Annotated in this window: 48 protein-coding genes and 3 pseudogenes (1 of these 51 only partly in view); 22 read left to right on the top strand and 29 right to left on the bottom strand. The window is 62.5% G+C overall.

The features are described 5' to 3' along the window. Positions 1-18 precede the first annotated feature (18 nt). The 3 genes from FS777_RS12880 (at position 19) to FS777_RS12890 (ending at position 3,984) form a co-directional block, all read left to right on the top strand. Positions 19-387 (top strand): hypothetical protein, encoded by a 369-nt coding sequence (locus tag FS777_RS12880; protein ID WP_145255842.1) that lies wholly within the window; start codon positions 19-21, stop codon positions 385-387. Positions 388-409: 22 nt separating this feature from the next. Beyond that, positions 410-2,881 (top strand): UvrD-helicase domain-containing protein, encoded by a 2,472-nt coding sequence (locus FS777_RS12885; RefSeq protein WP_145255845.1) that lies wholly within the window; start codon positions 410-412, stop codon positions 2,879-2,881. 176 nt (positions 2,882-3,057) lie between these two features. After that, positions 3,058-3,984: an alpha/beta fold hydrolase gene (locus tag FS777_RS12890; protein ID WP_058605934.1), complete on the top strand. Its 927-nt coding sequence runs from the start codon at positions 3,058-3,060 to the stop codon at positions 3,982-3,984. 314 nt (positions 3,985-4,298) lie between these two features. On the opposite strand, the gene FS777_RS12895 is transcribed toward FS777_RS12890, so the two are convergent. From FS777_RS12895 to FS777_RS12905, 3 genes are all read right to left on the bottom strand, one after another. After that, positions 4,299-4,868 (bottom strand): hypothetical protein, encoded by a 570-nt coding sequence (locus FS777_RS12895; protein ID WP_058638013.1) that lies wholly within the window; start codon positions 4,866-4,868, stop codon positions 4,299-4,301. 78 nt (positions 4,869-4,946) lie between these two features. After that, a complete protein-coding gene (locus FS777_RS12900; RefSeq protein ID WP_058638012.1) occupies positions 4,947-5,333 on the bottom strand; it encodes a VOC family protein in 387 nt (128 codons plus the stop codon). Between the two features lie 148 nt (positions 5,334-5,481). Continuing rightward, positions 5,482-6,102 (bottom strand): biliverdin-producing heme oxygenase, encoded by a 621-nt coding sequence (locus FS777_RS12905; protein ID WP_145255848.1) that lies wholly within the window; start codon positions 6,100-6,102, stop codon positions 5,482-5,484. Between the two features lie 118 nt (positions 6,103-6,220). Between FS777_RS12905 and FS777_RS12910 the strand changes: the two genes are divergently transcribed. Next, entirely contained in the window at positions 6,221-6,712 is a 492-nt protein-coding gene (locus FS777_RS12910; RefSeq protein ID WP_058638016.1) for a GNAT family N-acetyltransferase, read from the top strand. 164 nt (positions 6,713-6,876) lie between these two features. On the opposite strand, the gene FS777_RS12915 is transcribed toward FS777_RS12910, so the two are convergent. Continuing rightward, positions 6,877-8,247, bottom strand: a complete 1,371-nt coding sequence (locus FS777_RS12915) for an 8-oxoguanine deaminase (protein ID WP_058638010.1) — start codon at positions 8,245-8,247, stop codon at positions 6,877-6,879. Between the two features lie 192 nt (positions 8,248-8,439). On the opposite strand from FS777_RS12915, the gene FS777_RS12920 reads away from it, so the two are divergent. Continuing rightward, positions 8,440-9,651, top strand: a complete 1,212-nt coding sequence (locus FS777_RS12920) for an MFS transporter (RefSeq protein WP_078478494.1) — start codon at positions 8,440-8,442, stop codon at positions 9,649-9,651. On the opposite strand, the gene FS777_RS12925 is transcribed toward FS777_RS12920, so the two are convergent. Next, the gene (locus FS777_RS12925; RefSeq protein ID WP_078478495.1) at positions 9,621-10,556 is read right to left on the bottom strand and encodes a LysR family transcriptional regulator; all 936 of its coding nucleotides are present in this window, start codon (positions 10,554-10,556) and stop codon (positions 9,621-9,623) included. The genes FS777_RS12920 and FS777_RS12925 overlap by 31 nt on opposite strands. Before the next feature lie 239 nt (positions 10,557-10,795). On the opposite strand from FS777_RS12925, the gene FS777_RS12930 reads away from it, so the two are divergent. Continuing rightward, positions 10,796-11,347, top strand: coding sequence for a sterol desaturase family protein (locus FS777_RS12930; RefSeq protein WP_145255851.1), 552 nt, complete (start codon positions 10,796-10,798; stop codon positions 11,345-11,347). Here FS777_RS12930 and FS777_RS12935 read toward each other — a convergent pair. The 5 genes and pseudogenes from FS777_RS12935 to fni all read right to left on the bottom strand — a co-directional run. Further along, a pseudogene (locus FS777_RS12935) lies at positions 11,271-12,203 on the bottom strand (phytoene/squalene synthase family protein); the annotation flags it as partial. The gene FS777_RS12930 and the pseudogene FS777_RS12935 sit on opposite strands and share 77 nt — an antisense overlap. Then, positions 12,200-13,690, bottom strand: a complete 1,491-nt coding sequence (locus FS777_RS12940) for a phytoene desaturase (RefSeq protein WP_058638006.1) — start codon at positions 13,688-13,690, stop codon at positions 12,200-12,202. The gene FS777_RS12940 and the pseudogene FS777_RS12935, both read right to left, overlap by 4 nt. After that, on the bottom strand, positions 13,687-14,853 hold the full coding sequence (gene crtY, locus FS777_RS12945; RefSeq protein ID WP_058638005.1) for a lycopene beta-cyclase CrtY: 1,167 nt from the start codon (positions 14,851-14,853) through the stop codon (positions 13,687-13,689). Before crtY ends, FS777_RS12940 begins: the two co-directional genes overlap by 4 nt. Then, positions 14,838-16,115, bottom strand: a complete 1,278-nt coding sequence (locus tag FS777_RS12950; RefSeq protein ID WP_058638015.1) for a glycosyltransferase — start codon at positions 16,113-16,115, stop codon at positions 14,838-14,840. Before FS777_RS12950 ends, crtY begins: the two co-directional genes overlap by 16 nt. Then, the gene (gene fni / locus FS777_RS12955) at positions 16,112-17,158 is read right to left on the bottom strand and encodes a type 2 isopentenyl-diphosphate Delta-isomerase (RefSeq protein ID WP_058638004.1); all 1,047 of its coding nucleotides are present in this window, start codon (positions 17,156-17,158) and stop codon (positions 16,112-16,114) included. The genes FS777_RS12950 and fni overlap by 4 nt, the downstream gene beginning before the upstream one ends. Positions 17,159-17,344: 186 nt before the next feature. Between fni and FS777_RS12960 the strand changes: the two genes are divergently transcribed. Continuing rightward, positions 17,345-18,322, top strand: coding sequence for a polyprenyl synthetase family protein (locus tag FS777_RS12960; protein WP_078478499.1), 978 nt, complete (start codon positions 17,345-17,347; stop codon positions 18,320-18,322). A gap of 220 nt (positions 18,323-18,542) precedes the next feature. On the opposite strand, the gene FS777_RS12965 is transcribed toward FS777_RS12960, so the two are convergent. Then, complete coding sequence (locus tag FS777_RS12965) at positions 18,543-19,958, bottom strand: PLP-dependent aminotransferase family protein (protein WP_078478500.1); 1,416 nt, start codon at positions 19,956-19,958, stop codon at positions 18,543-18,545. A gap of 323 nt (positions 19,959-20,281) precedes the next feature. Between FS777_RS12965 and FS777_RS12970 the strand changes: the two genes are divergently transcribed. The 7 genes and pseudogenes from FS777_RS12970 to FS777_RS13000 all read left to right on the top strand — a co-directional run bounded on the left by FS777_RS12970 (position 20,282) and on the right by FS777_RS13000 (position 28,395). Beyond that, positions 20,282-21,691 (top strand): amino acid permease, encoded by a 1,410-nt coding sequence (locus tag FS777_RS12970; protein ID WP_145255854.1) that lies wholly within the window; start codon positions 20,282-20,284, stop codon positions 21,689-21,691. Between the two features lie 110 nt (positions 21,692-21,801). Next, positions 21,802-22,578, top strand: a complete 777-nt coding sequence (tam, locus tag FS777_RS12975) for a trans-aconitate 2-methyltransferase (protein ID WP_058638379.1) — start codon at positions 21,802-21,804, stop codon at positions 22,576-22,578. Positions 22,579-22,701: 123 nt separating this feature from the next. Next, entirely contained in the window at positions 22,702-23,412 is a 711-nt protein-coding gene (locus FS777_RS12980) for a YebC/PmpR family DNA-binding transcriptional regulator (RefSeq protein ID WP_058605919.1), read from the top strand. 99 nt (positions 23,413-23,511) lie between these two features. Further along, complete coding sequence (locus FS777_RS12985) at positions 23,512-24,456, top strand: LysR family transcriptional regulator (protein WP_145255857.1); 945 nt, start codon at positions 23,512-23,514, stop codon at positions 24,454-24,456. Positions 24,457-24,574: 118 nt separating this feature from the next. Next, complete coding sequence (locus tag FS777_RS12990; protein ID WP_145255861.1) at positions 24,575-25,987, top strand: DOPA decarboxylase; 1,413 nt, start codon at positions 24,575-24,577, stop codon at positions 25,985-25,987. A 167-nt stretch (positions 25,988-26,154) separates the two neighbouring features. Then, the gene (locus FS777_RS12995) at positions 26,155-27,033 is read left to right on the top strand and encodes a DMT family transporter (protein WP_145255865.1); all 879 of its coding nucleotides are present in this window, start codon (positions 26,155-26,157) and stop codon (positions 27,031-27,033) included. A 150-nt stretch (positions 27,034-27,183) separates the two neighbouring features. Next, positions 27,184-28,395 (top strand): annotated as a pseudogene (locus tag FS777_RS13000) (M24 family metallopeptidase). A 15-nt stretch (positions 28,396-28,410) separates the two neighbouring features. Here FS777_RS13000 and FS777_RS13005 read toward each other — a convergent pair. Next, a pseudogene (locus tag FS777_RS13005) lies at positions 28,411-29,029 on the bottom strand (helix-turn-helix domain-containing protein). Positions 29,030-29,081: 52 nt separating this feature from the next. Here FS777_RS13005 and pssA point away from each other — a divergent pair. The 3 genes from pssA (at position 29,082) to FS777_RS13020 (ending at position 34,483) form a co-directional block, all read left to right on the top strand. Next, entirely contained in the window at positions 29,082-30,410 is a 1,329-nt protein-coding gene (gene pssA, locus FS777_RS13010) for a CDP-diacylglycerol--serine O-phosphatidyltransferase (protein WP_145255868.1), read from the top strand. Positions 30,411-30,689: 279 nt separating this feature from the next. Beyond that, complete coding sequence (locus FS777_RS13015) at positions 30,690-33,053, top strand: EAL domain-containing protein (protein WP_256675173.1); 2,364 nt, start codon at positions 30,690-30,692, stop codon at positions 33,051-33,053. A 281-nt stretch (positions 33,054-33,334) separates the two neighbouring features. After that, on the top strand, positions 33,335-34,483 hold the full coding sequence (locus FS777_RS13020) for a GGDEF domain-containing protein (RefSeq protein ID WP_230375118.1): 1,149 nt from the start codon (positions 33,335-33,337) through the stop codon (positions 34,481-34,483). A 179-nt stretch (positions 34,484-34,662) separates the two neighbouring features. Here FS777_RS13020 and ppnN read toward each other — a convergent pair whose 3' ends face one another. Continuing rightward, positions 34,663-36,036: a nucleotide 5'-monophosphate nucleosidase PpnN gene (gene ppnN, locus FS777_RS13025; RefSeq protein ID WP_058638370.1), complete on the bottom strand. Its 1,374-nt coding sequence runs from the start codon at positions 36,034-36,036 to the stop codon at positions 34,663-34,665. 132 nt (positions 36,037-36,168) lie between these two features. Further along, complete coding sequence (locus tag FS777_RS13030; protein ID WP_145255874.1) at positions 36,169-37,230, bottom strand: YeiH family protein; 1,062 nt, start codon at positions 37,228-37,230, stop codon at positions 36,169-36,171. A gap of 110 nt (positions 37,231-37,340) precedes the next feature. Between FS777_RS13030 and FS777_RS13035 the strand changes: the two genes are divergently transcribed. Continuing rightward, entirely contained in the window at positions 37,341-38,264 is a 924-nt protein-coding gene (locus FS777_RS13035) for a LysR family transcriptional regulator (protein WP_145255877.1), read from the top strand. An 85-nt stretch (positions 38,265-38,349) separates the two neighbouring features. On the opposite strand, the gene trbK is transcribed toward FS777_RS13035, so the two are convergent. From trbK to FS777_RS13050, 3 genes are all read right to left on the bottom strand, one after another. Next, the gene (trbK, locus tag FS777_RS13040; RefSeq protein WP_145255880.1) at positions 38,350-38,595 is read right to left on the bottom strand and encodes an entry exclusion lipoprotein TrbK; all 246 of its coding nucleotides are present in this window, start codon (positions 38,593-38,595) and stop codon (positions 38,350-38,352) included. 96 nt (positions 38,596-38,691) lie between these two features. Next, positions 38,692-39,894 carry a nicotinate phosphoribosyltransferase gene (pncB, locus tag FS777_RS13045; protein WP_144964940.1) on the bottom strand — a complete coding sequence of 401 codons (1,203 nt, stop codon included), beginning with the start codon at positions 39,892-39,894 and terminating at the stop codon, positions 38,692-38,694. Next, the gene (locus FS777_RS13050; protein ID WP_058605905.1) at positions 39,891-40,541 is read right to left on the bottom strand and encodes an isochorismatase family protein; all 651 of its coding nucleotides are present in this window, start codon (positions 40,539-40,541) and stop codon (positions 39,891-39,893) included. The genes pncB and FS777_RS13050 overlap by 4 nt, the downstream gene beginning before the upstream one ends. A 137-nt stretch (positions 40,542-40,678) precedes the next feature. Between FS777_RS13050 and FS777_RS13055 the strand changes: the two genes are divergently transcribed. Then, positions 40,679-41,383 (top strand): NUDIX domain-containing protein, encoded by a 705-nt coding sequence (locus FS777_RS13055; protein WP_058605904.1) that lies wholly within the window; start codon positions 40,679-40,681, stop codon positions 41,381-41,383. Between the two features lie 135 nt (positions 41,384-41,518). Then, positions 41,519-43,702 carry a response regulator gene (locus tag FS777_RS13060; protein WP_145255883.1) on the top strand — a complete coding sequence of 728 codons (2,184 nt, stop codon included), beginning with the start codon at positions 41,519-41,521 and terminating at the stop codon, positions 43,700-43,702. Between the two features lie 10 nt (positions 43,703-43,712). On the opposite strand, the gene FS777_RS13065 is transcribed toward FS777_RS13060, so the two are convergent. The 10 genes from FS777_RS13065 to FS777_RS13110 form a co-directional block, all read right to left on the bottom strand. Then, positions 43,713-45,530, bottom strand: coding sequence for an ATP-binding protein (locus FS777_RS13065; protein WP_145255886.1), 1,818 nt, complete (start codon positions 45,528-45,530; stop codon positions 43,713-43,715). A gap of 83 nt (positions 45,531-45,613) precedes the next feature. Then, positions 45,614-46,177, bottom strand: coding sequence for an NUDIX hydrolase (locus FS777_RS13070; RefSeq protein WP_058638363.1), 564 nt, complete (start codon positions 46,175-46,177; stop codon positions 45,614-45,616). 2 nt (positions 46,178-46,179) lie between these two features. After that, entirely contained in the window at positions 46,180-46,932 is a 753-nt protein-coding gene (locus tag FS777_RS13075) for a GntR family transcriptional regulator (protein ID WP_058605900.1), read from the bottom strand. 91 nt (positions 46,933-47,023) lie between these two features. After that, positions 47,024-47,413, bottom strand: a complete 390-nt coding sequence (locus FS777_RS13080) for a carboxymuconolactone decarboxylase family protein (protein ID WP_058638362.1) — start codon at positions 47,411-47,413, stop codon at positions 47,024-47,026. A 73-nt stretch (positions 47,414-47,486) separates the two neighbouring features. Next, a complete protein-coding gene (locus tag FS777_RS13085; RefSeq protein WP_058605899.1) occupies positions 47,487-47,972 on the bottom strand; it encodes a flavin reductase family protein in 486 nt (161 codons plus the stop codon). 12 nt (positions 47,973-47,984) lie between these two features. Beyond that, complete coding sequence (locus tag FS777_RS13090) at positions 47,985-49,466, bottom strand: aldehyde dehydrogenase (protein WP_058605898.1); 1,482 nt, start codon at positions 49,464-49,466, stop codon at positions 47,985-47,987. Next, on the bottom strand, positions 49,463-50,296 hold the full coding sequence (locus tag FS777_RS13095) for an alpha/beta fold hydrolase (RefSeq protein ID WP_145255889.1): 834 nt from the start codon (positions 50,294-50,296) through the stop codon (positions 49,463-49,465). Before FS777_RS13095 ends, FS777_RS13090 begins: the two co-directional genes overlap by 4 nt. Positions 50,297-50,363: 67 nt before the next feature. After that, the gene (locus FS777_RS13100) at positions 50,364-50,960 is read right to left on the bottom strand and encodes an amino acid synthesis family protein (RefSeq protein ID WP_058605896.1); all 597 of its coding nucleotides are present in this window, start codon (positions 50,958-50,960) and stop codon (positions 50,364-50,366) included. Positions 50,961-51,209: 249 nt separating this feature from the next. Continuing rightward, entirely contained in the window at positions 51,210-52,250 is a 1,041-nt protein-coding gene (locus FS777_RS13105; RefSeq protein WP_058605895.1) for an LLM class flavin-dependent oxidoreductase, read from the bottom strand. 100 nt (positions 52,251-52,350) lie between these two features. After that, positions 52,351-52,836, bottom strand: a complete 486-nt coding sequence (locus tag FS777_RS13110; RefSeq protein ID WP_023535123.1) for a flavin reductase family protein — start codon at positions 52,834-52,836, stop codon at positions 52,351-52,353. Positions 52,837-53,153: 317 nt separating this feature from the next. On the opposite strand from FS777_RS13110, the gene FS777_RS13115 reads away from it, so the two are divergent. Further along, positions 53,154-54,560 (top strand): cytosine permease, encoded by a 1,407-nt coding sequence (locus FS777_RS13115; RefSeq protein WP_145255892.1) that lies wholly within the window; start codon positions 53,154-53,156, stop codon positions 54,558-54,560. A 48-nt stretch (positions 54,561-54,608) separates the two neighbouring features. Here the strand turns inward: FS777_RS13115 and FS777_RS13120 are convergent, their stop codons facing one another. Both FS777_RS13120 and FS777_RS13125 read right to left on the bottom strand, forming a co-directional pair. Continuing rightward, the gene (locus tag FS777_RS13120; RefSeq protein ID WP_145255895.1) at positions 54,609-56,234 is read right to left on the bottom strand and encodes a methyl-accepting chemotaxis protein; all 1,626 of its coding nucleotides are present in this window, start codon (positions 56,232-56,234) and stop codon (positions 54,609-54,611) included. Positions 56,235-56,448: 214 nt separating this feature from the next. After that, on the bottom strand, positions 56,449-57,360 hold the full coding sequence (locus FS777_RS13125) for an AraC family transcriptional regulator (RefSeq protein ID WP_058638357.1): 912 nt from the start codon (positions 57,358-57,360) through the stop codon (positions 56,449-56,451). Between the two features lie 102 nt (positions 57,361-57,462). Between FS777_RS13125 and FS777_RS13130 the strand changes: the two genes are divergently transcribed. Then, positions 57,463-57,498, top strand: the 5' end (the start) of a protein-coding gene (locus FS777_RS13130) for a carboxymuconolactone decarboxylase family protein (protein ID WP_023535132.1). Its footprint extends 528 nt past the window's final position; 36 of the gene's 564 nt are visible here — the first part of the coding sequence; it begins with the start codon at positions 57,463-57,465; the stop codon falls past the right edge of the window.

Consider the following 57,498-nt stretch of genomic DNA (forward strand, 5'->3'; position numbering starts at 1 on the left):
AGCGCTTGACAGGCATCCATGCCTGTCACCTCCCTCCGCAAGACCTGCGTTCGGCCTTCTGAAGTCGCGAAGATCAAGATCAAGATCAAGATCAAAAGCCAAAGCAAGATCAAGATCAAGATCAAGATCAAGAATAATGGCAGCTACCGGGAATTAAAAGTTGCAACTTTGAAGGTATTAAATAACTTCAATGAATGGATTGAAGCTTGCGCACTGCCCCAGGCTACAATTACGCCCTCGTGGGAGCGGCCTCGTGCCGCGATGGGCCGCGCAGCGGCCCCATGGTCACCTACCCTGCACCCCCCACCCCCGCCAACCACCGACCCAGACGTTTTCCCACGCATTCGCTGGCGCTTTTGCGCCATTGCGGCGAACATTGCCGGCTGATTTTGCTGCCAACGGAGTGACTGTGGCCAACGAGCAACCCAAGGCCCTCGCCGAACTGACCCCACCCACACGCCTCCCCTGGCTCAAACGGCTCATCGCCCAGTGCCTCGGGCGTGGTCTGACCCGCATTCAGGCGCAACACCCTCACTCCTGGTGGCTAGGCCATGCCGATGGCCAGCACCAAGGCCGGGGCGAAGGCGAACGCGCCGGGTTCGAACGGGGCCATGCGCAAGGGTACGAGGCAGGCCAGCAAGTGCTGGTCATCCGTGACCACCGCCCCGACACCCCAGCCATTCCCGGCCAGGACGATCACCTGTTCGAAGACTGGCGCCTGGCCCTGACCGCCGAGCTGAAGAAACGCTTCAAGGCCGACGTTGCCCAGCGCCTGCCCAGCCACGCGCAACCCAGCGCCGCGCAATGGAAACTGATCTTCAGCGACACACCGTCCACCTGCGTGGTGGCCGGGGCAGGGGCGGGCAAATCGACCTCCCTGGTGCTGCGAATCTTGCTGCTGCGTCACTACCTGGGCTACGAACTCGATGCGATGACGGTCGTCACCTTCACCCGTGAGTCGCGCAAGGACTTCATCAAACGCTTGGTGCAGGTATTCGCGCTGTGGGACGTTCACCTGCAACCGGCACAAGCGCGCGAACTGGTCCGCACCTTCCACTCCCGCATCCTGCCGCTGGTGCGCAGCTTGCCTGGGTTCGAGCAGGTGCGCGCGTTCGAGACCCTGGGCAACGAGATGCCCGCCGGGCGTGAGGCCGAGGCGGACAGCAACCCGTTCGACCTGCGCCTGAACGATGCCCAGCGCCAACAGCTCAATCATTGCTACAGCGCCCTGCTGGCGCACAGCCCCCGCTTTGCCGAGCTGATCGGCCACTTGCGCAACGAAGCCTTGCAACTCAAGCCACTGGACCCGGACAACCCCGAGGTGCAGAAACGCGCCCAGGTGACGCAACTGGCCGCGCAACGCGATGAAGAGCTGTGCGATGTGATCGAGGACCTTTGGTTCGCAGCGGGGGCCTGGCCAATCCAGGGCATTGAGCCGATGCGTGACACCGTTGAGATCCGTGGGTGCCGTTTTCATGTCCACGGCCGCTTGGGTGCCACCGGGCCATGGGTGGTGTTGGGCTTCGACCCTTCCGAGAGCGCCCAGTACCAACGACCCGGTGCCAAGCTCGCCGTACGCGCAGAGTGGGCAGTCAAACGAACCCTGTTGCAGGCATTCTGCGATCAGCCGTTGATCTGGCTGGACAACTACGCCATGGCCCGGCGCCTGGCCGCTTCGCTGGCAGGTGACGCCGTGGCCGGGCCTGGGTTCGAATACAAGGTCAAGGGCGAGCTGTCGGCCGCGCCGCTGCTCGACGCATTCGTTAGCGCCGCGAGCTTTATCGAAAACCTCGGCCTGGAAGTGAACACGGCTATTGCCGACATGCGCTTTGTGCCAGGCGACAGCGACGCGCTGTTCTTCGAAGCGTTGGCCCTTTACTGGAAAGCGTTCGAAGCGCATTTGCTCGACCAGGTCCCTCCGGTCATGAGCTACAACCGCATGTTCGCGCTGTTCGGGGAAAACAACCCGGAAAACCTGCAACTGTTGCCCGACCCGCTGTTGCGGCCGCTGGCCCACCTGATGATCGATGAATTCCAGGACGTCTCGCCGCAAATCGTCAGCTGGCTGCGGGCGTCCTTGCGTGAAATCCGCAGGCGCGGCCCCGGCCTGAATGTCGGTCGCCATGCTCAACACTCTTCCCTATTGTGCGTGGGCGATGACTGGCAGTCGATCTATGGCTGGCGAGGCAGCTCGCCCAAGTACTTCACCGAATTCACCAAGGCGTTTCCGACGCCCGCCAGCACACGGGTAATGATGGTGGAGAACTATCGCTGCCAGCAGCAGGTGATCGATGCCGCCGAGCACCTGGTCAAGGGCACGTCCACCATCGCCGGCAAGAAGGCCCGGGCCGCTGGCCCTGCCGCTGAACTTGCAGGCTCTCCGGTCAAGGTCTTCGAGCGTGACGAGGCCGCCTTGGGCCAGACCCTCATCGAGCATTACCAGCGCGGCGAGTCGGTGCTGATGCTCTACCGCAAGGGCAATGACCGGGCGGCGATGAGCGAACACCTGGAAGCTGTGCTTCAAGCCGAGGCAGCGGTGCCCCCCGAGCAGCGGCGTCTTCGCCAACTCACCTACCACAGCGCCAAGGGCTTGCAGGCCGATGCGGTGTTCATGCTGGGCGACTGCCAGTACCTGACCAGCTCGCCCTACAAGAACCAGGTCTATCGCCAGGCGGGCCTGGGCAAGGCGGGCGACCCGCAGCCGTTCGATACCGCCCAGAAGGAGGAGGTGCAGCGCTTGGCCTATGTGGCCGTGACCCGAGCGGTGCAGCATTGCTACTGGCACGTGGAGCCGGCCAATGGCGATGCCGCCGTGGCCGCTCGCGCTTCCAGCCGTGTGGATGGCCGTCAGGACTGTTTCGAAGACTGCCGGGGTCGGTGACGGTTAAGTCACCGTCGGTAAGGGGCCAGTGGTGGCCCCTGGCTTGCGCCAAGGTGACCTGTCGGCGGCCTGCGCGCTCCGGCGCAAGGGTTGCCGCAGACGACAGGCGTCGTGGAACGCGGTGGCGTGTTCGGTCTGGTGTACCTGCATCAGGCTGCCGATCAGGAAGCATACCCATGCGATCAACCACCACACCCAAGGATCACCCGCTGGACATCAATGGCATCGAAGTGGCTGTGCGCTGCTGGGGGCCGGAGGATGGCATTCCCGTACTGGCCTTGCATGGCTGGTTGGACAACGCCGCCTCGTTCGAGCGCCTGGCACCCCTGCTCGATGGCTGTTTCGTGGTAGCCCCCGACCTGGTCGGCCATGGGCGTTCCGACCATCGGCGCCATGACAGCGGCTACTACCTATGGGAGCACGCCGAGGACATGCTGTCGGTCACCGAAAGCCTTGGCATGCGGCAATTCCATGTACTGGCCCACGGCATGGGCAGCGGTGTGGCTTCGCTGCTGGCGGCCATGACCAGCGCGATTGCGAGCATGACCTTCCTCGACGGCATGGGGGCACCGTTCACCGTGGCCGAGCATGACCGCGTGCAGCACCTGGCACGGGCCTATCGCCTCAAGCGCATGGTCCAGCGTACGCAGATGCAGGGCTTCAACGAGCCGGATGTGCAACGCTTCGACGATTTGGACAGCGCGCTGGCTCAGCGTCGTGAACGGCTCGACACCGACTTGTCGCAAGAGGCTGCGAGGTTACTGGCGCTGCGCGACCTGCTCCAGCTCAACGACGGTTATTGCTGGCGCCACGACCCGCGGTTGGTGCTGCCTGAGCCCATGCCGCTCACCGAGCCTGAGGCATGCGATCTGCTGAGCCAGATTCGCTGCCCGCTGTACCTGATGTTTGGCCGGCAGGGCGCTTTCACTGGCGAAGCCTTCGGCCGCCGTGAAGCGGCATTGCCGCCACAGGCGAAAGTGTCTTGGCATCCTGGCGGCCATCATTTTCACCTCGATGCGCCAGACCGTGCCTTGGTTGATCAACTGCTGCGTATCCTCGCGCGCCATGAAGGCGGTGTGTTGCAGCGCTTGGTCAACGAATAGCGCCCACACACGGTTGCGCCGTTCGTTCAAGCGCGGTGTCGGCCGGTACGGGGACACTGGGGGCTCCCGTCATTCTGGAGTTGCCCATGCGCTACCTCTACGCCCCTGTGTTTTTCTTTGGGTTCATAGGCGCTGCCCTGGCAGTGGCGATGAACACCTATCTGTTTTGGTAGCTGCCCTTGCTGGTGGGCATAGTGCTGGTGGCTGTCGGTGCGCCCGAGTCGCCCCGTCACCAGGCAGTGGTCCTCGGCCAGCCAGATCTCGCCCTGCCAACTTGGCTGCGCTGCACCGTTCATGGCCACAGTGAAGGCGTGTCAGTCAAAGTAGCCTCGCAGGCTGAAATTGTACCCAGTATCCACGGCGGAGTTCGCCACACGCCCAGTACGCTTGTTCAAGACGAACTCGAAGGTCGGTTCGTACAGGCCATCACACAGGCAGGCGCCGGCCAGGACTTCGACGTCATACCAGCCGTTGTCCAGTTCGATCACAGGGCGGCCCGGCTCACGGTAGCGCGCCAGCAAGTCGCCCAGGGTCTTGGGGGTGAAGTACTGGAGGATACGCCAGGTGTACAGCATCACAGCGCCATGCTCGATCTTCAGCGAATAACCACCGCGCTGGTGCTTGAGACGGCTGCTCGCCTCGCGCAATTTGGGCGTTTGCCCATCGAGCGTGAACACCACGTGGTAGGGAAGGTTGTCAACGCCGGCCACAGGCAGCACGACGCCGTCGCGTACGGCCTTGTCGCCGCTGTCATGGTGGGTGAATTCGTAGGCCAGATCGTCAGGCAGGCCATGCTCCTGCTTGAAGCGCTCGAGCAGTTGGATGTCACCTAGCAGGAAGTAGTCGACCAGGTCGTTGAGCACTTCGTCGAACTCATGACGCATCGTGTGTCCTTGGGCAACGATCGGTAGGGCTGCGCCCGTCGGGATGTTGGACGGGCGCAGGCGGTGGGCAGGCGCCAGTCAGTGTAACTGCGTAATCTGGATGAGGTTGCCGCAGGTGTCGTCGAAGATTGCAGTCATGACGTTATCGACCTCGGCGGGTTTCTGATGGAACTGGACACCGGCAGCGGATAGCCGGATGTATTCGCCTTGTATGTCTCGCACGGCAAAGATTGCGGTGGGTATGCCGTCTTCTTTGAGCGCGGCCTTGTACGCTTTCGACGCAGGGTGCACCTCTGGCTCCAGTTGCAGTTGCACGCCGTTGGGGTCGTTGGGTGAGGTCAGGGTCAGCCAGCGGTGCTGGCCCATGGCGAGGTCTTGTTTAGGTTCGAAGCCCAGTACGTAGTGATAGAAGGCAAGCGCTTTGGCTTGGTCGTCGACAAGAATACGGGTGAGCATGATCTTCATGGGCGCACACCTATGCTGGGGTCGTTACGTATCAGTAAAGACGGCCCTTGACGTTTGGCAATGCAGCCCAGTATCAAATCGCGTCTTTGATCACGCCATCGGTGCATCAGGGCCGCAAACTGGTCAATGGCCGGCGCAGCACAAGCGTTCAGCCTTTGGAAGTGTCCGTAGTGGTGTGCAGGTCAGCGGCGAATACCTCGGTGACCTTCGTCCGATAAGCTTCGAAGGCTGCAATGGCACCGGCGATCACGTCAGCTTCTTGTTGTTCATCGAGCGCAAGGCCGTCGATTGCGCTCACGAACGCCTTCCAGTGCTGGGCGCGTCCTTGCGGGTGGGCTGCCAGGTGCCGCGCACCCAGGCTTTCGTCCAGGCCAAGGCGCTGGGTGTGCTTGAACAAGAACGCGGCGCCCAGGTTCGAACCCTCGCTGCAATACAGCCAGCCCAGTGCCTGGGCCGGGTCTACCTTCACCCTCGCCGGCAAGGCAGGTGGCAGTTGGCCCAGGTCGCGAATGTCCTGCTCGACCGCAGCGAGCCGCGACAGCGACGAGAGGCCCGGCAGCCACGCATTGAGGTGGGGGTCCTCGTAAAGTCCGTGGAGGCTGCCGTGAAAGTGATGCTGTACCAGCAGGAAGCGCCCATAGCGCGCTCTGTCCTCAAAGGGGTGCGCGGCCATGACCAACTGATCGACACTGTCATGTTCGCGGTGGGTGGCCGCTTTGAGGCGTTTGCAACGGCTTGTCTCCAGGGGTGACACGGGTACTGCGATCATTCGGTGAGTCCGTCGCGGGCAGAAAGGCATCCATGATGCGTGGCGGTGAGCATCGCAGCAAGCATCAGGCGCGGTTATCATGGCCGCCGTATCGTTCAGACCCAAGGAAAAGCCGGTCATGTCTTCGCTTCAGTTCCGTACGCCGTCCCTTGAGGACGCCAGCCGCTGCCACGCCATCGAGATCGGTGCCTACGAGGGAGACGAAGCTGCCACGCTGGAAAAGATCCAGACGCGCATCAGTCAGTACCCACAGGGGTTTCTGTTGCTCGAAAGTGATGGAGAGATCGTTGGCTTCATCAACAGCGGCTGCGCCCATCAGGTGGTGATGTCGGACGAAGCGTTCAAGGAACTGGTGGGGCATGACCCCGATGCCCCCAACGTAGTGATCATGTCGGTGGTGGTCGACCCGGCGTATCAGGGCCAAGGTCATGCCAAGCGATTGATGGAAGCGTTCATCCTGCGAATGAAAGCCTGCGCGAAGCAGACCATCCACCTGATGTGCAAAGAACAGCACGTACCGCTGTACCGCAAGCTGGGTTATCAGTACGTCCAGCCTTCACCTTCCGAGCACGGCGGTATGGCGTGGCATGAGATGGTAATGGTGCTGTGAGCCATTGCCGGGCGGCGTCAGGTAGGGCCGCACTGCGGCCCACCGGCGGCAAGCGCGACGCTACAGGTTGAACCTGCCGGTGAGCTGGGGCTGGCTTGCTGGTGATGGGCTGTCATGCAGCCCCAGAGGCACAAGACAGCCAGCATCACGAGGCGGCGCCTCTATCAGCCTGCGACCAACTGATGGGCCAGGCGGTTGTGACGTTCGAGTACCCGTGGTAGGTCGACAGTGACCAACTGACCATCCCTGACCACCACCTTGCCGTTGATGACGCTGGTATGCACCTGGGTCGGGGTGCAGAACACCAGCGCTGCAAGCGGGTCATGATGCCCGCCGGCGTAGGCGACATGGCCCAGGTCGAAGGCGACGAAATCAGCGACCATGCCCGGTGCCAGTGCGCCGATGTCATCGCGGTTGAGCACCTTGGCGCCGCCCAGGGTCGCGATTTCCAGCGCTTCGCGGGCCGTCATCGCATCCGGGCCAAACCCCACGCGTTGCAGCAGCAGGGCCTGGCGGACCTCGCCGATCATGCTGGCACCGTCGTTGGACGCCGAACCGTCCACCCCGAGCCCGATCGGTACGCCATGATCGCGCATGGCGCGCACCGGGGCGATACCTGAAGCCAGGCGCATGTTCGAGCATGGGCAATGGGCGACCCCGGTGCCGGTGCGGGCGAACAGTTCGATGCCATGCTGGTCCAGTTGCACGCAGTGCGCGTGCCACACGTCGGGCCCGACCCACCCCAAATCCTCGGCATACTCGGCAGGGGTCATGCCGAATTTTTCTCGGCTGTAGGCAATGTCGTTGACGTTTTCGGCCAGGTGCGTGTGCAGCGATACGCCATGCTGGCGAGCCAGAACAGCCGCTTCGCGCATCAGGTCGCGGCTGACCGAGAAGGGCGAGCAGGGCGCCACCACGATCCGGCGCATCGAGCCATGGCTGGCATCATGGTAGTCCTCGATCAGGCGTTGGGACTCCTTGAGGATATCCGCTTCCTTTTCCACTACCGAGTCCGGCGGCAGCCCGCCCTGGCTCTGGCCCACGCTCATGCTGCCGCGGGCGGCGTGAAAACGCATGCCGATTTCGGCAGCCGCATGGATGCTGTCGTCGAGCTTGCATCCGTTGGGGTAGATGTACAGATGGTCGCTCGAGGTGGTGCAACCGGAAAGGATCAGCTCGGCCATGGCCGTCTGGGTCGAGACCGCAATCATCTCGGGGGTGAGCCGTGCCCAGATCGGGTACAGCTGGGTGAGCCAGTTGAACAGCTCGCCGTCCTGGGCGGCTGGCACCACCCGCGTCAGGCTCTGGTACATGTGATGGTGGGTGTTGACCAGCCCGGGGATGACCACCTTGCCGGACATGTCCAGCACCTCGTCCGCCTGTTGGGGCAGGGTATCGCTGGGGCCGACTTGCTTGATCAGGTTGTCTTCGATGTACAGGCCACCGCCGCGGATTTCGCGGCGCTCGCCATCCATGGTGACGAGCAGTTGGGCATGCTTGATCAGGAGCGTTCTTGGTGCGTGTGAAGATGACATGGTCGATGCCTGTTGCAATACGCGCCGGCGATGGCCAGCGTCGTAGGCGACGCGGCAATGTAATCAGGAAATGATCAAGTTGTATACATTGACCGTATTTGTGAATGTGCGTCACCTCATATGTGAAAATCGGCCAGAAATAAGACTTCTGCGATCGAATAAACTGGCAGCCAATGTCTTGAGAGTTCTTCCATGTCTGCCGCATCCACCACCGCTTCACCCGTTGACGAAGCTCCACGGGCAGCCATCAGCATTGCCATCCTCGCGTTCTCCGCTTTCCTGATTGTCACCACCGAGTTTCTCATTGTGGGCCTGTTGCCTGCCCTGAGCCGCGACCTGGGGGTGTCCATCTCCATGGCTGGACAACTGGTCACGCTGTTCGCATTCACAGTCATGCTGGCAGGGCCGTTCCTCACGGCCATGCTGGCGCATCTGGAACGTAAACGGCTGTTCATCACCATCTTGCTGGTTTTTGCCGCGGCCAATGCCCTGGCGGCCGTGGCCGATAACTTCTGGGTACTGGCCATTGCACGTGTCATACCGGCATTGGCGTTGCCGGTGTTCTGGGGTACTGCCAGCGAGACGGCCGGGCACCTCGCCGGGCCCGAGCATGCAGGGCGTGCGGTATCGAAGGTTTACCTGGGCATCTCTGCCGCCATGCTGCTGGGCATCCCGCTGGGCACGTTGGCCGCTGACGCGTTGGGCTGGCGTGGCGCCTTCGGGGCGCTGGCGGTGCTTTCCCTGATGATGGCCGTGGCGATGGGCGTCTGGATGCCCCACGTAGCCCGCACCGCCAGGGTGGATTTCGCCCGTCAGGCGCGGATTTTCACCGAACGCTTCTTCGTAGCGAACGTGCTGCTGTCGATTCTGGTGTTCACCGCCATGTTCACCGGCTACACCTACCTGGCCGACCTGCTCGAGCGTGTGGCGGGTGTGGCCCCGGCTCACACCGGTTGGTGGCTGATGGGCTTCGGCGCCGTTGGCCTGCTGGGCAACTGGATCGGGGGGCGCGCCGTCGACCACTCCGTTCTCAAGGCCACCGCGGGCTTTCTGGTGCTGCTGGCGATCGGCATGGCAGCGCTGGTGCCCTTGGCCCATGCAGGCCTGGTGTTCTGCCTGGCGCTGGCGTTGTGGGGTATCGCCAACACCGCGCTTTACCCGGTCTGCCAAGTGCGCGTAATGGCGTCGGTGACCCACGCCAAGGCGCTGGCCGGTACCGCCAACGTATCGGCTGCCAACGCCGGCATCGGCCTGGGTGCGGTGCTTGGTGGCATGACCATCGACGGGCTGGGGGTTGCTTATCTGGGCTATGTGGCCGCCGCAGTCGCTGTGCTGGCGCTGCTGGCAGTGCCCGTAGTGGGCAGGCTGGCGCCTCAGACGGGTTCGGCGGTACGTGTGCCGTGAGGGGCGAGCCTGGGCAACAGGTAATCGAGCAGTGCACGCACTTTGGGTAGGTGCTCGCGACGCTTGAGCCAGACCAGGTTCATTGGCAACCCGTCGGTTGCCAGCTCCGGTAGCACCTCGACCATCCGTCCATTATCGAGGTGCTGCTGGGTCAACCAGGTGGGTAGCTGACCTATGCCATGGCCGGCCAGCACCGCCGCGACCTCACCTTCGCCATCGCCCACGGCGATGCGCGGCTGTACCGTGCGACGCTCCATCTCCCCAGGCTGGCGCCCCTTGAAGAACCAAGGGCTGACCAGGCCGTCGGTGTGCCCATAGCCCACGCAGTGGTGATGCTCCAAGTCCTCCTCGCTTTGCGGAGTACCGTAAATGTCGAGGTAGTCGGGGGCTGCGCAGAACATCAGGCGCTGGGCGCCAAAGTACTGATGGCCCAGGGCAGCGGGCCAGGTATCGGGGCCGCCGATGCGCACCACGATGTCGATGCCTTCCTGCACCGGGTCGACGAAACGGTCGGAAAACGAGACGTGCGGCTGCAGCAGCGGATGCTGCCGGGTAAACGCCAGGATCAGCGGCAGCACATGCAAGCGCCCATAGGAGGCGGGCAAGTCGATGCGTACCCGTCCGTGAGGTTCATTACCCGTAGTGGCGAGGGTGTGTTCGACTTCTTCCAGATCGGCCAGCACCGAGGTGCAGGTGCGGTAGAAAACCACGCCTGCCTCGCTCAGCGACAACCGGCGGGTGGTGCGCTCGAACAGGCGAACGCCCATGCGCGCCTCGAGGCGCGCGATACTCTTGCTGACCGCCGAGCTGGTAAGGCTCAGTCGCCCGGCCGCTGCCGTGAAGCTGCCGAGGTCGGCGACCGCGACGAAGACGTCGATCCCTTTGAGTCGTTCTGAGGAGTGCATGACCGGCCTTTACATGGGTTCGTGGGGCAGACCCCGGCAGCATAAGGGATCCTGTGATGGCGTTTTAGGGTAATAGCGTCGGGAGACAGGCCTGTGTAGTGCGTCGGCAATGGAACACCAGCCCATCTTGCACACTCATAGGCTTTGCGCCAGCGCCTTGGGTAGATCATGCTGTACCGACCCGGCCCTGATGCACCAAAGGACTGCCCCATGTTCCCTTTTGCCTGGATAGCCTGCGCATGACCCTGACGTTGCTCACCTTTTTCGGCACCCTGGCCGCCATGGAAGGCGTGGCCTGGTTTGCTCACAAGTACATCATGCATGGCTTCGGCTGGGGCTGGCACCGCTCGCACCACGAGCCGCGTACCGGGATCTTCGAGAAGAACGACCTGTACGCCGCGGTGTTCGCCGTGCTGGCGATCATGCTCATCGCCCTGGGCAATGCCGGTTGGTACCCGTTGCAATGGGTAGGCGCAGGCATGACGGCCTATGGGGTTCTGTATTTCGTCGCCCACGACGGCCTGGTGCACCGGCGCTGGCCTTTCAAAGTGGTGCCGCGCAAGGGTTACTTCAAGCGCCTGTACCAGGCACATCGGCTTCATCATGCCGTACAGGGACGCGAAGGCTGTGTGTCGTTCGGTTTTCTGTATGTCCCCACTATCGAGCGACTGCGCCAGCAACTTCGGGCACTGCATGGCGGGCCGCTGCGGGCGAAGGGCGCTGCCACAGGCGAGCCGGGCGTTGGGGGTAGCGACGCAGTCGACAGCTCAGCGCCTGCCAAAACCCCGTGACCAAGGCACCGACCTTTTCGCGTTTTGACGTAGACAGCCGCCCGTCCCAGGCGTCGATCCCGGCGCTGTCGACCTTCAGGCCGATGCGCCGGTATACCTGACCAGCCGTGGCCACTGCCCACGCCGAGCGCAGCGGCAAGGCCGGCAGCCCCGCCTGGGCGCTGGCGTAGTAGGGCTCGGCCTGGGCGACCAGGCGCCTGGCCAGGGTGGCGACGGCTGCGCGGTGACGCACATCGGCCAGGTCGTCTGCACTGAGGTCGAATTCCGACAGCCAAGCCTGGGGCAAGTAACAGCGCCCGACCTTGGCATCATCGACGATGTCTCGGGCGATGTTGGTCAGCTGCATGGCCAGGCCCAGGTCGCAGGCCCGGTCAAGCACGCGCGCCTCCTGAACGCCCATGACTCTGGCCATCATCAGGCCCACCACACCTGCCACGTGATAGCAGTAGACCATGACCTCATCCAGGGTCTGGTAGCGGCAGGCGGACACGTCCTGGGCGAAGCCTTCGAGCAGGTCGAAGGCTTCGGCGCGGGGGATGCCGTGGCGCCTGGCCACTTCGCGCAGTGCGGCGAAGGCCGGTTGATCCACGGGCAAGTCCGCGCAGGCGGCTTCGGTCTGGCGCTGCAGATCCAACAGGCGCACTTGCGCTTCTTCCTGGCTGATGACCACCGCATCATGCCCGGCTTGCTGCCCATCGATCACGTCATCGCAATGGCGGCACCAGGCATACAACAGTACGGCGCTACGCCGAGTGTGCGCATCGAAGAGCCGGGCTGCTGCGGCAAAGCTCTTCGAACCCACGGCAATGCTGTGTTCGGCATGGGCAAGCAACTGGTCGTGGGACGGTGCGGTCATGCGCCCAGGTCCTCGAGCATCAGCCCTGCCGTGGCCTTGGCCGAGGCGATCACGCCAGGTACACCGGCCCCCGGGTGCGTGCCTGCGCCCACCAGGTACAGGTTGCTCACTTGGCTGTCACGGTTGTGCGGGCGGAACCAGGCGCTCTGGGTCAGGATCGGTTCCAGGGAAAACGCCGAACCCAGGTGCGCATTGAGTTCCTCACGGAAGTCCAGCGGCGTGAAGGTGCGGCAGGTGACCAGGTCCTCGCGCAGGCCAGGAATGTAGTGACGTTCCAGGTAGTCGAGAATCTTGTCCCGGAACCGTGGCCCTTCCACCTCCCAATCGATGGCCGCGTTGCCCATGTGCGGTACGGGCGCCAGCACGTAGTGGCTCGAGCATCCTTCCGGAGCGAGGCTCGGGTCGGTGGCGCAAGGGGTGTGCAGGTAGAGTGAAAAGTCTTCGGCAAGCTCATGACCGTTGAAGATTTCGTCGATCAGCTCCCGGTAGCGCGGGCCAAAGCAGACCGTGTGATGGCGCAGTTGCGGCTGGGTGCGCTTGAGGCCGAAGTGCACCACGAACAGGGAGTTGCTAAAGCGCTTGCCCTTGAGCCGCTTGCCTTCCTGTTCACCCCGTGGATGCTCGCCCAGCAGGTCGGAGTAGGTGTGCACCACATCGGCATTGGAAGCGACTGCGTCTGCCAGCCAGCGCCGCCCGTCCTGGGTGCGCACGCCGGTCACGCGGCTGCCTTGGGTTTCGAACGCGGCGACCTTGGCATTGAGCTCCAGGGCGCCGCCCAGGTCGGTGAACAACTTGGCCATGCCCTGCACCAGGGCGCCGGTGCCGCCTTTAGGGAACCACACACCCCAGGTGCGCTCCAGCGCATGGATCAAGGTATAGATCGAGGACGTGGCGAAGGGGTTACCCCCGACCAGCAAGGCGTGGAACGAAAACGCCTGGCGCAGTTGGTCATCCTGGATGAACCGCGCCACCATGCTATAGACGCTGCGCCAGGCCTGCAGGCGAGCCAACTGCGGCCCGGCATGCAGCATGTCGCGAAAAGACAGGAACGGCACCGCGCCGAGCTTGATGTAACCTTCTTGCAGCACGGCTTTGGAATAGGCCAGGAACTGTCGATAACCTTCCACGTCCTTGGGCTCGAAGGCCTCGATCTGGCGTTCCAGGTCGGCCTGGTCATTGCCATAGTCGAAGGCCCGCCCATCCTCCCAGCACAGGCGGTAGAACGGCGTTACCGGCAGCAACTCCACGTAATCCTGCATAGGCCGGCCGGCGAGGGTGAACAGGGCTTCGATGGCGCTTGGGTCGGTGATCACCGTGGGGCCTGCGTCGAAGGTAAAGCCTTGGTCGTTGTAGACGTAGGCGCGGCCACCGGGTTTGTCGCGTGCCTCGAGCAAGGTGGTGGGGATACCCGAGGCCTGCAGGCGAATGGCCAGGGCCAGGCCGCCAAGGCCTGCCCCAATGACCAGGGCGGATCGTTCGTTGCTCATGGATAGTCCTTGAAATGGGCAGGAGAGTGTCGCAAGGCAGCCTTCATGGCCTCGCCTACGGGCACAGGCGGCTTGCCGCACAGGATCCGCAGACGATCACGCAGCGTACTCTGGCCTGCGTAGAAACGGGCGATCAGCCCATCAGGCAATCGATAAAAGCGCTGCATCACCTGCCAGCGACGGTTCGGCCGGCCGGCCAGAAACAGCATTCGGTTGAGCAGGCGGTAGAACCCTTGTTCACGCCAGCGTCGGTGAAGGTAGGCGCCCAACGCGGGCTTGAGTGACGCCGTATCATCCAGCGCTTGCGTCGCCAACCAGTCGGCTAGGCGCACGGCATCGGGCAGTGAATAGCCCGTGGTGCAGTGGAACAATCCGGCTCGTAGGCCAACGGCGAGCGCCCCTTGCTGCTCGTTCCACCAAGCAGGAAAGTCGTCGGCCAGGATGATCGGCAATACGCCCTGTTCTTCACGCAGGCACTCGGCGACGTGCCAGCCGCGCTGCTGCAGGTAGCGTTCGATGTGCTGGCGCAGCTGCTCTGCGGCGGGCGCCTGGCTGTCGACGTAATGGGTGTCCTCCACCAGCAGGGTGTCGGCCGTGAAGGGCAGTACATAGACGAAGCGATAGCCTTCGCCCTGGGGTACCCGCGCATCCATCAGAATCGGTGTCTCTAAGCCATGGGGGGCCGTCAGGCGCACGATCTGCCCAAGGAATGCTTGCTGGCCGAGCACCCGGTGAGAGCTGTGCTGCATGCCCCGGCCATCGATCACTACCGCGGCGTGCAAGGTTTCGCCGCTGGTGAGTGTGACGTGGCTGGCACCCACTTCAGCGACAGCGCAGCCCGTGCGCAAGCTCGGGCCGAGGGCAGGGGTGATCACCTGGGCGAAACGCTCGCTGGTGATGCTCGCATAACCGCCTTCCATACGCCTGGAAAAAGCCGGGAAGTGCACGTGGTACGCAGGCCAGCGCTGCTCGACCAGCGGGGCCAGCCAGCGTTGTTGCTCGGGAGTGAGGTCGGCGTCATGGAAGGACCAGGTGTGGTTCCCGCCCAGGGCCGGCCCGTGTTCCAGGCACAGCACGCGCAATTGCGGGCGCAAATGCTGGAGTCGCCAGGCGATCAGGCCGTTGGCCAACCCACCACCTACCAGGATCAGGTCATAGGGCACGGTGTGTTCTCCGAAATGCTGGGTTGGCCACTGTGCAGCGCGGCTTCGATGAGGCTGGCAGCGTGCTGTACGCCACCGCAGGCGGCAAGCTCGGCTTCCAGCGCGGCATCACGTGGTGCAGCTTCATCAAGCAGCTGACGCAACGTCTGGCCAATGGCAGCTACGCTGGCTCGTTTGGAGAGTACCCGCCCCAAGCGGTGATGGCGCACCCGCGCAGCCACGCCAGGCTGATCGAATGCAATCGGCATGACCAGCAACGGTGTGCCGGCGCACACGGTATCGAGCACCGTGTTCAAGCCGCCATGGCTGATCACCACATTGGCTCGCCGCACCGCCCAGTGCTGAGGGGCGAAGTCGGTCACGACGGTGGCGCCAATCTGGCGCAGCCTGGCCTGCTGATGGGCATCCAACCCACCGCAGTGCGCCACCAGCAACTGGGCATCCAGGCGTCGGCAAGCCTTGGCAATACGTGCGAACAGATCGAACCGGTGGCCCTGGAGCGTCCCCAGGCTTGCGAATACCAAGGGCTTGCCGGGTTCGAAAGACCAGTTGGGGCTCGCCTGAGAGGGCGTGCTGCGTAACGGGCCGACGGCGTGAAAGTGTTTGGGCAGACCCACTCTGGGGAAATCCAAGTGCAAGGGTGTCTGGCTCAACTGGGCCAGTGGCGAGAGAAATTCATGGGCGCCGCTGCGCGGTTGCAGCCCGTGGCGATGACAGGCCTGCAGCAAGGTGTCGTGCAGCGGGCGCATGAGCCAGTCATGGACCTGAACACTGCCTTCGTAGAGGCGCGCATCCAAGCCCAGCCCGAACGGCATCACGGGCAATGGCAAGCCTGGCTCGCGATTGATTGGCAATGCACAGGCCACTGAAAAGAACGGCAGTTTGCAAGCCTCGGCCACCAAGCCGCCTGCGGGCTCCATCTGATCGCAAATCATCGCATCGACCCGATGTTCACTGAGCGCCTGCGGCAGGTTGCTGATCAGCATTGCCGTGGTGTGCGCCAGCTGTTTGATCAAGCGACGCAGGCGCAGCGGCCCGGCGGGGTCAGCCACGCGGCGCATGGCAAGGTCAAGGCTGCCCGGCGGGCACTCGGCATGGCCGATGGCGACGAAGCCCACTCGCCTGTCGCTCAGCCAGCGTTCGGCTTCAGGCTGGTGAAAGAAACTGACCCGATGGCCGCGTTCGATCAATTCGCCGCCCAAGGCTTGCATCGCTGCAAAATGGCTAGGGTAGGGCGGGGCAATCAGGGCGAAGTGGCTCATTTGATGTCTAACTGGGCGTTGACCAGTCGGGCCCGGCGCAACTGCGCCAGCGTGGCCGAGCCTGTGCAGAAGCAGGCGATACGCAGTTGCCGGATGATCACGTCGAAATGCGAGACCACCGCTTCGGTGGATGCCATTGCAGAGGTCAGCACCCCGGCAGCCTGGCCCACCAGGTCCGCCCCCAGGCGGATGGCCTTGGCCGCGTCCACGCCATCGCGGACCCCACCCGAGGCGATCAGGCCAACCGTCGGCACGGCGCGGCGCACGGCAAGCAGGCTATGGGCGGTCGGGATGCCCCAGCCGCTGAAGGCCATCGCCACCGCACGCTCGGCAGGGTCATTGGCACGCTCGGCCTCCACCGCGGCCCAGCTTGTGCCGCCGGCACCGGCCACATCGATCATGGACACGCCAGCGTCGTACAGTTGCCGCGCAACGCCTGGCGAAATACCAGCGCCTACCTCCTTGACGATGATGGGCGCGTGAAGCTGCCCGGCAACGTGCTCGATGCAGGCGAGCACCCCGTTCCAGTTGCGGTCGCCCTCGGGCTGAACGGCTTCCTGCAGGGGGTTGAGGTGAATGATCAGGGCGCTGGCATCGAGTGTATCGACCGCGCGACGGGCAAGGTCCAGGCCATCGGCCTCGCGTAACTGGGCCGCGCCCAGGTTTGCCAAAAGCGGGACATCGGGTGCAAGCCTTCTCAGCTCTGTGGTCAGTCCCTGGTCCTGGCCGCTGCGCAAGCTGACTCGCTGCGAACCCACACCCATGGCCAGGCCCAAAGCCTGCGCAGCTTCGGCCAGGTGCTGGTTGATGAACCGTGCGCGATCAGCCCCGCCAGTCATCGAACTGATCAACAGCGGTGCGCGCAGTGCCATGCCGAACAACTCGGTACCCAGGTCGACGTCTTCCAGGGCCATTTCAGGCAGTGCACAATGTTCGAAACGCAGCGCTGACCACCCAGCGTCGACCCCGTGCGAGGTACTGCCGGTGGCCAGGACGATATCCAGGTGATCATCCTTGCGTTGACTCAACGGGCTTTTGTTCATGCCGGCTCCACTGCCAGGGAATCATCCTGAGGTACGTGCGGTCTGTGTGCTTAAGACAGACAAGTTGTACAACACTACCCGTTTTGTATAGCTAAGCTCATAAAAAGCACAGCATCAGGCAACGGCGCCTATCAGTCGTTCCTTTTTCATCTACGGTCAATGGGCCGCCCACATCGAGAGGCAAGGATGACGACCATCGCCCCCCCGCACAGCGCTGGCGCTGATCACGATCAGTCACTGGCCGTCGCACATGCGGCCGTAGAGGCCCGGCTGGCAGCCTTGCTGCCATCGGCAGGTCACGAGCGCGACCTCGTGGTTGCGGCCATGCGCGACTGTACCCTGGCGCCAGGCAAGCGCTTGCGGCCCCTGTTGTTACTTTTTACGGCACAGGGTCTGGGCGCATGCCCACACGCAGCGCTCGACCTCGGCTGTGCCGTCGAGATGGTACATGCAGCTTCCCTTGTGCTGGACGATCTGCCGTGCATGGACAACGCCGCCTTGCGCCGCGGCCGCCCTACCTTGCACCTGGCTTTTGGCGAAGACGTGGCTGTGTTGACGGCCATCGCCTTGCTCTCCCGTGCGTTTGGGGTTGTGGCGGGGTTGCAGACGGTCGGGCCGGATGTGCGCAGCGACCTAGTGGTGACCCTCACCTCGGCCATCGGTGCCGATGGGCTGGTCAAGGGGCAGTTGCAGGATCTGCGTGACGGTGCACGGCCGCGGACGGCGGCTGAAATTGCCGAGACCAATCAACTCAAGACCGGGGCCTTGTTCTCGGCCCTGCTAGGCATGGCCGGCCGGCTGGCGGGGGCTGGCGCCAGCCAGCAGGGCACCCTGCTGAAATTGGCGGGGGAGTTGGGGCAGGCGTTTCAGTTGCACGACGACTTGCACGACCGTGACCCGGAAAGTGGCAAGAGCATGGGGTTGGACCAGGGCAAGTCGACCCTGCTGGCGATGTGTGGCGAAATGCAGGTGCGCCAGCGGTTGGAAGCCCATTTGCAGAGCGTCGAACAGTGCCTGAACAGCCTGGGCCTTGGGACCTCGCCGATCGGTGGGGTATTGCGCAAGGTGTTCGCATCGAAGGGTGTGCAGGCTGCCGGCAGCACCGTATGGCGTCAGGGCCTGGGTGGTCTTGCGGTAGGTGGAGCGGTCGTGCATCACGTCTAAGGCGCAGGGCGTTGCGCCAATCCAAAGGTCTACGCAGTCCCTGTAGGAGCGGCCCTTGTGCCGCGATGGGCCGCAAAGCGGCCCCGGCGAAATGAGCTGCGAAGCTTAAATCCTGGGGCCGCTGCGCGGCCCATCGCGGCACAAGGGCCGCTCCTACAGGGGGCCGCGTAACCTGTGAAGCTCAAGCCAGAGCGCCGCAGCAATAGCGTGCTCACTGACCCTATCGCCTGGCATGCCGGGCAAATACCGTTTCCAGCAGTTCCCACATGACCGGGTCCAGGCTGAACGCCACGTTGAAACGCATCCAGCCCGTTGCCCTGGCATCGACCATGAACAACTGCCCGGGGCCGAGCATGATGCCTTTTTCGAGCGCGTCATCGAGCAACAGCGCGCTGTCGGGGATCGAGGGATGCCGGGTCCAGATGTACATCCCCTCGTCCGATTCGGTGAACAGCTCGAAGCCTAGCCGGTGCAGATGCTCACCCACCCGTTGATGCGCCTCGGCCAGGCGTTGACGCAGGCGCTTGAGGTGCTTGCGCCAGCGACCGTCGATGATGGCGGCATAGACGACCCGCTCCATGACCTGCGAAGTGGTCAGGCCCGAGCGCATTTTCAGGTGTACCAGCTGTTGCGCCAGTTCAGGATTGGCCAGCAGATAGCCCACCCGCACATTGGGCGAGATGCTTTTCGAGTAACTGCCCACGTAGACCACCTGCTGCAGGTGGTCCAGGCTGGCGAGGCAGGGTTGAGGATCGGCGATCATGTCGGCGTACAGGTTGTTTTCGACCAGCCGGAAACCATGCTGGTTAGCCAGTTGCAGCAGGCGGTGCAGCTGGGGCAACGGCGTGCGCGAGCACGTCGGGCTGTGCAGGTGAGGCTGGGTGAAGAAAGCCGTGGGCCTATGTTGCGCCAGCAACCGCTCAAGCTGATTGAGGTCGTAGCCATTGGGCGTGCGCGCCACCCCCAGCAGCGTTGCGCCTTGGGTGCGCAGTATGCTCATCAGGTTGGGATAGCCAGGATCGTCCACCAGTACCACGTCACCTGGCCGGACCAGCGTACGCACGGCCAGGTCCAGGGCCTGGCTGGCGCCGTGGGTCAACATCAGCTGAGCGGGGTTGGCGACGATCGACAAATCCTGCTGCAGGTTCTGCGCCGTCAATGCGCGTAGTTCGGGTAACCCCATGGGGTCGCCGTAACCGGACAGTTCCAGTGGGCTGCCAGCCACCTGCCGCAGCCCTCGGCGCAGGCCATCTTCGTACATCCAGTCATTGGGCAGCCAGCCGCAGCCTGGCTTGAACGGCAACTGCCGGGTTTCGAAGATCTGCTGCAGGTACCACTCGGTGTTGAACGTTGGTCGGCTTGCATCAGGGTCAGCCGTGTGCGTGTCCAGGAGTTCAGCGGCGGCGCGATTGACGAAAAAGCCAGCGTTGCCACGGCTTACCAGCAACCCTTGGGCGACCAGGCGATCGTAGGCTTCCACCACGGTGAAGGTGCTGACCGAGTAGGTGGCGGCGAAGGCGCGGATCGACGGCACCTTGGCGCCAGGCTTGAGCGTCTGTGTGTCGATCAGGGTGCGCAGACCGTCGATGATCTGGTTGACCAACGGTGTGGAAGCGTCTGGGTTCAATTGCAGCATGGGGGACCTTCAGGTGTGTAACGCCAGGTGCTGGCCCGGTGTATAGGGTTGGCGACCTGTACAGTGCAGTGCGAGTTTCATGCCACTGTGCATGGCTCTCTGCGATGGACATTTTTACATTAGGTGTCGGATATCGCCACACAAAGCATGTTCAGTTCGCTCCAGGCCTCAGCCCTGGGGCGCGTCAGCAGGCCGCCATGGATGGCCTGCGTGTGTTCGTTCACACCTCCTGCGCGCATTAGCACTGATGTACAGGTGAAACCGCCAGCCATCGGGGTTTCACGGTTTTCCTTGGATAAAAAGAAGCACGGGGTACACAACTGATGGACGCAACATCCACAACCACCACCGCGAACGGCGGGCATGAGAGCAAGCTCAGTGCCTCGCTGAAGTCGCGCCACCTGACGATGATGTCCATCGCCGGGGTCATCGGCGGCGCCTTGTTCGTAGGATCCGGCAGCGTGATCCACAGCGCCGGGCCGGCCGCGGTGCTGGCCTACCTGGCAGGCGGCATCCTCGTGGTGCTGATCATGCGCATGCTTGGCGAAATGGCAACGTCTTCACCCGACACGGGCTCGTTTTCCACCTACGCCGACCGCGCCATCGGGCGCTGGGCCGGCTTCACCATCGGCTGGCTGTACTGGTGGTACTGGGTCATTCTCATGGCCTGGGAAGCCTACGTAGCCGGCAAGATCCTGCACGGGTTCTTCCCAGATGTGAGTGTCAACGTGTTCGTGCTGGCCACGACGTTGCTGCTGATCACGGTCAACTTCTTCAACGTCAAGCACTACGGTGAGTTCGAGTTCTGGTTCGCCCTGATCAAGGTCATCGCGATCGTCTGCTTCCTGATCGTCTGTACCGCAGCGGTGCTCAACATCTGGCAATTCGGCGAGGTGCGGGGCATTACCCACCTGACCGCCGAAGGGTTCATGCCCAATGGCATCACCACAGTCGTCGGGGCGTTGCTGGGGGTGATGTTTGCATTCCTGGGCGCCGAGATCGTGACCATCGCAGCCTCCGAGGCCAAGGACCCGGCAGCGCAGATCGTCAAGGCCACCAACTCGGTGGTATGGCGCGTGTGCCTGTTCTACGTAGGCTCGATCTTCCTGATCGTTTGCCTGGTACCGTGGAACGACCCGCACCTGGGCGTCTCCGGCTACGGCGCCTATCGCCGTACCCTTGAGCTGCTGGGCGTGCCTTACGCCGAGTTGCTGATGAACTTCGTGGTGCTGACCTCGGTGAGCAGCTGCCTGATCTCTGGCCACTACACCGCCTCGCGCATGCTGTTCTCCCTGGCCCAGCGTGGTGACGCACCGTCGTTCTTCAAGATCACCCGTGCCGGCACTGGCGTGCCGGTGTACGCGATCATGGGCTCGTGCGCGGTGGCAGTGGTGTGTGCGCTGATCAACTTCAGCGAGACCCTGCGCCCCAAGGACGTACTCGATACCCTGATGAACACCACGGGCATGATTGCCCTGCTGGTGTACCTGGTGATCGCGTTCTCCCAGCTGCGCATGCGCCGCAAGCTGATTGCCGAAGGCAAGGAAGTGCGCCTGAAAATGTGGCTGTTCCCGTGGCTCACCTACCTGGTGATCGCCTTCATCGTGGCGGCCCTGGTGACCATGGCGTTCATGCCTGACTACCAGATCCTGGTGATCTCCACCGGCATCGCGGCGGCGCTGGTGGTGGCGATGGGGGTTGTGCACCAGATGCGCAGCGCGCCTCGACACTAAGCCTCATTGGCTCTGCGAAGCGGCCGGTTCCCTCCAAGGGGCCGGCCGCTTCGCGTTTTGGGCGACAGATGGCATATGCTGGAGGGCATCGCTCATCGGAGAACGTCGCCATGTCCTGGTCTGCCACCCAGTATTCCTTGTTCGAAGACGAACGCACCCGGCCGGTGCGCGACCTGCTGGGGGCGGTGCCGCCGCGCCCGGTGCGGCATGCCACCGACCTGGGCTGCGGGCCCGGCAATTCCACCGAGGTGCTGCTGCAGCGCTGCCCCGACGCGCAGGTGACCGCGCTGGACAGCGACCCGGACATGATCGAGAAGGCCCGAGAGCGCAAGCGGCTGTGCATCCCCCGCGTGCACATGGTCACGGCGGACATCGCAGGCTGGTCCGCTCCTGAGCCCCAGGACCTGATCCTGGCCAACGCCTCGCTGCAATGGGTGCCCGACCACGGGCGGCTGTACCCGCACTTGGTGCGTCAGCTCAGCGAAGGGGCAAGCCTTGCGGTGCAGACGCCCGACAACCTGGAGGAGCCCGCGCATACCGCACTGCGCGAGATCGCCTGCCGTGGCCCGTGGGCGGCCAAGTTCGAGGACTTCCAGTTGCCGCCGCGCCATGGCACGGCGTTCTATTACGATCTGTTGAGCCCGCTGTGTGCCCGGGTGGAAGTGTGGCGCACCACCTACCACCACCCCTTGGCCGACGGCGCTGAGGGCGTGGTGCAGTGGTTCAAGGGTTCGGCCTTGCGGCCTTACCTGTCGCGGCTGCAACCGCATGAGCAGGATGATTTCCTGCAGATGTACCTGCAGGCGATGCAAGGCGCCTACCCGCCAGCTTCCGATGGCAAGGTGCTGCTGCCGTTTCCGCGCTTGTTCGTAGTCGCTACCCGCTGAATCTTCTGGTGAGGGGTCGGCGCAGCGCAGACGGTTGTCGATCCTTGCCCATAGGCGTATAAACTGCTCCCACTTTTTGTGCCGGTCGCTTCCTGAACCGGCCGCTGAAACAAGAGAGTCGACATGGGCGCACAGTGGAAAGCCAAACATAAAGAAGCCGCGGCCAACGCCAAGGGCAAGGTCATGGGCAAGCTGTCCAAGGAAATCCAGATCGCCGCCAAATCCGGCGCCGACCCGGACATGAACCCGCGTCTGCGCCTGGCCATCGAACAGGCCAAAAAGGCTTCGATGACCCGCGAAACCCTGGAGCGGGCCATTCGCAAGGGTGCTGGCCTGGATGGCGATGCCGTGCAGTATGCGGCTGTCAGCTACGAAGGCTTCGCCCCGCACCAGGTCCCGCTGATCGTCGAGTGCCTGACTGACAACGTCAACCGCACGGTCGCGCAAATTCGTGTGCTGTTCCGCAAGGGTCAGCTCGGTGCCAGCGGCTCGGTCTCCTGGGACTTCAACCATGTCGGGCTGATCGAAGCCACCCCCAACGGTGACGCTGATCCTGAGATGGCTGCCATCGAAGCCGGGGCCCAGGACTTCGAAGAAGGCGAAGAGGAGGGGTCTACCCTGTTCATCACCGATACCACCGACCTGGACGCTGTGCAGAAGGCCCTGCCGGGGCACGGTTTCACCGTCACGTCGGCCAAGATCGGCTACACCCCGAAAAACCCGGTGAGTGCTTCGAGCCTGAGTGCCGAAGCCCTGGCCGAAGTCGAGGCGTTTCTCGAAGCCATCGACGAGAACGACGACGTCCAGAACGTCTACGTTGGCTTGACGCAGTAAGCTCGAGCCCCATCTGCCGATGCTGCCCATTGCCAGGCGTCCCGCACAGGCGATGGCTGGGCAGCACTGCACCGGGGCGTGCCCCGAGCGGGAGCTGCCGTGAATCCAGCCTTTGCCACGCTCAGCCTTGGGCACCTGCGGGTGCTCGATCACCTGCTGCAGGTGCAAAACCTCAGCCGGGCGGCTGAGCGGCTGGGCGTGAGCCAGTCGGCCTTGAGCCGCCAGTTGGCTCAACTTCGCGAGGCCTTCGACGACCCGCTGCTGGTGCGCCAGGGCCGGGGCTACGTGCTGAGCGAGCATGCCCAGACGCTACGCGAGCCCTTGCGCCAGGTGCTGGACGAGCTGCAGGCGCTTCGTCAGCCTGCGGTATTCGAGCCTGGCCGCTGCCAACGCCGCTTTTGCCTTGCTGCTTCCGATTATGTCGCCGAGCATATGCTCCCTTTGCTGGTGACGGCGCTGGAGCAGGGAGCGCCAGGCATCAGCCTGGAGTACCGCACCTGGCAAGCCGGGCAATATGACCTGCTCGCCAGTGGCGAGATCGACCTTGCCACCACCTTGTTCGACGAGTCGCCGCCCAATGTGCACGGGCGTCTGCTTGGGGAGGATCGGGCGGTGTGCCTGATGGCACCGGATCATCCCTTGACCGCCCATGGGCGGATTTCGCAAAGCGACTACCTGGCGTGCAGGCATGTACGAATCTCCGGTGGCGGGGACAAGGACAGCTTCATTGACCAGCATCTGCGTACGCAGGGCCTGCAACGGCACATCAGCCTGCAAGTGCCGTTTTTTTGCGCAACGGTAAAGGTGGTCGCCAGCAGCCAGGCAGTGGCTACCGTGCCCGAACACATCGCCCGCCAATTGTGCCGCCTGCATCCGCTGGCATGGCGCCCGTTGGGGTTCGTCGAGCACAGTCAGCGGTATTGGGTGGTGTGGCACGAACGTTTGCATGGGTCGGCCGAGCATCGCTGGTTTCGAAACCGGGTGTTCGACCTGTGGCGCCAATCTCAATTCGGTGTCCAGGGCGGCGTTGCGTATTTGCCATAGCAGCTATGCGCAGGGCGCGGTTCTTCGCGCAGGCGGCGCACTCTACACTGCTCCCAGCCAGCCGCCTCACGCACTGACCGCCGTCAGCGCGTGAGGCGCCCACCACAGGAGCACGTGCATGACCCCCGAAGCGTTTCGCCAGTATGGCCATAAACTGATCGACCTGATCGCCGATTACCGCCAGACCGTGCAGCAGCGCCCGGTCATGGCCCAGGTCGAGCCCGGTTACCTGAAGGCGGCGCTGCCGCCGGCCGCGCCGCAACAGGGCGAGCCGTTCGACGCGATTCTCAAGGACGTGGACGGGTTGATCATGCCGGGCCTGTCCCATTGGCAGCACCCGGATTTCTACGGTTATTTTCCCTCCAATGGGACGCTGTCCTCCGTGCTGGGGGACTTCCTGAGTACCGGGCTTGGCGTACTGGGCTTGTCGTGGCAATCGAGCCCAGCGTTGAGCGAACTGGAAGAAACGACCTTGGACTGGTTGCGCCAGATGCTGGGTTTGTCGCAGCAGTGGAGCGGGGTGATTCAGGACACCGCCTCGACCAGCACCCTGGTCGCGCTCATCTGCGCCCGTGAGCGCTCAAGTGATTACGCCCTGGTCCGTCACGGGCTTCAAGGCCAGGACCAGCCCCTGATCGTGTATGTCAGCGCCCATGCCCACAGTTCGGTGGACAAGGCGGCGTTGCTGGCAGGCTTTGGCCGCGACAATATCCGCCTGATCGCGACCGATGAAGCCTATGCGCTGTGCCCGACTGCGCTCGAGCAGGCCATCGAACAGGACCTGGCGGCTGGCAATCGGCCGTGTGCGATCGTTGCCACCTGCGGCACTACCGCCACTACGGCCCTCGATCCGCTGCGCGCCATCGGCGCGCTGGCCCAGCAACATGGCCTGTGGCTGCATGTGGACTCAGCCATGGCCGGCTCGGCGATGATACTGCCCGAGTGCCGCTGGATGTGGGATGGGATAGAGCTTGCCGATTCGGTGGTGGTCAATGCGCACAAATGGTTGGGGGTAGCGTTCGATTGCTCGGTCTATTATGTGCGCGACCCCCAGCACCTTGTGCGAGTGATGAGCACCAACCCCAGCTACTTGCAGTCCTCGGTCGATGGGCAGGTCAAGAACCTGCGCGACTGGGGCATTCCCTTGGGGCGCAGGTTCCGCGCCTTGAAACTGTGGTTCATGTTGCGCGCAGAAGGTGTCGAGGCCTTGCAAGCACGGCTGCGCAGGGACCTGGACAATGCCAGGTGGCTGGCCGAACAAGTGCGCGCGGCAAGCGACTGGCAGTTGCTCGCCCCTGTGCCGTTGCAGACGCTGTGCCTTCGGCATTGCCCTGAAGGGATGGCCGGCCAGGCGCTGGACGCCCATACCCGAGCCTGGGCCGAGCGCCTGAATGCATCGGGCGACGCCTATGTGACGCCCGCGGTGCTCGACGGACGCTGGATGGTGCGTGTGTCGATTGGCGCCCTGGGCACTGAGAGGGAGGATGTGCAACGTCTCTGGGCCAGGCTGCTGCATGTGGTGCAGGGCTGACAGCCGTGGCGCCCGTACCCGTTGCCCCAAGGAAAAACACGCTGTGGTGATGATTGAACTTCCGCGTGCCCGGTATCTCTTCTAGAATCCTGCTGCCACGCCCAATCGGGGCGTGCGCGCGGCTTCATAATGGCGCAGCGCGGTTTTGCGTCCACTTCGAGAGAGCCATGAGTTCCAGTACCCCGCTGTCCGGCGTCAACCAACCGCTTCGCGGCATCGTGTTGGTGGTGTGCGCCACGTTCATGTTCGCCAGCCACGACGCCTTGTCCAAGTTCCTGGGAGGGCTGTACCCGATCGTAATGGTGGTGTGGGCACGGTACGTGGTGCACACACTGTTGATGGCTGGCATTTTCCTGCCGCGCTCGGGCCTCAACGTGTTGCGCACCCGACGCCCGCTGCTGCAAACCTTGCGCGCCTTGAGCCTGCTCAGCACCAGCCTGCTGTTCACCTCTGGGTTGCAGTACCTGCCATTGGCCGAAGCGACTGCGGTCAACTTCCTTGCACCGGTACTGGTCACTGCCCTGTCTGTACCACTGCTCAAGGAACGGGTCACGATAGCGCAATGGGTGGCAGTGGTATTGGGCTTTCTGGGGGTGCTGATTGTCGTGCATCCAGGCGGGGCGCTGTTCACGCCCGCCATCCTGTACCCGTTCGGCTCGGCGCTGGGCTTCTCTTTCTATCAACTGTTGACCCGCATCCTGGCGGCGCACGACAGCCCGACCACCAGCAACTTCTATGCAGGATTGTGCAACACCCTGGCCATGAGTGCGCTGGTGCCGTTTTTCTGGGAAACGCCGCGCTGGGACCATGCCTTGCTGATGCTGGCGCTGGGTGGTTTCGGTATGACCGCTCACCTGCTGCTGACCCAGGCCTTCCGTTTCGCAGCGCCTGCGCTGTTGGCGCCGTTCAGCTACTGCCAGATCGTCTTCGCTGGCCTGCTGGGCCTGGTGTTCTATGGCCAGACCCCCGATACGCTCAGCCTGGTCGGGATTTGCGTGATCTGCCTCAGTGGGCTGGGGGCAGCCTGGATGCAACGGCGGCGTTAGCGCACTGGCCAGTGCCACTGCAGATGTGAAAGGCAGTACTGCTGCCAATTCGAAGTCGCTTGGGTACAAACGTGCATGTGGGTTGCGTGCTGCAATGCTTTCAGGCGGCCGGCCTGACTTGCATGCTCACAACCCCAAGGAATCACGATCATGCACATGCCCGATACCCTCAGGATTCGCAATGGCCAGAAGGTCGAAGCGACGTTCTTGGCTCAAGAATATGCCCGCCGGCATGCCGAGGTGCGCACCCTGATGAGCGCCCAGCAGCTCGAGGCACTCGTCTTTATTTCCTACCACAACGTCAACTACTAGAGTGACTACCTCTATTGCGCGTTTGGGCGCGCCTACGCGGTGGTGATCACCCCTGATCAGGTCGTCCCGATCAGTGCCAACATCGATGGCGGTCAGCCATGGCGTCGGTCGATCGGCACCGACAACATCGTCTACACCGACTGGCGGCAGGGCAGTTTTTTCACCGCCCTGCGCCAGGTGCTGCCGCAGGCGGGGCGCATTGGCGTGGAGGGTGATCACCTGACGCGCCACACCCATGCCGCACTCGCGGTATGCTACCCGCATGCCGAGCTGGTCGATATCAGCACCGCCTGCATGCGCCTGCGGCTGATCAAGTCGGCTGAAGAGCAGGCCCTGATCCGCCAGGGGGCACAGGTCGCCAATGTTGGCGGCGCGGCGGTGATCGACGCGCTGGCTGACCAGGCGCCGGAGTTCGAGGTGGCACTGCATGCCACCCAGGCCATGGTCCGGGACATTGCCAGGCGCTATCCCGACAGCCAGTTGATGGACACCTGGACGCTGTTTCAATCCGGGCCCAACACCGATGGCGCCCACAATCCGGTAACCAGCCGTCGCGTGGGCAGGGGTGAAATCTTAAGCCTCAACTGCTTCCCAATGATCAGCGGCTACTACACGGCGTTGGAGCGCACACTCTTTCTCGATCAATGCCCGGACGAGTACCTGCGCCTGTGGCAGGTGAACGTTCAGGTGCACGAGGCAGGTCAGCGCCTCGTCCGTCCAGGCGTACGGTGTTGCGACATTGCTGCTGAGCTCAATGAAATCTACCGCCAGCACGACCTGCTGCAATACCGTACCTTCGGCTACGGCCATTCCTTCGGCGTGTTGTGCCACTACTACGGGCGCGAGGCCGGCCTGGAGTTGCGCGAGGACATCGACACCGTACTGGAGCCGGGCATGGTGGTGTCGATCGAGCCCATGATCATGCTGCCACAGGGCCTGCCAGGGGCAGGCGGCTATCGCGAGCATGACATTCTGGTAGTGACCGAGCAGGGGGCCGATAACATTACCCAGTTCCCCTATGGGCCGCAGCACAACGTCATCTGCAAATGAGCAGCGAGCGCTCTGTCAGCGCAAGGCTGCCAGGCGGCGCTGCGCGGAAGGCGAAACACCGAACAGTCGGCTGTACGCCTTGGAAAAGTGCGCCGCCGAGCCGAAGCCGCAGGCCAGTGCGACGTCGCCAACCGGCGCGTCGCCTTGCAGCACCAACTGCCTGGCATGGGTTAGCCGGAGTTCCTGGTAATAGCGTGTGGGGGTACGTTGCAGCTGATGCTTGAACAGGCGCTCGAGCTGACGCACGGTGATGCCGGTCAGGTTGGCCAGCTCGCTGGGTGCCAACGGCTCCTCGAGGTTGGCTTCCATGATCGCAACGACTTCAGCGGATGTGCGCCCCGGTGGCAGGGCCGCGCTCGATGGGGTTGGGGCCCACTACCAACAGTACGTCCAGCGCTGGCGCATCACCGAGCGTGCAATCGGGCAGCACGCGCATGCCGTTGCTGGCGGTGACCGGCCCCTCCTGCGCTGCGATCAGTACGCTGCGAAACACGGGCCTACATGCGGCCAGGTTGGCCATGCGCAGCGTTTCCACCGCCGATGCCAGGCCGATGGTGGTGAAATTGGGCATGATCAGAAAACCGAATGTCTTGGCCGTGCCGGAGTGTGGATTTACCGAAGCGGGGTGGACCATTGGGCGATTCCTGTGCAAGCTGGGGCATAGTTTGCCCAGAAGGTGGCTGCAAGTGAACCCAGAAAACCTGTTGGCCCAGTTGCCAGGCTACCCGTTGGCCGCCGATGCGATCGAAGTGCTGCCCGATGCCCAGGCCTACCGGGCCTGCCTGCTCGAGCGTATCGGCGCAGCGACCCGGCGGATCGTCATCGTGGCGCTCTACTTGCAACATGACGAGGCGGGCCAGGAGGTGCTGGACGCACTCTATCAGGCCAAGGCGGCTCGTCCAGGGCTTGAAATAACCGTCGTGGTGGACTGGTTCCGGGCCCGGCGTGGCCTGCTGGGGGCGGGCAGGCAGCCTGGCAATGCAGCCTGGTACCAGGCCGAGCGCCAGAGCCGCCAGTTGGACATCGCGATCCATGGCGTGCCTGTGCAGACCCGCGAACTCTTCGGGGTGCTGCACCTCAAGGGTAGCATCATCGATGACTGCGTCATCTACACCGGTGCCAGCCTCAACAACGTCTACCTGCATCGGTTCGACCGTTACCGGCTCGACCGCTACCACCTGCTCCACAGCAAGGCCCTGGCCGATTGCATGGTCGACCTGGTGCATCGGCTGCTTCACCCGCAGGCCACGCCGCGCCTGGACCTTCCTGCGCCGCCTTCGACCGCCGATTTGCGCAGTGACATTCGCCGTCTGCGGGCACGGATGCGCCGGCTGACATATGCACCAGGCCCTGCAACCGAGCCGGGGAACCTGCGAGTGATTCCGCTGATCGGCGTCGGCAGGCGCAATGCATTGAACAAGACGGTGTGCGCGCTGTTGGCCGTGGCCCGCGAACGTATCGTCATCAGCACCCCGTACTTCAATCCGCCGCGGGTCGTGATGCGCGAAATTGACGACGCGTTGGCACGCGGCGTGCAGGTAGAGTTCATCGTCGGCCATCGTACTGCCAATGACTTCTACGTCCCTCCGGGGGAGCCGTTCCATGCCAGCGGGGCATTGCCTTATCTGTATGAAGACAACCTCAGGGCCTTTGCGCGCCGTCGCGAGCACCTGCTGGCCAGTGGTCAGCTGCAGGTCCGATTGTGGAACGATCCCGGGCACACCTTTCATGCCAAGGGCGTGTGGGTCGATGAACGTTATAGCTTGCTGACCGGCAACAACCTGAACCCGCGCGGCTTCAACCTGGACCTGGAGAACGGCCTGCTTATCGATGACCCCCTTGGGCAATGGCGGGGGCCGTGCGAGCAGGAGCTGAGCGCATTGCGTGAACATGCCCCGGCTATCGGTTCGGCGCACGCTCTAGGCGTCAAGGCCGAACACCCCAAACCCGTGCGCAAGCTGCTGCGCAGGCTACGCTATAGTCGGTTGGAACCGTTGATCAAGCGGGTGCTGTAGGGCAGGCGCTGTAGTGCGGCCTGCCCGATGGTCGATAGCGTTGATCGGCCGGGCACGCTGTAGGTCCACCCTGTGCATCCCCGACAATAGGCGCTCAAGGAATGGAAGCAGCTTTTGGCAATGATTCGCCGCGCAGCCGTATGGTTCGCCGCCTTGTGCTGGCTTTTTCGGGCCTGCTTTTGTTGGCGATGATCCTGGGGCTGGTGTCGCTTTATCGCATCGCCGTTTCGCTCGATCAGCGGGAGCTGGAACTAAAGCCAATTCCATGCGAATGCGGCCTTGGCACAGTTGCACAAGGCCGAGCGCGCCTATCTGTGGACCCATGCTTCCTGGCAGGCAGCTTACGACCATCTGGCGCGTCCAGCGGACCGGCAATGGGCGTTCGATGAGGGCAACGTTGGTGCCACGCTCTATAGCGATGATGGCTATGCGGGCGTGTTCGTCCTGGATGATCAGGGTACGCTTTATGCAATAGTGCAAGGGCGTCTGACAGACTTGGGTTTCGATCACTTCAGCCCCGAGGGTCATCGCATCCTGCAACAAGCCCGCCAGGCCATGGCGCAGAAGCAACCGGCGTCAGGCTACGTCATGTTTGCTGGCCAGCCCGCGGTCTTTACCTCTGCCGTGATACGTCCTCCTGGCCTCGCCGACAGCCTGGCTAAGCATCACTCGGTGATGGTCTTCATTCGATTGATCGAGGCCGACTTGCTGAGTCAGATGGGTAAGACGGCCGGCCTCACGGACTTGGCTATCGCGGCAAGCGACAATGCTGCGGACGATATGGGGCATTTGCGACTTCAGGGGGTTCCCTATCGTTTGACCTGGCGCATGGACCAGCCCGGCAGCGATCTGTTGCAAACGGTATTCACACCGCTGGCGGTGGCGCTGCTGATCATCCTGGCACTGATGGTATTGCTTGCACGCTATGCCATGCGCACCAGCGCCGACATTGACCGCAGCTACCATCAGCTGGCTATTTCCAAGCGGGCGCTGGAGGCCAGCGAAGCGCGCTTCAAGGCCGTGGCCGAGGCGGCTTCCGACTGGATCTGGGAGACCGATGCGCAGCAGCACCTGATCTATCTTTCACCACGCTTTGCCGAACTGACCGGGCACGACGCCGAGCTCTGGCTCAATCAGCCGATCTGCACGTTGTTCGATTGTGAAACCGGTCATGTCGAAACCTGGCTGCACAGCCTGGGCGCCAGCGAGTCTACCGGCACGCTGCGCTGCCATTACCTGGACAAGGCCGGGCAGCGACGCGAGTGCCGAATCTCGGCCAGGGCCATCATCGAGCACAAAATCTGCAAGGGATTCCGCGGCACCTGTACCGACATCACCGATGAGGTGGCAGCCCATGCCCGAATTCAGCACCTGTCACAACATGACGCCCTGACCGGGCTGCCCAACCGTAACAAGCTGTTCCGCTTCCTCGAGGACAGCGCCAAGGTGTCGCGGGCCGTGCTGATGCTCGACCTGGACAACTTCAAGCCAATCAATGACAGCCTCGGCCACCCGGCCGGTGATGCAGTGTTGATGGAGGTGGCGACGCGGCTTGGTCAAATGACCCGTTCCAGCGACCTGGTAGCGCGTCTGGGGGGCGACGAGTTCGTCATCGTCCTGATCGCACCGGGCACGCGTGATGAACTCGACCGGTTCTGCGCCCGGCTCATCGACACCCTCAAGCAGCCGATGGCGGTGGAGCACCACAAGGTACAGATAGGCGCCAGCCTGGGTGTGGTCATCTCCGACGATTACCCAGGTGGCCCTAGCGACCTGATCCGTTATGCCGACGTAGCGCTGTACGGGGCCAAGCAATCGGGCAAGAACACATGGCGGTATTTCTCCACGCAGATGAGCGCTGCGCTGCTTGAAAAGCGCGTGCTCGAACAGGAGCTGCGCGAAGGCATCCCCCGTGGCGAACTGCGTTTGCATTTCCAGCCACGGTTCAAGGTGGACGGGATAACGATCGCCTCCGCCGAAGCGCTGGTGCGCTGGCAGCACCCCCGCCTTGGGTTGCTGATGCCGGACGAATTTGTCGGCTTGGCCGAGGAAAGCGATGTGATTGTGTTGCTGGGCAACTGGGTGCTGCAGGAGGCTTGCAAGGAGGCAGGAGCCTGGCCGCTCGATGTGCTGGTGTCCGTGAACATGTCCCCTGCCCAGTTCAGCCGCAGCGACGTGGTACGCGATGTGGCCGAGGCCTTGCGCACCACCGGGCTGCCTGCGCACCGGCTGGAGTTGGAAATCACCGAGAACGTGATGCTCAACGACGTTGAAGGCGCGTTGCAGACGATGAACGCATTGAAGGAACTTGGTGTGCGCTTGAACATGGACGACTTCGGCACAGGCTATTCGTCACTGGGCTACCTGCGTACTTACCCGTTCGACAGCATCAAGATCGATCGTCGGTTCGTCCAGTCGCTGGGCAAGAGCAGCAGTGACCGCAGTGTGGTGCAGGCGATCATCAGCCTGGGGAACGCCATGGGCATGACGGTCACGGCCGAGGGGGTGGAAACTGCGGAGCAGCTCGCTTTGCTCAGTGATGACCAGTGCCATGAGGTGCAGGGTTACTGGTTGAGTCGTCCGGTGGACAACCAGGCGTTGATCTCATTGATGGCGTCGGCCGCCACACATACCCCTGATTAACGTAGCACTTGTAGGGGCGGTCCTTGTGCCGCGGTGGGCCGCGCAGCGGCCCTGGGATTTGAACGCTGTACCACGGATCGCCGGGGCCGCTGCGCGGCCCATCGCGGCACAAGGGCCGCTCCTACCAGAGGGCTGCTATGAAGCTGCAAGTCACGGCGGCAGAAAAGTCTGGCGCACGCGGTCGTCTGCTGCTCTGAAAATCCAGCGCGAGCGCATACAATCGCCGCCTTTACAAACCACTTCGATAGGCTACACCCGCCATGGCGCTAGACCCACCTACCATGCTCACCATTTCCATCGCCTTGGCGGCAGCGGCGGCGTTGTACCTGGCAATAGAGTGGCGCAGTGTCCGCGAGTCATCGTTGCTGTACTGGAGCGCCGGGTTCGCGACCATTACCGTCGGTTGCACCTTGGCGCTGCTGCGAGGCGTTGGCCTTTTGTTCATCGGCATCTGGTTCGCGAACGGCCTGCTGGTCGTGGCCCATGGCTTGTTCCTGCTAGGCGTGCTGCGCTTCACCCAGGACCGTATTTCGCGGGCCTGGCTGGTGATCGTGCTGATCTGGTTTGCCCTGTTACTGCTGCCTGCAGGCCCAGAGTGGTCGAAAGTCATGCTGATGACCAACTCGCTGCTGGTTGCCGCCCTGACCTTGAAGGCCAGTAGCCTGCTGCAGCCGCATGGGCAGTCGCTGAGCGTAGGTGCAGTCCAGTTGCGGTACGTGCTTCTGGTCCATGGGTTGTTCTACGTGATCAAGGCGATCATTGCGATTGCGCCGGGCACGTTGATTGACCTGGCCAGTTTCGGGGGATTGATCATCCAGATCTCCCTGGTGGAGGGTGCCATGGCGATCATGCTGATCGCGCTGTCCATGACAGGCACGGTTCGCTACCGCCGCGAAGAACGCATCGCTCGGCTGGCAGCACGGGATCCGCTGACTGCGCTGTACAACCGGCGCGCCCTGGAAGTGCGTGCGGGGCCTTTCTTCAAGGAGGTCAGCAATGTCCGGCCTGCAGCGTTGTTGTTGATCGATATCGACAACTTCAAGCTGGTGAACGACCTGCATGGGCATGCAGCGGGGGACCGGTTGCTGGTGGCCTTGAGTGAAATGATCCGTGCGGTGTTGCCCGAGCGCTCCCTGGCGGCGCGGTTGGGCGGGGATGAGTTCGTGATTTTGCTCAGTGGGGCTAGCCGCGAAGGGGTCCTGGGGTTGGCCAAGGGACTACGGGAGCAATTTCAGGCCTATGCCGGCGGGGCAGTCCCGACACCTGCAGCGGTGACGTTGAGCATTGGGGTGAATGTGTTTGACCAGGCGCCAGCGAGTCTGGCGGCGCTGATCGAGCAGGGGGATGTGGCGTTGTACGAGTCCAAGCGCGCAGGGCGCAACAGCATTCGATTTGTGGAGCGACAGGTGACAGGTGGCGAGTTTTCTTGAGCGAGGTAGGGGTGTGGTTGTTCGGCTAATCCTGCCTCGTCATTGATCTACATGTGCAGCCCTGTAGGCCTCACCGGCCGGAGTGGGCCGCAGTGTCCGGGCAAAAGGGGCTGGGACGTTTGTAGGCTGGGGCCGCTGCGCCATCCATTGCAGCGACCCTTTTATCCGTCAAGCGTGAATCAAGTCACAACCTGATAGCAAGGCACATAAGCCGCCCCACCCGGCAACTTCATCCGATGCTGGTCAACGAATGCCTGCAGCAAACGCCCCAGCGGATCCAACACAGCGCTGTCACCGCGAATCTGGTAGGGCCCGTGCTCTTCAATCAGGCGAATGCCTTTGTCCTTAACGTTACCCGCCACAATCCCGGAAAACGCTCGGCGCAAATTGGCCGCCAGTTCGTGAGGTGGCAACTCGCGACGCAGATCCAGGTCAGCCATGGCCTGGTGAGTGGGGTCGAAGGGTCGCTGGAAGCTCTCTTCGATCCGCAGCAACCAGTTGAAATGGAACGCATCGTTGCGCTCGCGACGGAACTGTTTGACCTGCTTGAGCCCTTCGACCATGTGGCGCGCCACTTCAGCCGGGTCGTCAATGATGATCTCGTACAACCGATGCGCTGCCTCGCCGAGCGTTGCGCCGACGAAGGCATGCAATTGCTGCAGGTAGGGCTCTGCACTGCGTGGGCCCGTCAGCACGACCGGGAAGGGTACATCCTGGTTATCCGGATGCATCAGGATACCCAGCAGGTACAGGAATTCTTCTGCCGTGCCTGCACCGCCCGGGAAGATAATGATGCCGTGACCAACCCGCACGAACGCCTCCAGGCGCTTCTCGATATCTGGCAGGATCACCAGTTCGTTGACGATCGGGTTGGGCGCCTCGGCGGCAATGATGCCCGGTTCCGTCAGGCCCAGGTAGCGACTGCCCTGCATGCGCTGTTTGGCATGGGCAATGGTGGCACCTTTCATCGGGCCTTTCATGACGCCAGGGCCGCAACCGGTGCACACGTCCAGCTTACGCAGGCCCAGCTCATGGCCCACCTTCTTGGTGTACTGGTATTCCTCGGTGCTGATCGAGTGACCGCCCCAGCACACCACCATCTTCGGCTCGACGCCAGGACGCAGGGTGCGGGCGTTGCGCAGCAAGTGGAACACGTAATCGGTGATGCCCTGGGAGCTTTCCAGATCGATGCGCTGGCTGGCCAGCTCGCTTTCGGTATACACGATATCGCGCAAGGCGCTGAAGAGCATCTCCCGGGTGCTGGCGATCATTTCACCATCGACGAAGGCATCTGCCGGGGCATTCAGCAGCTCCAGGCGAACGCCTCGGTCCTGCTGATGGATGCGCACTTCGAAATCCTGGTAGGCCTCGAGGATGGTCTTGGCATTGTCGACATGGGCGCCGGTGTTGAGGATGGCCAGGGCGCACTGGCGGAACAGGGTGTAAAGAGTGCCGGAGCCGGCTTCGCTCAGTTGCTGTACTTCACGTTGGGACAGCGTTTCTAGGCTGCCTTTGGGGCTGACGGATGCATTGATGACATGGCGTTGGGGCATCTAAGTCTTTCCTGTGCGGGTAAAACATCCTTCTTTGACCACACCATACCGAGAAATGGAAGCGGCAACGAGAGGCATGCAAAAAAAGCCCGGCACTTCATGGCGGCCTCAGCGGCGCGCGTTGCGAAACAATCACCCCAGCAGCCGCTGCACGGCCAGGGTAATGGCCAAACCGCCCCCAAACAGCCACACGTTGAGGATTGCCCCCGTTGCCAGCACGCGAGGCCCGGCGTGGCGTATCTGTTCGAAGCGGGTTTCCATGCCCAATGCCGTCATGGCCATGGTCAACGCAAAGGTGTCCAGGCCGTTGACGGCTTCGCGCAGGCTCAAAGGTAGAACCTCCAGCGAATTGACCGCTACCAGTGCCAGAAACCCGAACGCAAACCACGGCACCGTGAGCCGACCCTTGCCTGACGCCAAGCCGGATTTTGGGGTACGGCTGATCCACAAGCCAACCAGTAACAAGACAGGCACCAGCAGCATCACACGCGTCATTTTCACGATGGTTGCCACATGGCTGGCATCAGGGCCAAGGGTACTGGCAGCGCCGACTACTTGAGCCACTTCATGGAGGGTGCCGCCCAGCCAAAGCCCAGCGGTCTGGGCATCCAGGTGCAGCCAGCCAGCCCGAATCAGAAAGGGATAGAAAAACATCGACGCCGTGCCGAACAGCACCACGCTGCCTACGGCCACTGCACTTTTATGCGGCGCGCTGCGCAGTGCCGATTCAAAGGCCAAAACGGCCGCAGCCCCGCAGATGGCGCTGCCCGCAGCTGTAAGCAGAGCAGTCTCGCGGTCAAGCCCGAGCAGTTTCATGCCACACCACAGTCCTATCGCCAATGTGCTGCTGATCACCAGCAGCGAGATCACCAGGCCAGGCCAGCCAACGTGTGCAATTTCCTGCAAGCTGATCCGCAGGCCGAACAAGGCGACGGCAACCCGGAGCAGGGCCCGGGCGCAGAAGTGTATGCCCTGTGCATAGCAGGCCGGCAGGCGATCTTTCAGCACATTGCCAACGAACGCGCCGGCCACGATGCCGAGGATCAACGGGCTGAGGCCAAGCTGGACGAAAAGGGGTAGGGCAGCCGCTTGGCTGATGCCCAACGCAAGAACGGTAACCAAAAGCACACCCTTGAGCGTTGCGCAGCGGTGCGCGGCAGGTGCGTCAGATGGCGTATAAGGGGCAGGTGTCATGGAATTCTCCAGCAACTGGAATCAATGAGCACCACGGTATGTTGGTTATAAGCTTATGAAAAATCGTAATTAGGGATGAAAAATATCCACTTAGCTGATAGTTTTCCGGGATGACTCCAGAACAGCTTATAACTTTCGCCGTCGTGGCCGAGCACGGCAACATCAGCCATGCCGCAATGGCCCTGCATCTGTCTCAGCCAGCGGTGTCTGGCCAACTTAAACTCCTTCAGGAGGCGTTTGGCGAGCCTCTTTATCATCGGGCAGGGCGCGGGGTGCGCCTGACAGCAGCAGGTGAACAGCTACTGGCGCATGCGACCCGCCTGCGCGATACGTTCGATCAGGCGCGGTCACTTCGCGAAGCGATGCGCGGCCTTCAGCGCGGTACCTTGCGGATCGGTGCCAGCACTACGCCTGCAAGCTACGTGCTGCCGTACCTGATCGCCCAGTTCAAGGCACGCTACCCGGAGGTGGTGATCAGCACCATACAGGGCAACACTGCTGAAATCGTCACCGCCTTGGGTGACGTGGATTTGGCGTTGATCGAAGGGCCGCCGGGGCGAGACCTGCCCGTGGGCACTGGCGTGACCGAGTGGCTGGAGGACGAAATCGTCGCCATTGTCCCGGTTGCACACCCCTTGGCTTGCGCCGAACCTCGCGCCTTGAAGGAGGTGGCCGACTTCCCAATAGTGCTGCGTGAGCAGGGCTCGGGCGTGCGTCAGGTCGTCGAGCAAGCGTTTGCCAACAGTCAACTACAGATGCGGATTGGCCTGGAGATCGCCGGCGTGGAGGGGGTGAAGGAAGCAGTACGCGCCGGTATGGGCGTAGGTTTCGTGTCTGCCATGTCGATTCGTCACGAAGGGATGGTTTTACGCAAGGTCCAGGTGGGGCCGCGTTCACTGGTTCGCCGGTTTTCGATAGTCCTGCCCCACGCAGGCTCACCCTCTCGAGCGGCTGCCCGCTTTCACGAGCTTTGTGTGGCCTTTTCCGGGGCTTCGACCCACGTTTCACGCTCACCCACCACCGGCACTTCATGACACATGCGCCCGTCCCTGCAGACATCGCCGCAAGGCAGCCCGACTGCCACGCGGCACGTGTGCTGTCAGGGCCGCCGCTACCTCATCAGAAGTCGTCTTCCGGGCTCTTCTTGAAGGTCCAGTCGGTATGCTTGCGGGCTTGGAGGAAGCTGTTGCAATTGGCCGTAAAGGTATTGCGATTGGCCTCTTTGGACAAATCCGCCAGAATTTTCTTCTGCATCTGCGGGGTGCAGTTCTCAGCGGTCGGCTCGGGCACCGTTTCTTCACTGCAGCCTGCGAGCAAGGCTGCCAAGCCCATTGCCGTGACCAGCTTTGCCAATTTGATGTCCATATCGCGATCTTTCTCCTGGTGTGCTGAAAGGGCAGGTGATTGTTGAACCGGGCAGCATGATACGTACACGGGCCTAGCAATGCCACCTGCAGAAAGTCACGCGCCTACGTTGAATACGTGCTTCAAATAGGCCACGAAATTTTCATCCCGGCACTGCGTCTTGCCTGGGCTGTCCGAAATCTTGGCCACCGGTGCACCGTTGCAGGCCGTCATCTTGATCACCATGTTCATCGGCTCGACCCCCGGGATGTCGCAGGTCAGGCGCGTCCCGATGCCAAAACTCACGTTGATGCGCTCGTGCAGCGCGCGGTAAAGCCCAAGCGCCTTGGGCATGTCCAGGCCGTCTGAGAAGATCAGGGTCTTGGTCTTCGGGTCGATACCCAGCCGGTGGTAGTGCGCGATGGCTTTCTCCGCCCACGCCAGCGGGTCGCCCGAGTCGTGACGCAGGCCGTCGAAGAGCTTGGCGAAATAGAGGTCGAAGTCCCCAAGGAAGGCATCCATGGTGATGCAGTCGGTCAGCGCGATACCGAGCAGGCCGCGATACTCGCGCACCCAGCACTCCAAGGCTGCAGCCTGGCTGTCCACCAGGCGAGGACCCAGCTGCTGGTGGGCCATGAACCATTCGTGGGCCATGGTACCAATTGGCCGTAGCTCGTATTCCCGGGCCAGGTGCACGTTGCTGGTGCCGACGAAGCGGCCTGGGAAATCGCGCTTGAGGATGTGCACCACCTCTTCCTGCACCCGATAGGAGAATCGTCGACGAGTGCCGAAATCCGCCAGCTGAAAGCCCGCCAATTCATCACTGCTGGCCTGGGCCTTGAGCCAGTCGAGGTTGCGGTACAACTGTTCGCGTACCTGCTCGATCACCACCTCCCGGTAGCGGTAACGGTTGCGGACTTCGCTGATGATCGCCAGCAACGGGATTTCGTACAGGATGACGTGCAACCAGGGGCCGCGTACGCGTATCGCAAGCTGGCCGGCGTCGTCCAGGCCAACATGCACGTAGCGCAAGTTGAAGCGGAACAGGCTAAGAAAGCGAATGAAGTCAGGCTTGATGAAGGGAATCTTCTCAAGGTAAGCAAGCTGATCCTGGGTGACGGTGACTTCGGCGAGTTGCTCGACCTGGTAGCGGATTTCTGCGAGATACGGGGCCAGGTCCTCACCGTTGCGACAGCGAAATTCCCACTCCACCTCGGCATTGGGGTAGTTGTGCAGCACCGCCTGCATCATGGTGATCTTGTAGAAGTCGGTGTCCAGCAGGTTCTGAACGATACGGGGGCCAAATACGCTGTCACTCATGCTGCTTGCTCCTTGATCAGGGCCAGTTGATGGTCGAGGGCCGACTCGTCGCCGCACAACTTCACACCGTCGGCAGCCAGGGCGCCGCAGGCCTCTATCGCGCCGGCCTGGCTCAGGGCGCGGCAGGCCGGTAGGTACAGCAGCACCTCGAACCCGGCCTGGCGCAATTGTCGGGCAGTGGTGCGCACGCAGTAGTCCAGTGCAAGCCCGCCAACGATCACAGCACCCACCTGATGCACCTTGAGGTATTCGATGACGCCGGTGGAGCGGCGCTCAGCCAAGTCGTGGTAGCAGGCACCATAGGGATGCAGGTCGGGCTCCACGCCTTTCCACACGAAATAGTCGTACTCGATGGGGGCAGGCAGGCCTGGCAGCAGCTCGAAACCGGGAGTGCCAGGGACGCAATGGCTGACCCAGGTGAGGTCCGCGTTGGCCAGGGTCAGCGGCTGCAGCATCTGCGTGGCTTGGGCCACTACCCACGCGGCATTGGCGGGATGCGCATCCTTGCTGCCCAATCGCAGGTCGGCCCGTTGTGCCATGGCGTTGAGGTCTGGTGCGATTTCATGACCCTCGGGGACTGGGAGTTCCTGGGGCGCATGGCACGTGAAGCCTATTTGTGCGTCGACATCGAAGCTGGCGATTTTCATGGAGGTTCTCCTCGCTGGAATGGCTACATAATCCACCTGGTGTTGTATATGTGTCAAGCATCCATTATCTGGACGTTACGGCCGATTTACTTATTCGCTCTGGTGAACTATAAAAGGCTTCGGTCAAGGAGTTACGAGTGAGTACAGCTGAAGTCCTGGCAAGCGTCGACATAGTCGCGCTGCGCCTGCCGCCCGGCAGCGAGCACCTACAGGTGCTTTTGCATCGCCGTGAGCGAGAACCGCATCAGGGCCAATGGGCACTGCCTGGGGTGATCATCAATGGGCGCACGCCTGATACCAGCCTCCAGAGCGCAGCCCATCGCGCCTTGAGCGAAAAAGCGCGCGTACAGCCACACTATCTGGAGCAAGTCGGCACTGAAGGCAATGCCTTTCGGGATCCGCGGGGTTGGTCATTGAGCACCTGCTATTTGGCGCTGTTGCCCGCCCGCCAGGAAGTCGAGGATGAGCAACTAGCCTTTTTCGACCTCGCCGACGTGGTAGATAGCAGGGTGCTGCTGCCATTCGATCACAACTTGTTGGCGCGCCGAGCCTGTGAGCGGCTCGCGGCCAAGTCCGTCTACAGCAGTTTGCCGTTGTACCTGCTCGACACCCGGTTCACCGTGCTCGACGCGCTGGGGGCCATGCAGGCCTGTCTGGGCCAGCCTGTAAATGCAACGTCGCTGCGCAAGCGCCTGGAGCGTTTGCGCGTGCTCGGCTGGGTCAGGGACACAGGCGAAAAGAATCAGCCACCCATGGGGCGTCCGCAGCAACTGTACCAATACATGGCGCAAGGGCAGGGGCCATTCATGTTCGACCGTAGCCTGCTGCCGGAGGGCAGTTAAGCGTCCCTTCTGGCAGATTGAGTGCGCGGGGCGGTCAACACTGACATTGAACGACTGATCAATCTCAGTGGAACGAACCGCGAATCAATGCCTCTTATCCAGAGATGGCTGGCCTGTGCCGCGGATTCCCCTGACATGAGATCGCTTCAAACCCCTCTAATCGACGACGCCTCCACACCGCTGAGCTTCCTGCTCAATGGCGGTGAGATTGGCCGTCTGCTCCAAACGATGAACTGGGAGAATTCGCCACTTGGGACGCCGCATGGCTGGTCCCCGCACCTTCAGGCCGCCATGGCCACATTGCTGCCAGCACAGACCCAGGTCGTGTTGTTCTGGGGCCCGGATTATGTCGCGCTGTACAACGATGCCTATGCGCCCACTATTGGTCATAAGCACCCGCAAGCCCTCGGGCGCCCGGCGCGCGAGCACTGGGCCGAACTGTGGGACGACCTCGAACCGTTGCTGCGCGGTGTGCGTGAAACAGGACAGACGTTTTCGGCTAAGGACCGTCCCTTCTACATTGAGCGCCGAGGGCACGGTGAGACAGTGTATTTCGACGTGTCGTATTCCGCCGTGCGCGAGGCTGATGCAAGCGTCGGCGGGGTCTTGTGCCTGGTCACCGAGACCACGGACCGGGTGCGTTTCCACCAGCGCCAGGCGTTTCTCCTGGAGTTGAGCCGTACATTGCCTGGGCTGGGTGATGCCGCACGTATCGAGTCGTATGCCGTTCAGCGCCTGGCCCAGGAGTTGGGCGCAGCCAGGGTCTGCTTCGGTGAAGACAAAGGCGACGGTGTCGGTTTTAAAGTCAGCCATGATTGGTCCGATGGCGTGGCGTCCTTGGTGGGCACCCATTCGTACATGACGTTTGGCGCCGACCTGTATGAGCAATTGAGCGATGGCAGGACCGTTCAGCACAGGTACGAACAGCCTGAGCCTTGTCTGGCGGGCATAAGCACCGCCTTGCATGCCCCTGTGCTACGGGGTGGGCGACTCGAAGCAGTGTTAGGCGTTCATTTCAGCGATGCGCGAGGGTGCTTCGAGGAGGACTGTCAGCTTGTGGAGGAAACCGCCAAGCAAGTGTGGGCTGCAATCCTCCATGCTCGTGCCGAGCAGGCGTTGCACTTGCTGAACCAGAGCCTTGAGGAGCGGGTTGCCACGGCGCTGGCCCAGCGCGAATCAGTCATGATGCAACTGCACGAAGCCCACAAGATGGAGATGATCGGGCAATTGACCGGCGGTATCGCCCACGACCTCAACAACATGCTCACGCCGATCATTGGGTCGTTCGAGCTGCTGCGCCGGCATCCACACGCCGAGCGCGCGCCCCGGCTGATCGACGGGGGCCTGCAGGCAGCAGAACGGGCGCGCAATCTGGTCGCTCGCCTGCTCAGCTTTGCACGCCGTCAGACACTCAAACCGCAACCGGTGTCCTTGGCAGCCCTGGTCGAGGACATGCACGAGTTGATGGCGCGTTCGCTCGGACCCACCATTGCCGTGCATGTGAACATCGACCCGTCGTTGCCCTGCGTCGTGGTGGATCCTCACCAACTGGAACTGGCCCTGCTGAATCTGGCGGTCAATGCCCGGGATGCTATCGGCGGCGCCGGCCAGCTGCAAATCATTGCCGGTGATGACACCTACTGCCTGACACCCCCCGAGGACCTTGCGGGCAAACGTCTGGTATGGATTCAGGTCAGGGACAATGGCTGCGGTATGGACGATGAACAGCTCAGGCGGTGCATCGAACCCTTCTTTTCTACCAAGGAGGTGGGCAAGGGGACTGGCCTGGGCTTGCCCATGGTCCAGGGCTTGGCGGTTCAATCCGGCGGAGGGTTCGAGATCCAGTCCACGCCAGGGAAAGGCACCCAGGCGACATTGTGGCTGCCGGCCAGCGATGCATTGCCCACCCATCGCGATGCCGAGGCTTGCGACGGACCTGTGGCCGAGCGTCCAAGCCGGGTGTTGTTGGTGGACGATGAAGAGATCGTGCGTCACGCAACGGCTTTGCAATTGCGCGACCTGGGCTATGAGGTGACCGAAGCGCCAAGTGCCGTGGCCGCTTTGCGCTTGGTGGAAAAGGGGTGGCTGCCTGATGTGTTGGTGACCGACCACGTCATGCCGGAGATGACCGGTGTACGCTTTGCCCAGCAAATGCGCCAGCATCACAGCGAGCTGCCGGTGCTGATCATCACGGGCTATGCCAATTTGACGCCGCGCCAGCTAAGCGGTTTCGAAGTGCTGCGCAAGCCTTATCGACGCGCCGAACTCGCCCAGAGCGTGGCGCGCCTGCTGGCCGGAACTACCCTTGACCGAGGCTGAAACGCAAGCTTTAGCCCGCTTGCAGGCTGCATGTCCTATCCGTTTCGGACAAGGCCGTCGGAGCCTGTTGCGGCAGGTACAGGGTGAAGGTCGTGCCCTTGCCCTCGACACTGCTGACCTTGATATCCCCCCCGGACTGCTTGGCGAAACCGAATACCTGGGACAACCCCAGCCCAGTCCCTTGCCCAGCAGGTTTGGTGGTGAAAAAAGGGTCGAATATCCGCTCGAACAGCTCCGTGCTGATGCCAACTCCCGTGTCGGTGACGGAAATCGCGGCATACGCGCACGGATCGGGAACCTCATCGCGGCTGACCGGCAGGTGCTGGTGGGCTTGGAGGCGCACGCGCACGGTGCCCACACCGGCCATAGCATCGCGGGCATTGAGCATCAGGTTGATAACCGCCGTTTCCAGTTGGCTGATGTCGGCGCGCACGTGGCACGGCGAAGCAGGCAAGTTCAGCTCGACATCAATGCTCGCGCCTGCTGCGGTATCGAACAGGTCGGCCATGGCTGCCAGCCGAGCCGCTGCGTCGAACACCTGCGGATTCAAGGCCTGGCGCCGTGCGAAGGCCAACAGTTGGCCGGTCAACTTGGAGCCGCGCTCGACCGTCTCGACCATGGTGCGTAGATAGCGCATGCGCCGATCGTCGTCCAGGCCCGGACGCTGCAAGAAATGCAGCGAGGCATGGATGATGGTCAATATGTTGTTGAAATCGTGCGCCACACCCCCTGTAAGCTGGCCGATGGCCTCAAGCTTCTGGGCCTGACGCAGTTCCGCTTCGGTGTGCAGCAGTTGCGTGGTGCGGGTCTGCACACGTTGCTCCAGGCTGGAGTTGAGCGCCTCGAGCGCGAGCAAGGCGGCCTGCGTCTCGCCCGTGGATTGGGCATGCTGGATATGCGCCCAACTGCGTTCGGTCACGTCACCGAGCAAGACCCGCTCGTATTCGGTCCACGCGTGCGCTGACGCGCTGTTGACCGCCATCAAGGCGGTGAGCCTTGCGCCTTTTATCAGCGGCACGCAGCACGTGGCATTGATCCCAAGGGCTGCAAATACAGCCGCCTCGGACTCGGGAAGTGCCTGCCTGCAATCATCGAGCGCCAATGTCAGACCGCTGCGCAGTCGTTCGTTCACCTGCTTGCCAAAAGCTCCCAGGCGATGCTCTCCGATCAACGAGGGGCTCGCGTCGGTCACCGCTTCGCCACAGACCGTGAAGGTGTCATCGTCAGCTTGCATGACCGCATAGATACAGCTTGATAGCCCTAGGTGCTCAGCGAGCAGGCGCGTGGTCGTTGCCAGAATCGCCTCAGGGTCTACCGCTTGTGCCACTGCCCGGCCGAGGGTGTCCAGAAACGCCAGGCGTTGGTTACCCAGCACGGTGGCCGTGGTTTCGGTGACGGTATCGAGCATTCCAAGCACATTGCCATGCAAGTCACGAATTGGGCTGTAGCAGAACGTGAAGTAGGCACGCTCCGGCCCGTTGTTACGGTCGATGACCAAGGGGAAGTCCTGGATGTAGACCGCTTCGCCTTCGAGGGCCCTGTCGGCCATGCAGCGGATATCGTCCCATGCCTCCTGCCAGACCTCTGCAAACGGTACCCCCAGCGCCACCGGCTTGCGCCCCAGAATCGGGAGAAAGGCATCATTGTGGAAGGTCAGCAGATCGGGCCCCCACAGCACAGCCTGTGGAAAATGCGAGCCCAGGCACAGCGCCAAGGTGGTCTTGAGGGTATCGGGCCAGTTTTCCAGCGGACCCAACGAGGTGCACGTCCAGTCATGCCCAAGAATGCGGTCGGCCATCACGCCGCCGCCTGCTAGCCACTTCGCCATCTGCTCTGCCGGTCATTGAAACAGGGTGCTCTAGGGTGCACCCTGAAGGCACGATTGGCGAGCGTTTTATGGCGCTTGGCCAGTCAGCGAATGAAGTGCACCTTGCCCACGTCATCGTTGCCGGTGTAAATCCCGTAGACACCGGCCTGACGCTCGAGAATGTAACGCTCGAGAATCTGCCGGATGGCGGGGTAGTAGATGTCATCCCACGGGATCTGCTCTGGTTCGAAAAACCGATAGGCCAGGGTTTCCGGTCCATACTGGCCCGTTTCCTCGGTGACGAAGGCGCGGAAGATGATGTAGACCTCGCTGATCTTCGGCACGCTGAAAATGGAGTAGGGGCAGACGATCTCCGCCCGTACACCGCTTTCTTCCCACACTTCGCGCAGCGCCGCCTGTTCGGTGGTCTCGCCGGCTTCCATGAAGCCTGCCGGCAGCGTCCAGGTGCCGGGGCGAGGGGGGATGGCGCGTTGGCACAGCAGGTATTTGCCGTCGCGCTCAATGATGCAACCGGCAATGATCTTCGGATTGATGTAATGAATGTAGCCGCAGCTGGCGCAGTGCAGCCGTTCATGGGTGTCCCCCGCAGGTGTGCCCTGGGCCAGCGTCGTGGTGCAATGAGGGCAGTAGCGGGGAGCACTGGGCATGATCAGCGACCTATGCGAGGTTCCTTGAGGGCCAGGGGAGCGACGATCTCGCGAACCTTGGCGTTGTCGTCTTGTTTCTGGCGCAGATAGTCCAGTGCAACCTTGGCGGCGGCACGCACGTGATCGACCGAGGCCTGGTGAGCTACCAGGGGGTCGCCGCTTTTGATGGCCTCGACCATTTTTTCCATTTCCAGGTTGCTGGCACCACGGCGGTTGGCCTGGGATACCGATGTGGCACGCAGGTAGCTGATGCGCGCCTGCAACTGACGAAGCTGCTGCGCCGCGACCTGGTTGCCCGAACCCTCGAGCAGCACGTCATAGAACCCTTGCACCGACTCGAGCACCTGCTGCAGCTCACCTTCTTCCAACGCCTCACGGTTGACGTCCAGGGCTCGTTCCAGCGCGCGGATGTCCTTGGCCTTGGCATTGAGCGTGAACAGCTGCACGATCAGGCCTTCGAGTACGCAGCGCAACTCATAGATGTCGCGTGCATCTTCAAGGGTGATGATCGCAACACGCGGGCCTTTGGCGTCGGCGAACTCCACCAGGCCTTCGGACTCCAGGTGGCGCAGGGCTTCACGCACGGACGTGCGGCTGACGCCAAGGCGGTCGCACAGATCGCGCTCCACCAGGCGGTCGCCTGGGAGCAGGTGGAAGTTCATGATCGCGCCGCGCAGTTTGTCGAGCACGATTTCGCGCAGGGTGACGGGGTTGCGATTGACCTTGAAGCTGTCGTCCAGTGGCTGGCGTTTCATCGAGTGCGCTCTGAATGAGGCTGCCCGGCCACGACCGTAACGGGGCACCACGACCCTGGGTGCTCCTTGCGTGGGTACGAACAGCCCGGTGTTAACGGGTGGACTCCGCGTCGGCCTCGGCGAACGCTTCCCGGGCCAGGCGGAAACTGTCCACCGCCGCCGGGACGCCGCAATAAATGCCGACCTGGAGCAGAATCTCGCGTACTTGCTCGCGGCTCAGGCCGTTGCGCAAGGCGCCGCGGATGTGCAGCTTGAGCTCGTGCGGCCGGTTGAGTGCCGAAATCATGGCCAAGTTTATCATGCTGCGCTCTTTGAGCGACAAGCCTTCGCGGCCCCAGACATGGCCCCAGCAGTACTCGGTCACCAGCTCCTGCAGAGGCTGGGTGAATGCGTCGGCATTCTGGATCGACCGGTTAACATAGTCTTCGCCCAGGACCTGTGTGCGAATCTGCAGACCTTTTTCGTACTTTTCATTGCTCATGTACGCTACTCCGGAATAAAACAGGGGCGCTAAGGAGAGTTAGAGGCCAGCGCGCCCCTGAAAAAGTCGCGCCTCAGCCCAGTGGGGGCAGGGCGCCCAGCTTACCCTTGTGGTACACCATGGGCGTCATCGGGTCGGCGGGCAACACCAGGTTTTTAACGGCGCCCACAATGATTGCATGGTCGCCGCCGTCGTACTCTCGCCACAGCTCGCATTCGATGATCGCCGTGGCGTTGTCGAGCAGCGGGTTGCCCAAGGCGCTCAAGTGCCACTGTACGCCTTTGGCCTTGTCCTTGCCTTTGCCCGCGAAGGCGTAGGCTTCGGCCGTCTGGCCTGCCGACAGCAGGTGAATGGCGAACTGCTTGCTGTCGCGCAGGATCGGGTAGGTGTCGGAGGCGTAGTTGGGGCAGAACAGCACCAGCGCCGGGTCGATCGACAGCGCGCTGAAGGCACTGGCAGTGATGCCGACGATGCCACCCTCGGCGTCCAGGGTGGTGACGACCGTCACCCCGGACGGGAATGAGCCCATCACGTCTTTGTAGATGCCAGGTTCGATCATCGGTGTTACCTCTTAGCGCATCACGAAGGGGTCGGGCATGGGGGCGGTGGACAGGTTGATCCACACGGTTTTCAGCTCGGTGTAGGCCAGCACGGAATCGATGCCGCTTTCGCGTCCGTAGCCGCTGTTCTTGAAGCCGCCGATGGGCGCCATGGCAGATACGGCGCGGTAGGTGTTGACCCAGATGATCCCCGAACGCACGTCGCGCGCCAGGCGGTGGGCTCGACCCAAATCGCGGGTCCAGATACCGGCGGCCAGGCCGAACTGTGAATCGTTGGCAATGGCCAGCGCCTCTTGCTCGGTCTTGAAGCGAATGACGGCCGCCACCGGTCCAAACACCTCTTCCTGCATGATGCTCATCGAGTTGCTGTCGCATTCGAACAGCGTTGGCTCGTAGAACCAGCCCTCGCCGTCGACCTGGGCCCGTTTACCGCCCAGGTGCAGCTTGGCGCCTTCGGCCTTGGCCGCGGCGACCAGTTGTTCGACCACGGCCAACTGCTGTGCAGTGGCCATCGGGCCCATCTCGCTGGCATCGTCCTGGGGGTTGCCAATGCGAATGCGCTGGGCACGCTCGATCAGGCGCTTGACGAACTCGTCGAAGATTTCATCCTGCACCAGCAGGCGCGACCCGGCCACGCAGCTTTGTCCGGACGCTGCATAGATCCCCGCCACGGCACCGTTGATGGCGCTGTCGAGGTCGGCGTCTGCAAAAATGATGTTCGGCGACTTGCCGCCGAGTTCCAGCGACAGCTTGGCGAAGTTCTCGGCGCTGCTGCGCACCACATGGCGAGCGGTGGCCGCACCGCCTGTGAAGGCGATCTTGCGCACCAGCGGGTGACGGGTAAGCGCCGCGCCGGTGCTCGGGCCGTAGCCTGTGACCACGTTGACAACGCCAGCCGGAAACCCTGCTTCCAACGCCAGGCGCGCCAGTTCCAGAATCGTCGCCGAGGCATGCTCTGAGGGCTTGAGCACGATGGTATTGCCAGCGGCCAGGGCCGGCGCCAGTTTGATCGCCGTCAGGTACAGCGGGCTGTTCCACGGGATGATCCCGGCGACCACACCGATAGGCTCGTGCACGGTGTAGGCGAACAGATCCGGCTTGTCCAAGGGCAGTGTGCCGCCTTCGAGCTTATCGGCCAGGCCTGCGGTGTAATGGAAGAACTCTGGCAGGTAACCCACCTGACCGCGGGTTTCGCGGATCAGCTTGCCGTTGTCACGGCTTTCCAGCTGGGCCAGGTGTTCCTTGTTCTCGGCGATCAGGTCCCCGAGACGGCGCAACAGCTTGCCACGGGCTGTAGCGGTTATGCCCCGCCAAGCCTGGCTTTCGAATGCCCGCTGGGCGGCTTGTACCGCCAGCTCCACATCGGCTTCGCCTGCGTCCGGCAGCTGCGCCCAGGGCTGTGCGGTGGCCGGGTTCAGGCTGTCGAAGGTCTTGGCGCTCTGCGCATCGCACCATTGGCCGTCGATGCACATCTGAAAACGAACGAGGCTCATGCCACAATCCCCTTGGCTGATTCGGTCAGGCTGCGGGCTTTGGCGAGAAAATCCAGCAGCATCTTGTTCACTTCGCGCGGTGCCTCCACCGGCATCATATGCCGCTGCTCGGCCAGCACCACACTGTGCGCACCCGGGATACGGGCGGCGAGCTGGCGGGCCATGGCCGGCGTCGAGCCGGTATCGAGCTCTCCCGTGGCGATCAGCGTCGGCACCTGGATGCTGCCCAGGTCACCTGCGCGGTACATGTCCTGGGTGGCAAACAACGAATAGGTGGTGTGATAACCCTGTGGGTCGTTGCTGGCCAGCACTTGACGGATGGCAGCCACCTGGGCGGGGTTCGCCGCCTTGTACTCGCGGCTGAACCAGCGGTCCAGTGCCGCCTCGACATTGGCGTCCGGGCCCAGCTCTGCTGCCTGAGCGGCACGGGCGATGACCCCGGCGCTCTGTTCGGGGCTGCGCTTGAAGACGCTGTTGAGCACCACCAAGGCAGCGATGCGCTGGGGGTAGTGCAGGGCGAAGGCACGTGCGACCAGGCCGCCCATGGAGAAACCGATGACGATGGCCTGGCTCAGTTGCAGGTGATCGAGCACCTCGGCCAACTGGGCGGCATAGCCTTCGAGGCCGACGTCGGCCGGGGGCAAGGCACTCTGGCCGTGGCCGAGCATGTCATAGGCAATGACGCGGTAGTCGTTGGCCAGGCCAACGATCTGACCGCCCCACATTTCCTTGTTCAGGCCCACGCCGTGAATGAGTACCACGGGTTGACCCTGACCGACGGACAGGTAACTGGTGCCGGCGGGGGTGCGTTCAGCGACGGGCTGAATCATGAAGGGCGCTCCTTTGAGGTCGGGCGTGACGAATTGATCGCCACACCCAGGCCCGGCTTGATTGTTGTTATTGAGCGTTGGCCTTCTCGGCCGCCAGTTCTTCCAGGTCGATGTAGCGGTTACCAATGCGTGGGTGCAGGCGGCCGCCATCGGCAGCGCCAAGGACCACCACGATTTCATCGGCGCGAGGTGCGTCCTCGATCTGCATTTCCAGGGTGATGTAGTGCGAACGCAGGCCTTCGTCGTCTTTTTGCATCATCGGAATCTGGATGGACGTGCCAGGGCCACCGCGCTTGTTGGTAAAGCTCAGGTAGCTTTTGGCCTGCACGGCTTCGCGGTAGTGGTTGCCGAAGCGCAGGGTATGGATGACGGCCGATGCGTGTTCGATTTCACCGTCAGCGCCCACCACTGCCGCCTTGCCGTAGGCCTCGATCTTGTCGGCACCACCGATGGCGGCGGTCAGTCGCTCGACCATCAGCGCGCCGAGTTCCGAGCAATGCGCGCGGATTTCGGGCTTGAGGTCGTCGACGAAGCCACGGCCAGCCCAAGGGTTCTTGATGACCACCGCCAGGCCCACCATGGTGACCGGCGTGTCAGTGGCTTTGCCACCTTCGATCCGGGTCTCTTCGGAGTAGGTGACGATCTTGCGAATTTCAAAACTCATGGGGGGCTCCTGTACGGTGTGATCAGATCTTGTTGTCTGATGGTATACCATAATATTTGTTCTGCAAGCACTGCGTGGCGTTTTCTCATCCCACCGAGACGAAAGGTGTGCTGATGTGCAGGTCTGCACCGCATCTGTATCGAGCGCGCGGGGGCGGTACCTGTATTTGGGCTGAAAAAAACCCGCTCGCGCATGGCCAGACGACCCGCGCGAGCGGGCATGCCCCGCAAAGAATCAGGTAAAGGGAATTCAGGTGAATGCCGGGATCACTTCCTTGATGAACAGCTCCAGCGATTTTTTCTTCTCGGCGTGGGGCAAGCTGTTGTCACACCAGAAGCTGAATTCATCGACGCCCAGTTCCTGGTAGTACTTGATGCGCGCGATGATTTCTTCCGCAGTGCCGATCATGGTGTTCTTGCGGATGTTCTCCAGCTCGAATGCAGGCACTTCGGCGAACTTCGCTTCAGGGCTGGGCTCCAGGAAACCATTGACCGGCGTGGTCTTGTTGCCGAACCAGGCATCGAACGTGCGGTAGAAACGCGAGATGGCGCTGGCGCCGACCTTCCAGCCGTCCGGCTCTTGCGGGCTGTGTACGTGGGTGTGACGCAATACCATCAGTTGTGGGCGCGGCACGTCGGGGTTGTTGTCCAAGGCGGCTTGGAACTTGTTGCGAAGGTCCAGCACTTCCTCGTCGCCCTTCATCAGCGGCGTCACCATCACGTTGCAGCCATTGGCCACGGCGAAGTTATGCGAGTCAGGGTCACGGGCCGCGATCCACATGGGTGGAGTGGCATTGAACGGCTTGGGAACACTGGTGGAGGTCGGGAACTTGTACACCTCGCCTTCATGGGCGTAGTCACCCTCCCACAGCTTGCGTACCACAGGCACCATTTCGCGCAGCGCCTTGCCGCCATCGGTGGCTGGCATGCCATTGGCCATGCGATCGAATTCGAATTGATAGGCGCCACGGGCCAGACCCACCTCCATGCGCCCGTTGCTGATCACATCGAGCAAAGCGCATTCGCCGGCGACGCGGATCGGGTTCCAGAACGGGGCGATGATGGTGCCAGCGCCCAGGCGGATCTTCTCGGTGCGCGCCGCCAGATAAGCCAGCAATGGCATGGGGCTTGGCGAAATGGTGTATTCCATGGCGTGATGTTCGCCGATCCACACGGTGCTGAAACCGCCGTCTTCGGCCATCAAGGTCAGTTCGGTGAGGTCTTCGAACAACTGGCGGTGGCTGACCTGTTCATCCCAACGTTCCATGTGCACGAACAACGAAAATTTCATGGGCAATTCCTCGGACTGGGTAGTGTCACCCGGCGTACAGCCGGGTATCGCAGCGGACAGCGCAATGCTTTGCGCCAAGTGCGTTCAGGGGGGGCAGAGGTCAGGCGAGTGCAGGCAGGCTGGCCATCTTCCCGCGGCAGTACACCATCGGCAGCGGCGCTTGCTCCGGCACGATCAGGTTGTGCACTTTGCCCACCATGATTGCGTGATCGCCCCCTTCGTATTCGCGCCACAGCTCACATTCGATCACGGCGGTAGCACCGGCGAGAATGGGGTTGCCCAGCGCGCTCAACGACCACTCGATGCCGGCGGCCTTGTCCTTGCCCTTCTTGGCGAAGGCGTAGGCCTCGGCCTGCTGATTGCCGGATAACAGATGAATGGCGAAGCGCTTGTGCTTGATCAGCACCGGGTAGGAGTCGGACGTGTAGTTGGGGCAGAACAGCACCAGGGGAGGGTCCATCGACAGGGATGAGAAGGCGCTGGCGGTCAAGCCAACGACCGAGCCGTCGTCGTCCAGGGTGGTGATGACGGTAACGCCGGAGGGGAAGGAACCCAGGACGTTCTTGTAGACGGTTGCGTCGATCATCTGATGTACCTCTTTAAAGCTGCGGTGGGCCGCGGTTTTTATCGTTGATGTGTCTGATGGTATACCGTAATACCTTTTTTGCAAGCACATTTTTAGACTTGGCTAAAACCACGATGAATGGTCCAAACCCGCGTATTTAAAGGGTTAGAAGCGCTCATAATCACTTTTCGTTAATGGCTGAATCGGATCAGCTGACATTTAGAAATGCGGATCAGTATTGTCAAAAATTTGGAATACCATAATATGGTCTTCAGCTGAGAGGCCGCCTAGATGCGGTTTCCTTACAACGATAAAAACGACCTTTCGAGCTAAAAACCATGTCCCAACCGTCGTCGCAACATCAGTTTGTCGAGAATCACACGGTCGATTACGTTCCACCTGCCGAGCGCCATGGGAAGGCGCGCGACCTGTTTACCCTCTGGTTCAGCACCAACATTGCGCCACTGCCCATCGTCACCGGCGCCATGGTGATCCAGGTGTTCCACCTGAACCTGTTGTGGGGGCTGATCGCCATCGTCATGGGGCACTTGCTGGGAGGCGTGGTGATTGCCCTGGCCTCTGCACAGGGGCCGCAGCTGGGCATCCCGCAGATGGTGCAGAGCCGGGGCCAGTTCGGGCGCTACGGCGCGCTGCTGATCCTTTTCTTCACCGCGCTGATCTACGTGGGCTTCTTCATTTCCAACATCGTGCTGGCAGGCAAGACCATCCACGGCATCGCACCCACGGTCCCCATGCCCGGCGCGATCGTGATCGGCGCCTTGAGCGCCACTGCCATCGGCGTCGTGGGCTACCGTTTCATCCACATTCTGAACCGCATCGGCACCTGGGTGATGGGCTCTGCGTTGCTGGCTGGGTTCATCATGATGTTCATGCAGGTACTGCCGGGCGACTTCTTCAGCCGTGGTGCCTTCAACCTGTCCGGGTTCATCGCCACCGTGTCGCTGGGCACGATCTGGCAGATCAGCTTCTCGCCGTACACCTCCGACTATTCGCGCTACTTGCCGCGTGAGGTGGGGATCGCCCGTCCATTCTGGGCGACCTACTTCGGCGCCACCTTGGGCACCATCCTGTGCTTCAGCTTCGGGGCAGTGGCCGTGCTGTGCGTGCCCGAAGGCACCGATGCCATGGATGCCGTCAAACAGGCCACCGGCTGGCTCGGGCCGATCCTGATGGTGCTGTTCCTGCTCAACATCATCAGTCATAACGCCCTGAACCTGTACGGCGCCGTGCTTTCGATCGTGACGGCAATCCAGACATTCTTTGCCCAGTGGACGCCGAGCATCAAGGTGCGTGTGGTGCTGGCCAGCGTCATCCTCGTGGCCTGCGCACTGGTGGCGCTCAATGCTTCGGCCGACTTCATCGGCCAGTTCATCGGGCTGATCCTGGCGCTTCTGCTGGTGCTGGTACCCTGGGCATCGATCAACCTGGTCGACTTCTACTTGATCAAGAAAGGCCAGTACGACATCGCCTCGATCTTCAGCGCCGATGGCGGCATCTATGGCCGTTTCAACCACCACGCGATCATTGCCTATGCCTGCGGCATCCTGGTGCAATTGCCATTCGCCAACACGGCGCTGTATGTCGGCCCATACTCGAACATCGTCGAAGGGGCCGATCTGTCGTGGCTGTTCGGTTTGTTGGTAACGGTGCCGCTGTACTACTGCCTGGCAACCCGTGGCAAGGCAGCGCAGAACGTGGGGCGGGTGGTCAGCGTCAGCAAGTGAGCCAGTGGCCTCACGTTGAGGGGCCGCTGGTCGGCCCCTCTCTGAGGATTACACCTTGAATTGCGCAACCATGGCATTGAGGTCTACCGCCAGGCGTGACAGATCCTGCGCTGCTGCGCTGGTCTGGTTGGCCCCGGCCGAGGTCTGCATTGACAGATCACGGATGTTGACCAGGTTGCGATCCACTTCTCGGGCCACCTGAGCCTGCTCCTCCGAGGCGCTTGCGATCACCAGGTTACGCTGGTTGATCGAGGCGATGGCTTCGGCGATGACCTCAAGCGCGCGCCCTGCACCTTGGGCCACCTCCAACGTACCGGCCGCCCGACCCTGACTGCTGGACATCGCCGTCACGGCGCGTTCGGTGCCGTTCTGGATGCCCGCGATCATCTGTTCGATTTCCGCAGTCGATTGTTGAGTGCGGTGGGCGAGGGCGCGCACTTCGTCGGCCACCACCGCGAACCCTCGGCCCGCTTCACCTGCCCGCGCCGCTTCAATGGCGGCGTTAAGTGCCAGGAGATTGGTCTGCCCTGCGATAGCGCCGATCACGTCCAGCACCCGGGTAATTTCACTGGCGCTGTTGGCCAGCTGCTGCACCTGCGCCGAAGTGCCGGTAACTTCGGCTACCAACTGCTCGATGGATTGCAATGCCTGGTTGACCTGGTCACGGCCGTCGCGGGTCGTGCGGTCTGCGTCTTTGGAAGCATCGGCCGTGCTCACGGCATTGCTGGCAACTTCTTCCACGGCGACGGTCATCTGGTTGACGGCCGTGGCAGCCTGGTCGATTTCGGCGCTTTGCTGGTGCAGGCCACGGCTGGTGTCTTCGGTCACGGTGTGCAGCTCTTCGGAGGCCGATGCCAGTTGGTCCGACGAGGCCGCAATGCGGGCAATGGTCTGGCGCAGGTTGGCTTGCATGCGGGCCAAGGCCTGCAGCAGCAAGGCGGGCTCGTCGCGGCCCTCAGCCTGGATGGGCTGGGTCAGGTCACCGGCCGCCACGCGCTCTGCGGCGGTAACGGCTTGGGCTAGCGGCACGATGATGCTGCGTGTGAGCAGGTAGGCGATCATCACCAGTGCCAACAGGATCACAACCAGTGCCGTGATAATGGCCACCAATGCCTCATCGGCCACGTCGCTGCTCAGTTGGGATGCAGCTTCTGCGCCTTTGGCGTTGAAGGCGATGAGCGTGGACATGGCTTGCATCATCGTTTCGGCACGTGCCGTCAGCGGGCCGTTGATCAGCTGGCGAGCCCTGTCCATGCGCCCGGCCGAAAGCTCGGCCAGGACCGTTTCCTGGAGCTCGTGGTAATGCTGGTAGGCGCTGCGAGCGGTTTCGAACAGCGCGCGGTCTTCGTTGGACACGATGGTGGCCACATAGGCCTCGAAGCCTTCATCCATTTCGCGTTCGATACTCTGGATCGTACTCAGGTAGCGGGTGCGCTCGCTGGCATTCTCTTCCAATGCACCGCGCAGGGTGAGGGCGCGAGTACGGCCCAGGTTGCTGTTGATTGCACTGAGCGACATGACGGTGGGCATCCAGGTCAGGCGGATTTCATCCGTGGACTCATCCATCTGCTGTGTTTCATACAGGGCGACCAGTCCCATGGTCAGGATCAGCATGCCCAACAAGGCAAACACGCAGGCTGCGCGAATGCCGATCTTCATGTTCCTGAAATGCATCGAAAGCTCCTAAGGATGGCGTGCAGGGGGCGAGGCGCGTTGGAGCAAGCCCTTCGGGACGGCGCCAGGCTCTAGAGATGCTAAGGGGCGGGAGGGAGAGTGCGGTGGACTTGAATGCGCGGATGATGACATAAAGCCATTATTGTAGGACAGTCATGCAATGTAACGAGATGAGAGTGCGGATGCCCCTGCACTGGGTTCTTGAATTGGCCTCTCACCGTCCACTTTGCTGACGCCGATACGCCCCCGGTTGCACGCCTACGGCCTTGGCGAAGGCACGTGTGAACGCCGCTACCGATTGATACCCCGCCTGAGCACCTACCTGTTCGACCGTATGGCCGGCGCGCAGCAACTGGCTGGCATGGCGCATGCGCAGTGCCAACAGCACTTGGCCGGGTGACTGCCCGGCCAGCTCGCTGAAACGCTTGAAGAACGCCGACCTCGACAAGCCCGTGCACGCCGCCATGCGTTCCAGCGTCCAGATGGCCCCAGGCGCCTTGATCAACTGTTCGAGCAAGTCCGCAAACACCGGCTGGCGGGCAAGGGCGATCAGCCCACCCAGCGGCTGAGCGCCATGCACCTGTTGGCGCAGGGCATACAGGAACAACAGGTGCGTCAGTCGCTCCAGCAAGACTTGAGAGGGCCCGTTGGCGCGCCGGCATTCTTCCAGAATCAGATCGAACAAGGCGCGTGCAGCGCTACCTGCGGGATCCTCGGCGCGCAGGATGATCAGATCGGACATTGCGTCGATGATCAGCGCCGAAAGGCCGCTGCTGAAATGGAAGAACCCACAGACCAGGCCCACCCCATCGCTCGCCTCGGCATCAAGGGGCTGCATGGGCTGGCGCGGTTGGGCGCAGGCCTGCGCGGCATCGGCTTCGCTGGCAAGCCGATAGCTCACATCACGCAGCAGGAACACGGCATCGCCGCGCTCCAGGCGCACCGGCTGCTCGAGGGTCTCTGCGTGCAGCCAGCAGCCACCTTGCACGACCAGGTGAAAACTGGCGTGGCCCATGCCGTGGGTGCTGGCGTGCCAGCCTCCACAGTAACGGCCGACATGAAACAGGCTGGCGTCTAGCTCGAGGCTTTCTAATAACCGCTCGACGAGATGGCTGGACGAAATCATCTAAGGCAAACACTCAGGAGCAAGTAAAAACGACTGATGAATATGGAGCGTACTTCTTATAACCAACAGACTGTACTGATACACGGCAAAGGAGAGTACCCCATGTCCTCGCGCATTACCCTACACGACCTGCAGACC

This window comes from Pseudomonas sp. DE0157 (assembly GCF_007678615.1).
Classification (GTDB): Bacteria; Pseudomonadota; Gammaproteobacteria; order Pseudomonadales; family Pseudomonadaceae; genus Aquipseudomonas; species Aquipseudomonas parafulva_B.

Excerpts from the sequence above, each read along its gene's own strand:
- FS777_RS12880 (WP_145255842.1), top strand. The coding sequence starts at position 19 with ATGCCTGTCACCTCCCTCCGCAAGACCTGCGTTCGGCCTTCTGAAGTC.
- FS777_RS12890 (WP_058605934.1), top strand. The coding sequence starts at position 3,058 with ATGCGATCAACCACCACACCCAAGGATCACCCGCTGGACATCAATGGC.
- FS777_RS12895 (WP_058638013.1), bottom strand. The coding sequence starts at position 4,868 with ATGCGTCATGAGTTCGACGAAGTGCTCAACGACCTGGTCGACTACTTC.
- FS777_RS12900 (WP_058638012.1), bottom strand. The coding sequence starts at position 5,333 with ATGAAGATCATGCTCACCCGTATTCTTGTCGACGACCAAGCCAAAGCG.
- FS777_RS12905 (WP_145255848.1), bottom strand. The coding sequence starts at position 6,102 with ATGATCGCAGTACCCGTGTCACCCCTGGAGACAAGCCGTTGCAAACGC.
- FS777_RS12910 (WP_058638016.1), top strand. The coding sequence starts at position 6,221 with ATGTCTTCGCTTCAGTTCCGTACGCCGTCCCTTGAGGACGCCAGCCGC.
- FS777_RS12915 (WP_058638010.1), bottom strand. The coding sequence starts at position 8,247 with ATGTCATCTTCACACGCACCAAGAACGCTCCTGATCAAGCATGCCCAA.
- FS777_RS12920 (WP_078478494.1), top strand. The coding sequence starts at position 8,440 with ATGTCTGCCGCATCCACCACCGCTTCACCCGTTGACGAAGCTCCACGG.
- FS777_RS12925 (WP_078478495.1), bottom strand. The coding sequence starts at position 10,556 with ATGCACTCCTCAGAACGACTCAAAGGGATCGACGTCTTCGTCGCGGTC.
- FS777_RS12930 (WP_145255851.1), top strand. The coding sequence starts at position 10,796 with ATGACCCTGACGTTGCTCACCTTTTTCGGCACCCTGGCCGCCATGGAA.
- FS777_RS12940 (WP_058638006.1), bottom strand. The coding sequence starts at position 13,690 with ATGAGCAACGAACGATCCGCCCTGGTCATTGGGGCAGGCCTTGGCGGC.
- FS777_RS12950 (WP_058638015.1), bottom strand. The coding sequence starts at position 16,115 with ATGAGCCACTTCGCCCTGATTGCCCCGCCCTACCCTAGCCATTTTGCA.
- fni (WP_058638004.1), bottom strand. The coding sequence starts at position 17,158 with ATGAACAAAAGCCCGTTGAGTCAACGCAAGGATGATCACCTGGATATC.
- FS777_RS12960 (WP_078478499.1), top strand. The coding sequence starts at position 17,345 with ATGACGACCATCGCCCCCCCGCACAGCGCTGGCGCTGATCACGATCAG.
- FS777_RS12965 (WP_078478500.1), bottom strand. The coding sequence starts at position 19,958 with ATGCTGCAATTGAACCCAGACGCTTCCACACCGTTGGTCAACCAGATC.
- FS777_RS12970 (WP_145255854.1), top strand. The coding sequence starts at position 20,282 with ATGGACGCAACATCCACAACCACCACCGCGAACGGCGGGCATGAGAGC.
- tam (WP_058638379.1), top strand. The coding sequence starts at position 21,802 with ATGTCCTGGTCTGCCACCCAGTATTCCTTGTTCGAAGACGAACGCACC.
- FS777_RS12980 (WP_058605919.1), top strand. The coding sequence starts at position 22,702 with ATGGGCGCACAGTGGAAAGCCAAACATAAAGAAGCCGCGGCCAACGCC.
- FS777_RS12990 (WP_145255861.1), top strand. The coding sequence starts at position 24,575 with ATGACCCCCGAAGCGTTTCGCCAGTATGGCCATAAACTGATCGACCTG.
- FS777_RS12995 (WP_145255865.1), top strand. The coding sequence starts at position 26,155 with ATGAGTTCCAGTACCCCGCTGTCCGGCGTCAACCAACCGCTTCGCGGC.
- FS777_RS13020 (WP_230375118.1), top strand. The coding sequence starts at position 33,335 with ATGCTCACCATTTCCATCGCCTTGGCGGCAGCGGCGGCGTTGTACCTG.
- ppnN (WP_058638370.1), bottom strand. The coding sequence starts at position 36,036 with ATGCCCCAACGCCATGTCATCAATGCATCCGTCAGCCCCAAAGGCAGC.
- FS777_RS13030 (WP_145255874.1), bottom strand. The coding sequence starts at position 37,230 with ATGACACCTGCCCCTTATACGCCATCTGACGCACCTGCCGCGCACCGC.
- FS777_RS13035 (WP_145255877.1), top strand. The coding sequence starts at position 37,341 with ATGACTCCAGAACAGCTTATAACTTTCGCCGTCGTGGCCGAGCACGGC.
- trbK (WP_145255880.1), bottom strand. The coding sequence starts at position 38,595 with ATGGACATCAAATTGGCAAAGCTGGTCACGGCAATGGGCTTGGCAGCC.
- pncB (WP_144964940.1), bottom strand. The coding sequence starts at position 39,894 with ATGAGTGACAGCGTATTTGGCCCCCGTATCGTTCAGAACCTGCTGGAC.
- FS777_RS13050 (WP_058605905.1), bottom strand. The coding sequence starts at position 40,541 with ATGAAAATCGCCAGCTTCGATGTCGACGCACAAATAGGCTTCACGTGC.
- FS777_RS13060 (WP_145255883.1), top strand. The coding sequence starts at position 41,519 with ATGAGATCGCTTCAAACCCCTCTAATCGACGACGCCTCCACACCGCTG.
- FS777_RS13065 (WP_145255886.1), bottom strand. The coding sequence starts at position 45,530 with ATGGCGAAGTGGCTAGCAGGCGGCGGCGTGATGGCCGACCGCATTCTT.
- FS777_RS13070 (WP_058638363.1), bottom strand. The coding sequence starts at position 46,177 with ATGCCCAGTGCTCCCCGCTACTGCCCTCATTGCACCACGACGCTGGCC.
- FS777_RS13075 (WP_058605900.1), bottom strand. The coding sequence starts at position 46,932 with ATGAAACGCCAGCCACTGGACGACAGCTTCAAGGTCAATCGCAACCCC.
- FS777_RS13080 (WP_058638362.1), bottom strand. The coding sequence starts at position 47,413 with ATGAGCAATGAAAAGTACGAAAAAGGTCTGCAGATTCGCACACAGGTC.
- FS777_RS13085 (WP_058605899.1), bottom strand. The coding sequence starts at position 47,972 with ATGATCGAACCTGGCATCTACAAAGACGTGATGGGCTCATTCCCGTCC.
- FS777_RS13090 (WP_058605898.1), bottom strand. The coding sequence starts at position 49,466 with ATGAGCCTCGTTCGTTTTCAGATGTGCATCGACGGCCAATGGTGCGAT.
- FS777_RS13095 (WP_145255889.1), bottom strand. The coding sequence starts at position 50,296 with ATGATTCAGCCCGTCGCTGAACGCACCCCCGCCGGCACCAGTTACCTG.
- FS777_RS13100 (WP_058605896.1), bottom strand. The coding sequence starts at position 50,960 with ATGAGTTTTGAAATTCGCAAGATCGTCACCTACTCCGAAGAGACCCGG.
- FS777_RS13105 (WP_058605895.1), bottom strand. The coding sequence starts at position 52,250 with ATGAAATTTTCGTTGTTCGTGCACATGGAACGTTGGGATGAACAGGTC.
- FS777_RS13110 (WP_023535123.1), bottom strand. The coding sequence starts at position 52,836 with ATGATCGACGCAACCGTCTACAAGAACGTCCTGGGTTCCTTCCCCTCC.
- FS777_RS13115 (WP_145255892.1), top strand. The coding sequence starts at position 53,154 with ATGTCCCAACCGTCGTCGCAACATCAGTTTGTCGAGAATCACACGGTC.
- FS777_RS13120 (WP_145255895.1), bottom strand. The coding sequence starts at position 56,234 with ATGCATTTCAGGAACATGAAGATCGGCATTCGCGCAGCCTGCGTGTTT.
- FS777_RS13125 (WP_058638357.1), bottom strand. The coding sequence starts at position 57,360 with ATGATTTCGTCCAGCCATCTCGTCGAGCGGTTATTAGAAAGCCTCGAG.